This is a genomic window from Cupriavidus sp. UYPR2.512 (assembly GCF_000379565.1).
Classification (GTDB): Bacteria; Pseudomonadota; Gammaproteobacteria; order Burkholderiales; family Burkholderiaceae; genus Cupriavidus.
In genome coordinates, this window is the sequence record NZ_KB903173.1 from 109813 (window position 1) to 166157 (window position 56345).

Here is a 56345-nt window from a genome sequence, read left to right on the forward strand (position 1 = left end):
AATTGGTAAATCGATTTCGCTATAGTAAATTTACCTACGAATTTCCCCCGCCCCCGGGTATAGCCAACCATCCGCCGCATGTCAGAGATCGAAGAAGAAGACGCCAAACTGCGTTCCGGCATCCAGTCCATCGAGGTGGGCTTCAGGCTGCTGCAGGCGCTGGCGGCATCGCCGCGCGCGATGATGCTGCGCGACCTGGCCGCCGCCGCTGACATGAACCCGGCCAAGGCCCATCGCTACCTGGTCAGCTTCATGCGGCTGGGCGCGGTGGCGCAGGATCCCGTCAGCGGGCGCTATGACCTGGGCCCGTTCACGCTGCAGCTGGGCCTGGCCGGGCTGAACCGCCTCGATCCGGTCAAGAAGGCGCGCCCGATCCTGTCGCGGCTGCGTGATGAACTGGACCTGACCGCCGGCATTGCCGTGTGGGGCAATCACGGTCCCACCGTGGTGCACTGGGAGGAATCCAGCCATCCCGTCACCGTCAGCCTGCGCCTGGGCGATGTGATGCCGATGCTGAACTCCGCCACCGGCCGGCTCTACGGCGCCTATCTGCCGCGCAAGCAGACCCTGCCGCTGATCGAGCGCGAGCTGGGCGCCCGCGGCCATGACGGCGTGCCCGACATGCCGCGCTCGCTGGCCGAATACGACGCGATCTGCGCCGAGGTGCGCGCGCATGGCGCGGCGCGCACGCTCGGCGGCGTGCTGCCGGGCATCAATGCATTCTCGATGCCGGTGTTCAACGCCAACGGCCACCTGGCCATGGGGCTGATCGTACTGGGCGCGCAAAGCATATTCGATGCAGAATGGGGCGGTACGATGGATCGTCGCATCCGCGACATCGCCCAACAGCTCTCATCGGAACTTGGCTACCTTGGTGCAGCCACCGCGGCCGGAGAAACCGGCCAATCCTAGTCTCCACGCCCGGCCCGGCGCGGATCCCCGCGTCTGGCGCCGGCGGCGCTGGATCATCGTGATCGCCCTAGTGCTGCTGGTCCACGTGCTGGCTGTGGTGGGCTTTGTGCGCATGCCGGGGCCGCTGATCCCGGTGGATGTCAGCAGCACGCCCACGCTCGAAGCGGTGCTGCTGCCGCCGCCCAGGCCGCCAGCCCCGCCCACGTCGCGGCCAGTGCCGCGCCCGCGCCCGCAGCCCCGGCCGGCCGCGCCGGCCCCGGAACCCGCGCCGCAGGAAGCACCCGCTCCTCCGCTCGCCACCAGCCCGCAGGGCGCGACCGAGATGGCTTCGGGCACCGGCGGCGAAGGCAGCGCGGCCAAGCCTGCAGCCCCAGCCGCCGCGCCATCCGGCGGTCCGCAGGGCGGCGTCGATGGCGTGCGCTACGACCCACCGCCGTCGGCGACGATGCACTACGCCAGCTTCGTCAACGGCGTGCAGAACCCCGACGGCCTGATCCGCTGGGAGCAGGACGGCAGCCGCTACCGGCTGGCGGTCGAAACCCGCGTGTTGTGGTTCCGCTTTGCCTTCCAGAGCGGCGGCGCGATGGCCGCGCAGGGACTGTCGCCGGAACGCTACGAAGAACGCCGCCGCAACAAGACCGAGACCTCGCGTTTCGATGCCGCGGCCGGCACCGCGTTGCTTGCCTCGGGCACGCAGGCGCCGTTCCCGCCCGGCGCGCAGGACCGCTTCAGCGTATTCCTGCAGCTGGTGGGGCTGTTGCGCGGCAATCCCCAGCGATATGCCACCCCGGGAGTGACGGAAGCGTTCCTTGTGGCCGACACGCGGGATGTGGAACCCATGCAAGTGCAGTATGTTGGAGAGGACGAGATCGACACCGGCCGCGGCGTGATACGCGCAAAGCACTTTGTGCGGCTGCAGCGCCGTGCCAATGACCGGCGCCGCGTCGAGCTGTGGCTGGCGCAGTCGCTGGGCTGGATGCCGGTGCGCCTGCGCCAGACCGAGCCCGACGGCACCCAGATCGACCTGGTGTACCGCGGCAAGGAAGGGCAGTAGGACCGCGGCGCGCGCCTCCCGACGCATTGCCTGACCAAAAGGAGCCCAGCCATGACCGTTGCCACGCCATCCGCCGAAACCCACCGCATCCACGCCGAAGGCGCAGACCTGCACGTGCGCGTGGATGGGGCGGACGGGCCTTGGGTGATCCTGGCCCACGCCCTGGCTGCCGACCACACGCTGTGGGACGCCACCGCGCAGCACCTGGCGGGGCGCTATCGCGTGGTGCGCCCTGACCTGCGCGGCCACGGCGCCAGCGACGCCCCGCTCGGCCCCTACACCATGACGCGGCTGGCCGATGACGTGGTCGCGGTGATGGACGCGCTGCAGATCCCCCAGGCGCATTTCTGCGGGATTTCCGTGGGCGGCATGGTCGGGCAGACCATGGGGCTGCGCCATCCCGAGCGGCTGTTGTCGCTGGCGCTGGTGGCCACCAACAGCCAGACCCCGATGGAGGCGCACCCGATGTGGCACAACCGCATCGGCCAGGCCGAGGCCCATGGCATGGCCGGCATGGCCGATGCCACCCTCGGGCGCTGGCTGATGCCGGCCTTCCATGAGGCGCATCGCGACCAGGTGTCGCGCATTCGCGACAGGCTGGTGGCCACGCCGGTACGTGGATACGTGGGTGTGGCCGAGGCGATCATGGCTTTTGACCTTGCCGGCGCGCTTTCCCGCATTCATTGTCCTACGCTGGTAGTAGCGGGCGAGCAGGACCAGGGCGCAACCGTGGCGATGGCACAGAGCATTGCTGCGGCCATCCCCGGTGCCAGGCTCGAGGTAGTGCCGCAAGCGGCGCACCTGGTGCACGTGGAGCAGCCCGAGCGCTTCCACGCCGCGCTGGACGCCTTTCTTGGGAATGCCGCATGCGGGGGGCAGTGCGACGTTCCGTGACAAGCAACACACTGATGTGGAAGGCTCAAGAAACTTGTTGCATTGGCCGATGCCCAATCCATGTAAGGCAGAAAATCGTGGCAACGAGGTGACCCGCACCAATAACTTGATTTCCCACCGGTCACCCCAAGTTTGGAGGTAAAGCCGCGGCGCCCCCCTCAAGGCATCAACTGAGGCAAGAACCACAAGGGCATGCCGCCCATCCATGACGCCCAGGAGGTGTGCCATGCAAATGATCTACAACAGCGACAACTACTGCATCGTGGAATTTGGTGCGGATGTCGATCAGGCGCCGCTTGAGTTCGGTGGCTATGAAATCGTCGACAAGAACCTGAAGCGTGAAATCTTCCTCGGCGGCCACCTGGCCGAGAGCTTCCGCGCCGACGTCAAACGCCTGATTGAAAGCGAGCCATCCGTGGAGGAAGTCGACGATTTTCTCGGCAAGTTCGACAATGTGATGACGCACCCGCTGGTGATGCACTGAGCGGCTTTGCCTGAAACGATCACGCCCGCTTCGGCGGGCGTTTTTGTTGATGGCGGGCGCTGCGCGCCGCGCTCAGTACTGTTCCCACGGCAGCCCGTCATGGCGCCAGCCGTTGACCGTGTTGCGGTGGCGCTGCGCATCGAGGTCGCCCTCGAAGCCATGCAGCACGAACTGGACGTTGGAGAAGCCCGCGCCCTCCAGTGCCCGCGCCGCCGCCGCCGAGCGGTTGCCGCTGCGGCAGATCAGCAGCACCGGGCGCGCCGACGCCTGGCCCGCCAGTTTCTTCACCATCTGCACGAAATGCGGATTGACCTCCCAGTCCGGGCCATCGTTCCAGGGTACGTTGTGCGCGCCCTTGGGATGGCCGACGAACAGGTATTCCATCTCGCTGCGGCAGTCGATAAAGAGCGTCTCGGGCGATTGTGCCAGCAGGTCCTGGGCGTCGGCGGGGGAGAGATGTTGCATGTCGGCAAGGAAGGGGGCAGCGCGAGGCGCCCCTGGGCGGTGACGGTTACGTCTCTCAGTGTAGGCGCCACCGGGCCGCACAGGCAACCGCGGGCCACCGCGGGCAGCCGCAAGGCCTTGATACACCTGATAAAATCGTCTCCCTTTGGCCAGCATCGGCCACAGCAGCGGCCCGGCGTCGATCCAGTCATGGATTCGCCACAGGCCCGCCTTTCCAGAGTCCCCGCCATGAGTGCCCCTGAATCCCCCGCGGCCGCGCCGCGCCCCTACACCCGGGCAGCCGTCCTGCCCCGGCTGCTGCAAGAACGCATCCTGATCCTGGATGGCGCCATGGGCACCATGATCCAGCGCTACAAGCTGACCGAGGCGGACTACCGCGGCGCGCGCTTCGCGGAACACAAGGTAGACGTCAAGGGCAACAATGAGCTGCTGCTGCTGACGCGCCCGCAGGTCATCAGCGAGATCCATGAGCAGTACCTGGCCGCCGGCGCCGACCTGATCGAGACCAATACCTTCGGCGCCACGGGCGTGGCGCAGGAAGACTACAAGATGGCGGACCTGGCGTACGAGATGAACGTCGAGGCCGCGCGCCTGGCCCGTGCCGCCTGCGACAAGTACAGCACGCCGGAGAAGCCGCGCTTTGTCGCCGGCGCCTTCGGCCCGACGCCCAAGACCGCCAGCATCTCGCCCGATGTGAACGACCCGGGCGCGCGCAACGTGACCTTCGAAGAGCTGCGCGATTCCTACTACGAACAGGGCAAGGGCCTGCTGGAAGGCGGCGCCGACGTGTTCCTGGTCGAGACCATCTTCGACACGCTCAATGCCAAGGCGGCGCTGTTCGCCATCGACCAGCTGTTCGAGGACACCGGCGAACGCCTGCCGGTGATGATCTCCGGCACGGTGACCGATGCCTCGGGCCGGATCTTGTCGGGCCAGACCGTGGAGGCGTTCTGGAACAGCCTGCGCCACGCCCGGCCGATCACCTTCGGGCTGAACTGCGCGCTGGGCGCAACCCTGATGCGCCCCTATATCGCCGAGCTGGCCAAGGTCTGCGATGCCGCGGTGTCGTGCTACCCCAACGCGGGTTTGCCGAACCCGATGAGCGACACGGGCTTCGACGAAACGCCCGAGGTCACGTCGTCGCTGGTGGAAGAGTTCGCCGCCTCCGGGCTGGTGAACCTGGTGGGCGGCTGCTGCGGCACCACCCCCGAGCATATCGCCGCCATCGCCGAGCGCGTGGCCGACAATAAACCCCGCACCTGGCCCGGCCAGTACCGCGACGCCGCCTGAGCCGGAGCCTGACAACATGAGCGACAACCAACTGCCCCCGCGCCCGATGCGCCTGTCCGGCCTCGAGCCCTTCACCATCGACGACGACACGCTGTTCGTCAACGTCGGCGAGCGCACCAACGTGACCGGCTCCAAGGCCTTCGCGCGCATGATCCTGAACGGCCAGTTCGACGAGGCGCTGGTGGTGGCCCGCCAGCAGGTCGAGAACGGCGCGCAGATCATCGATATCAACATGGACGAGGCCATGCTGGACTCGAAGGCCGCCATGGTTCGCTTCCTGAACCTGATCGCCTCCGAGCCGGACATTGCGCGCGTGCCGATCATGATCGACTCGTCCAAGTGGGAAGTGATCGAGGCCGGCCTGCAGTGCGTGCAGGGCAAGCCAGTGGTCAACTCGATCTCGCTCAAGGAGGGCGAGGATCAGTTCCGCCACCACGCCGCGCTGATCCGCCGCTATGGCGCCGCCTCGGTGGTGATGGCCTTCGATGAGAAGGGCCAGGCCGACACCTTCCAGCGCAAGACCGAGATCTGCAAGCGCAGCTACGACATCCTCGTCAATGAAGTCGGCTTCCCGCCGGAAGACATCATCTTCGACCCGAATATCTTCGCGGTCGCGACCGGCATTGAAGAGCACAACAACTACGCGGTGGACTTCATCGAGGCCACGCGCTGGATCAAGCAGAACCTGCCGTACGCCAAGGTCAGCGGCGGCGTGTCCAACGTCTCGTTCTCGTTCCGCGGCAACGACTCGGTGCGCGAGGCGATCCATACCGTGTTCCTGTACCACGCCATCGGCGCGGGCATGGACATGGGCATCGTCAATGCCGGCCAGCTCGGCGTGTATGACCAGCTTGACCCCGAGCTGCGCGAGCGCGTGGAAGACGTGGTCCTGAACCGCCGCGAAGATTCCACCGACCGCCTGCTGGAGATTGCGGACCGCTTCAAGGGCGGCGGCGCGAAGAAGGAAGAAAACCTGGCCTGGCGCGGCACGCCCGAGCAGCCGGTGCCGGTGGGCGAACGCCTGGCGCACGCGCTGGTGCATGGCATCACCACCTTCATCGTTGAAGACACCGAAGAGGTCCGCCAGCAGGTCGAGGCGCGCGGCGGCCGTCCGATCGAGGTGATCGAAGGCCCGCTGATGGATGGCATGAACATCGTCGGCGACCTGTTCGGCGCGGGCAAGATGTTCCTGCCGCAGGTGGTCAAGAGCGCGCGCGTGATGAAGCAGGCGGTGGCACACCTGCTGCCCTACATCGAGGAAGAGAAGCGCCTGCTGGCCGAGGCCGGCGGCGACGTCAAGGCACGCGGCAAGATCGTGATCGCGACCGTGAAGGGCGATGTGCACGACATCGGCAAGAACATCGTGTCGGTGGTGCTCCAGTGCAATAACTTCGAGGTGGTCAACATGGGCGTGATGGTCCCGTGCAACGAGATCCTGGCCAAGGCCAAGGTCGAGGGCGCGGACATCGTCGGGCTGTCGGGCCTGATCACGCCGTCGCTCGAAGAGATGGCCTACGTCGCCTCGGAAATGCAGCGCGACGACTACTTCCGCGTGAAGAAGATCCCGCTGCTGATCGGCGGCGCCACCACCTCGCGCGTGCATACCGCGGTCAAGATCGCGCCCAACTACGAAGGCCCGGTGGTGTACGTGCCGGATGCCTCGCGCTCGGTCAGCGTGGCGTCGAGCCTGCTGTCGGATGAAGGCGCGGCCAAGTACCTGGACGATCTGAAGACCGACTACGACCGCATCCGCACCCAGCACGCCAACAAGAAGGCCACGCCAATGGTGACGCTGGCGCAGGCGCGCGCCAACAAGACCCCGATCGACTGGAGCAGCTACGTGCCGCCCAAGCCCAAGTTCATCGGCCGGCGCGTGTTCCGCAACTACGACCTGGCGGAACTGGCCAACTACATCGACTGGGGCCCGTTCTTCCAGACCTGGGACCTGGCCGGCAAATTCCCCGACATCCTCAACGACGAGATCGTCGGCGAGTCGGCGCGCAAGGTGTTCTCGGACGGCAAGGCGATGCTGTCGCGCCTGATCCAGGGCCGCTGGCTGACCGCCAACGGCGTGATCGCGCTGCTGCCGGCCAATACCGTCAACGATGACGATATCGAGATCTACACCGACGAGACCCGCAGCAAGGTCGCGCTGACCTGGCACAACCTGCGCCAGCAGAGCGAGCGTCCGGTGGTCGATGGCGTGCGCCGCCCCAACCGTTGCCTGGCGGACTTCGTGGCACCGAAGGACAGCGGCATCGCCGATTACGTCGGCCTGTTCGCCGTGACCGCGGGCCTGGGCGTGGAGAAGAAGGAAGCGCAGTTCGAAGCCGACCATGACGACTACAGCGCGATCATGCTCAAGGCGCTGGCCGACCGCTTCGCCGAAGGCTTCGCCGAGTGCCTGCACGAACGCGTGCGCAAGGACCTGTGGGGCTACGATGCCGCCGAGCAGCTCAGCAATGAGCAGCTGATCGCCGAGTCGTACCGCGGCATCCGCCCGGCGCCTGGCTATCCGGCGTGCCCGGAGCACACCGTCAAGGGCCCGATGTTTGAGTTCCTGGATGCGCCCGAGATCGGCATGGGCATTACCGAGTCCCTGGCGATGACGCCGGCCGCATCGGTGAGCGGCTTCTACCTGGCGCATCCGCAGTCGACCTATTTCACCATCGGCAAGATCGGCCAGGACCAGCTCGACGACATGGCGGCGCGCCGCCACGAGGATCGCGCCACGCTGGAGCGCGCGCTGGCGCCCAACCTGTAACCGGGTGCGACGGCAGGGCGGCAGGGGCGGCGGCATCGCCCCGCCGCCAGCCCATTGATGCAACAGGGAAAACCGCTGCAGGCGGCCTGCAAGGCCGTGCCGGGGCGACGTGCCAGACGCCTCACATCTCCTTACAGAGCCTTTCAACTCCTCACAGACCGGGGCAGTCCGGCTCCCTAGACTGAGGGCTCGATACACGCAATCACCAGCGTGATCACCGCGGCGAATGTTTCGCCGCGGGGCATCCTGAAAGGAGTCTGTCCATGAAGAAACTGCTGCTCTCCCTGTCCGCTCTGTCGATCGCCGCCGCTTCCTCGCTGGCCATGGCCCAAGGCACCGGCGCATCCGTTGGCACGAAGGCCGATGTCGGCGCATCGGTGACCACACCCTCTCCCGCCGCTGCAGCGCAGGGCGGCCTGAACACTGCCGGCAGCGCCGCCACGGGTGCCGCAGGCGCGGCCGAAAAGGGTCTGTCGACCGCGGGCGCGGCGACCAGCAAGGGCCTGTCGGCTGCAGGCTCGGCGGCTGACAAGGGCCTGTCGACCGCCGGCGCGGCGGTCGACAAGAGTGCCGGCGCCGCTGCCGACGCCACCGGCGGCGCCGCGGCAGACGCCGGCAGCAAGGCCAAGCATGGCAAGCACGCTGCCAAGTCGACCAAGAAGGCCAAGACCGACGCGAGCGTTGGCGTCAGCGCCGACGCTGACGCGGGTGCCAAGGTGCAGTAACGTGCTGCGCTAGTCCACAGTCACTGGCCATTAGCGACTAGCCTCGTGCCGGTGCCGGCGGCGCCAAGGCCCTCCAGGAAGTTTCAGTACTGACGCGCCGCAGCAAAGCGGGACGGATCACATCCGTCCCGCTTTGCGTTTGTGCGCGGTGATCCGGCGCGCCGTGTGCTGCGCACGCGTTCTGGCCGCGCCTCATGTCAGCCTGACACCGACATCCCGCGCCCGCGCCCGGCACTACAATGACAATCAACGCAAGCGGTTCCGCCTGCACCCGACTGCACCGGGCAATGTGCCGGTCTGTTCAACCCAGTGGAGCCCACATGATCCGCGTCCTGATCGCTGACGATCACGAGATTGTGCGTGCCGGGCTGCGCCAGTTCCTTTCCGAAGAACCCGACATCCAGGTGACAGGCGAGGCCGGAAGCGGCGACCAGGTCATGGCGCAGTTGCGCGATGCCGAGTTCGATGTCCTGGTCCTGGACATCTCGATGCCCGACCGCAACGGCATCGACGTGCTCAAACTGATCCGTCAGCGCAAGCCCGAATTACCGGTCCTGATCCTGTCTACGTACCCGGAAGACCAGTACGCGATCAACCTGATCCGTGCCGGCGCTTCTGGCTACCTGACCAAGGAAAGCGCCCCGGACGACCTGGTCAAGGCCATCCGCACCGTGGCCCAGGGCCGCCGCTATGTGAGCGCCACCGTGGCCGACCTGCTGATCGGCGGGCTCGACAAGCCGACCGAGCAGCCGGTGCACCAGATGCTGTCAGAGCGCGAGTTCCAGATCTTCTGCAAGCTGTCGCGGGGGCAGTCGGTGTCGGTGATTGCCGACGAACTGTTTCTCAGCGTCAAGACCGTCAGTACCTATCGTTCCCGCATTCTCGAGAAAATGGGCATGAAGACCAACGCTGACCTGACCTATTACGCCATCAAGAACGGTCTGGTCGAATAACAGCCCGCAATGGGCAGCACCGGACGAGGACCAGCAATACAGAACATGTCGGAGCAGGCTTCGAACACTTCCTACCGGGCGCTGAGCATACTGCTGATTGAAGACTCGGCGGTCCTGCGAGGCATGCTGCTCGAATACCTGAAGGACTTCCCGTTCATCGAGAACGTGGACTGGGCCGACACCGAAGCCATGGCCCTGCGGCTGCTTGCCGCCGGCAGGTACGATGTCGTCATCGTCGACCTGCAACTGCGCCAGGGCAACGGCATCAATGTGCTGCGCGCGATGCAGCGCAACGGCACCGGCACGGTGCGCATCGTCTACACCAACCACGCCCAGGTCAGCATGTACCGCAGCCAATGCGCCGAAGCCGGCGCGGACTACTTTTTCGACAAGTCGCTCGAGCTCGAACAGGTGTTCCGCGTGATTGAGGAGCACGCGGCGCCGGAGCCCTGAGCCGCGCCAGCACACCATGCCCGCCTTGCCGGCCGCGCTAGGCGCGTGCCGGCTCCTGGTCTTCCGGCTTTTCCGGCTCTTCGGCCGGCGCCAGCACCGAGTCCGTCAGCGGCACCTCGATGCGGATGCGCACGCCCGCCTGCGCCGAGGAATCGATCTGCATGCTGCCGCCCAGCGCGGTGACACGCTGCTCCATGCCCAGCAGCCCGTGGTGGCCGGCGGTGCTGCCTGCGTCGAAGTCGGGCGGCAGGCCCTTGCCGTCGTCACGCACGGTCAGCGTCAGCAACTGGTCCCGGCAGGCCAGTAAGACCTGGACATGCCTGGCTTCAGAGTACTTGCTGGCATTGGTCAGCGATTCCTGCACGATCCGGTACAGCGCGATGGCGGCCTCGTCGCGCAGCGGCGGCAGGTCCTCGGGCACGCTGACCTCGGTCTGCCAGTCGTTGCGCGCGCCCACTTCCTCGACCAGCTGGCACAGCGCCGCGCGCAGGCCCAGGTTCAGCAGCACGGTAGGGCGCAGGTCTTCGATCAGGCGGCGCTTGATCTGGATGCCCTGGTCCACGTGCAGCATCACGCGCGTCAGGCGCTCGGCCGCCATCGGATGATCCTCCTGCACCTTGCGGCGCACCCAGTGCAGGTCCAGCTTGATCGCGGTCAGGATGGCGCCCAGCTCGTCGTGCAGCTCGCGCGCCAGCCGTGTCTTCTCGTCTTCAGTCACGCGCTGCAGGTGGGCGGCCAGCGCCGACAACTGGCGCGTGCGCGCGCGCACCTTGCGGTCCAGCCGCACGCCTTCTTCTTCCAGCTCGGTGCGCACCGCCTCGGCCATCGACAGCCGCTTGGCGTGGCCGACGCCTACTGCCATCAGCAGGATGATGTTGATGGCGGTGAGCAGGCCGATGCCGTAGCGCGACAACTGCACATCGCTCTCGGCGCCCTCGAGCCGGTGCGAGACCGCGCCGGCCTCGCGCGCCTGCAGCTGGTCCAGCCCGCGGCGCGCGTTGTCCATGGTCTGCTTGCCGTAGTCGGTGCGGATCAGGTCCAGCGCCACTTCCAGGTCGCGCTTGCCGTACACCAGCGTCAGCGCCATCTCGTTGAGCTTGCTGTTGATCAGCTTGGAGGTGTCGCCGAACTGCTTCAGGCCTTCGGGATCGTTGGCATAGCCGGCGCGGATCTGCGCCATCAGTTCGGCGATGCGCGGCAGTGCCTTGTAGTACGGCTCCAGGTAGCTTTCCTTGCCGGTCAGCAGGAAGCCGCGCTGGCCGGCCTCGGCATTGACCAGCTCGCCGTTGAGCGCGGCCAGCTCGGTCTGCACGCGCTGTGAGCGGATCACGTCGGTATAGCTTTCGCGCAGGCGGATATTGCCGGTTTCCGACGCCACCAGCACTGCCAGCGTCAGCAGGATGCCGCCCGCGAGCAGCAGCGTGTGGGGAAGAAAGGATTGCTTGAACATGGGGCAATTCCTGTGAGGAACCGGCTTCATGATGAAACCGGTTCTGAGTCGGCGCGCTGCTCGCCCGTGCAGCGCCAGGGAGCGCACATGGAATCACATCGACCGCTACGGGTCAACCCGATGCTGCGCCGCAGCCTGGTCGTTGTAGGACTCGGCTGACAGCGGAATCGGCTCGCTGTCAGTATTGGTGCGCGGGCTGGCTTTCTACGATGAGGCTATGAGCTTGCACCCGTTGGCGCAAGCCCTCACATGGGCCCAGCCAGTGCACCTGGCGTGGTCCGATTGCTTCGGGAGCCTAGCCATGCTGCAATATGCACTCGTATTTTTCGTCATCGCCCTGATCGCCGCGATCTTCGGCTTCGGCGGAATTGCCGCCGGCGCCGTGGAAATCGCCAAGATCCTGTTCTTCATCTTCCTGGTCGTGGCGCTGGTTGCCGCGGTGATGGGCCTGGTCCGCAGGGGGCGATGACACCGGCCGCGAGCCGTTTTTCCCCACCGCCGACCGAACCTGAGGAGACCGTATGCTGACGCAGAACCCGAAAGTCAGGAAGGAACTGAACCACCTGTCCGACAGTGCCGACAGTGCCATCCGCCATATCAGGCATGCCGCGCGCGACACGCGCGATGCGGCAGCGCCGGTATCCGCAGAAGTCAAGGCGCTGATCGCCCAGCTGGAGCACACCATCGAAGTGCTGGCGCGCGAGGGCTCAGCCGAGAGTGTGCGCGCCGGGCAGCGCCTGCGCGAGCGGGCCACCGACATGGCGCATCGGCTGCGCGCCCAGACCACCGACGGCATGATGCGCGCCCGCGAGCGCATGGATGGTGCGGTGGAACACGCCCAGCACCGCGTGGCCGAGTCGCCGCTGAAGGCGGTGGCGATCGCTGCGGCCGTGGGGGCGCTGATCGGGCTGCTGCTGGCCAATGGCCGGCGCCATTCAGAGGAGGATTAGGCCCGCCCCCCAGCCACGAGACTTACCGGGATCCGCCTGGCACGCCGGGCGGGTCCTGCAAGGGATTCCCCCTTTCCGGAATTCTCGTCCGGAAGCCCGGCAGCCCACTGCGGTGCCGGGCTTTTTTTTGGGCGCGCGGCGATCCGTGGCGCACGCAACCGGGTGCCTGTTCCCGTCACACACCCCACATCACGTTGGCCCCCTCACGCTGGGAGGCGCGCAGCATGTCCAGGAACGGGTAGGCGCGCTGGCCCAGGTGCAGCGGTTCTTCCTCGTCTTCGTCCTTGCCGGTGTCCGCCTCGACGGCCGAGCTGGCGGGATGGGTCTTGGCATCCGCGACCGCGGCTTCCAGCTTGTGGATCGCGGTTGGAAGCTCTTCAACGGTGATCACCCCTCGTTCCCCGAGGCGCTTGCCGATGATGCCCAGCAGCGTCATCGCCAGATCCTTCATCATGATCAGGTCCTGCGCGGCGTGGGATTTGAAGGTGATCAGCATGATGTGTTTTCCTTTCACGGAGAGACGGGGGGCGTTCCCGGGGGCGGGAAGTCTCGCTGATTTTGGCCCAGGATTGTGGCCCGGGGCCATCCTCGCGCATGATGTCAGCATAGCACCTGATAAAATTCGGCGTTCCCGATTCCAATGCCTGTCACGCGGCGCTGCGCGGCGTTCACTGTTCCTTTGCCGTCACTTGCCGCCTTCCGGGCGACGGCGCCGCCCAAGGCGGTGCCTGAATACCTTGCCCACAGGGCTTCCGACATCCATGCTGCCTGTTCAGACCTCCAATCTTGCCGCCGCGTTCACTGAAGCGGTGCGCGCGCTCGCCCCGGCCGATGCCACCCTGCCCGCCGTCACCTTCGAGCGGCCCAAGGTGGCCGCCCACGGCGACCTTGCCTGCAACGTCGCCATGCAGGTCGCGCGCGCGCTCAAGAGCAATCCGCGCGAGCTGGCCCAGCGCATCGTCGATGCCGTGCAGGCCGACGCGCGCGCGCAGGGCCTGGTCCAGGCCATGGAGATTGCCGGCCCCGGCTTCATCAACCTGCGCCTGACCCCGGCCGCCAAGGCCGACGTGCTGCGCGCGGTGCTGGCCGAGGGCGACCACTACGGCGCGCGCGAGCGCGGCGTGCACGGCCAGGTGCTGGTGGAGTTCGTCTCGGCCAACCCGACCGGCCCGCTGCACGTCGGCCACGGCCGCCAGGCGGCGCTGGGCGATGCGCTGGCCAACTTGCTGTCGTGGCAGGGCTTCCACGTGCACCGCGAGTTCTACTACAACGACGCCGGCGTGCAGATCCAGACCCTGGCGCTGTCGGTGCAGGCGCGCGCACGCGGCCTCAGGCCGGGCGATGCCAGCTGGCCCGAGGCCGCCTACAACGGCGACTACATCGCCGACATCGCCACCGACTTCCTGGCCGGCAAGACCGTCAGCGCCTCGGACGGCGAGCCCGTGACCGCGTCGGGCAACGTCGAGGACATCGACTCGATCCGCAAGTTCGCCGTCACCTACCTGCGCAACGAGCAGGACATCGACCTGCAGGCCTTCGGCGTCAAGTTCGACCGCTATTACCTGGAGTCGTCGCTGTACAGCGACGGCCGCGTCGAAGCCGCGGTGCAGTCGCTTACGGCCAAGGGCAAGACCTACGAGAGCGAGGGCGCGCTGTGGCTGCGCACCACCGACGACGGCGACGACAAGGACCGCGTGATGAAGAAGAGCGACGGCACCTATACGTACTTCGTGCCGGATGTGGCCTACCACACCACCAAGTGGGAGCGCGGCTTCACCAAGGTCATCAACGTGCAGGGCAGCGACCACCACGGCACCATCGCGCGCGTGCGCGCCGGCCTGCAGGGCCTGGACATGGGCATCCCGCAGGGCTACCCCGACTACGTGCTGCACAAGATGGTCACCGTGATGAAGAACGGCGAGGAGGTCAAGATCTCCAAGCGCGCCGGCTCCTATGTCACCGTGCGCGACCTGATCGAATGGTCCAACGGCCAGGATGACACCTGCGAGACCATCCGCGGCTGCCTGGAAGCCGGCGTGGCCGACTGGCCCGCGCACTTCACCCGCGGCCGCGACGCGGTGCGCTTCTTCCTGCTGTCGCGCAAGGCCGATACCGAGTTCGTGTTCGACGTCGACCTGGCGCTCAAGCAGAGTGACGAGAATCCGGTGTATTACGTGCAGTACGCGCATGCCCGCATCTGCTCGATCTTCGAGTCGTGGGGCGGCGCGGACTGGGATGCCCGCCTGGCCGAACTGGCCGGTGCCGACCTGTCCGCCGTGACCGGCCCCGAAGCCAGCGCCCAGGCGCAGGCGCTGGGACAGCGCCTGGCCGAGTTCCCGGACATGCTGTCGGCCGCCGCCGCCGAGCTGGCGCCGCATGCCGTAGCCTTCTACCTGCGCGACCTGGCGGGCGACTTCCACGCCTTCTACAACGCCGACCGCGTGCTGGTGGACGACGACGCCGTCAAGCGCGCCCGGCTGGCGCTGCTGGCCGCCACGCGCCAGGTGCTGTGCAACGGCCTGGCGGTGATCGGCGTGTCCGCGCCGCGCCGCATGTAAGCAGACGTCCGGCGTCCCCCGCGCGGGACGCCCGGGGCCGTCCGGCCCCAGCGACGATGCCAGTGCGGCCGTTGGCGGCGCTGGCCCTATAATCCCGGCATCACCGAAGAGGACTTCATGCAACAGCAACGCAAGCGCGAGTCGCGCCATGCCCGCCGCAACCAGCAACGCGGCGGTACGTTCCTGGGCCTGGTGCTCGGGCTGATCGTCGGGCTGGCCATCGCCGTGGTGGTCGCCCTGTACATCACCAAGTCGCCGACCCCGTTCCAGCAGAAGAGTGCCCCGCGCCCGAGCGAGCCGGGCAATGTCACCAGCCAGCTGCCGCCGCCGGCCCAGCGCGCCGACGAGGGCCCGAGCGACCCCAACAAGCCGCTGTGGAGCAAGACCCCGGCCAAGCCGGTCGGCCAGGCGCCCGAGCCGGAACCGAAACAGAATGGCCAGCCCCCGGTGGCGGCGGCCCGCCCGGCCGAGAAGCCGGTGGAAAAGCCCGCGGAGAAGCCCGCGGAGAAGCCGGCTGACAAGCCTGTCGCCACCAAGCCCGCGGAGAAGCCGGTGGCCGACCCGATCGCCGAGATTGCCCGGGCCGACGCCAACAAGGTGGGCTACCTGCTGCAGGTGGGCGCGTTCCGCTCGTCGGACGACGCCGACCGCCAGAAGGCCAACCTGGCGATGCAGGGCTTCGAGGCCAGGATCACCGAGCGTGACGTGAACGGCGTCAAGATGTACCGGGTGCGCCTGGGGCCGTACAACCGCATCGAAGACATGAGCAAGGCGCGCGACCGGCTGCAGTCGTCGGGCTTCGAGTCCTCGGTGATCCGTTTTACCAAGCAGTAAGCCGGACCGCAGGGTCGGGCGTTATCGCTGGGGGGCGCTGCGATTGCCGCACCGCTGAATACCCGGTAACCGTCACAACACGTTGTCACCAGACGCGGCCGGCGCCCCGCTGAACCGGAAGCCGCCGCCGCTGTCATACGCTCATCGTCCAACCGCAAGGCCGCACCAAGATGAAAAAACTCGCCGCACTGTTCGCCATGTTCGCCGCCGTGGGCGGCCTGCTGATGTCCGCCCCGTCCCAGGCGGCGCCCGCCGAGGGCAAGGAATACCAGGTCCTGAAGGCGGCCCAGCCGGTCGGCGCGGGCAAGATCGAGGTAACCGAGTTCTTCTGGTACGGCTGCCCGCACTGCTACGATTTTGAGCCGGATCTGGAAGCCTGGGTCAAGAAGCAGGGCAACAACGTGGTCTTCAAGCGCGTGCCGGTCGCGTTCCGTGACGACCTGCTGCCGCACACCAAGATCTTCTATGCGCTGGAAGCCATCGGCAAGCTCGACGCCATGCACACCAAGGTCTTCAACGCCATCCACGTGGACCGCAAGCGCATGACGGACCCCAACGAGATCGCCGACTTCATGGCCAAGAACGGCGTGGACCGCAAGGCCTTCCTGGATGCCTACAACTCGTTCACGGTGACCACCAACTCGCAGCGCGCCAACAAGATCGCCGACGCCTACAAGATCGACGGCGTGCCGACCGTGGTAGTGCAGGGCAAGTACGTGACCTCGCCGTCGATTGCCGGCAACAAGCAGGGCGCGATCCAGACCATGGATTACCTGGTGGAGCAGGTGAAGGCGAAGAAGATGTAAGTTGCTGCTGGCGGCCTTGCAGGGGCCGCTGGTTTTCTCCCCTCTCCCGCTTGCGGGAGAGGGGCAGGGGAGAGGGCAGGCACCGGCATACCGGCACGTCTTACTTCGTCGAGACTCCCGCCCTCTCCCCAACCCTCTCCCGCAAGCGGGAGAGGGAGCCTTCCAGTGGTATTGTCAGGGTATCCGAATACTCTCCCCACACCCCGACGATGCGTCCCCTCAAAGTCTTCCTAACCGGCGCCTCCAGCGGCCTGGGCCAGGCTCTCGCGCGCGAATACGCGTCGCAGGGCGCGATCCTCGGGCTGGTGGCGCGCCGCGAGGACGCGCTGCGCGAGTTTGTCGCCACGCTGCCCAACCCGGGCGCGGTGCGCGTCTACGGCGCCGATGTGCGCGATGCCGACGCCATGGCGCGCGCCGCGGAGGACTTCCTCGGCCATTTCGGTTGTCCGGACGTGGTGATCGCCAATGCCGGGGTCTCGGTCGGCACCGTCGCCAGCGAGCGCGAGGACCTCGACGCCTTCCGCCAGGTGATGGATACCAACTGGTTCGGCGTGCTGACCACCTTCCAGCCCTTCCTGCACGCGATGCAGGCACGCGAGCCCGGCCACTTCGGGCGCCGCGGCACGCTGGTGGGCATTGCCAGCGTCGCCGGCGTGCGCGGCCTGCCGGGCGCGGGCGCCTACAGCGCGTCCAAGTCGGCGGTGATCAAGCTGCTGGAAAGCCTGCGGCTGGAGCAGCGCGCGCACGGCATCCGCGTGGTCACGATCGCGCCCGGCTATATCCGCACGCCGATGACCGCGCACAACCCGTACCGCATGCCGTTCCTGACCGATGCCGATGTGTTCGCGCGCAAGGCCGTGCGGGTAATCGCGGCAGGCCGGCGGTTCCGCGTCATCCCGTGGCCGATGGGCGTGGTGGCGGCGCTGCTGCACGTGATGCCGCGCTGGCTCTACGATGCGCTGGCCGCGGGCGCGCCGCGCAAGCCGCGGCGTGCCGACCCGCCGCAGGAGCCCTGACCATGTGGCGCGACGCCATCGGCCAGCAGCATGCCGCCGCCAGCGGGGTGGTGCGGATCGCGTCGCTGGTGCCGTCGGTGACGGAGTTGCTGTTCGCGCTCGGGATGGCCCGGCAAATGGTGGCGCGCACCGGCTTCTGCATCCACCCGGAACCGGCCGTGCGCGCGCTGCCCAAGGTGGGAGGCACCAAGGACGTCAACGTGGCGCGGCTGCGCGAGCTGGCGCCCACGCACGTGGTGGTCAATATCGATGAGAACCGGCGCGAGACCGTGGACGAGATCCGCAGCTTCGTGCCGAATGTGATCGTCACCCATCCGTGCGCGCCGGAAGACAACCTCGGGCTGTACCAGCTGCTGGGCGGCATCTTCGGCTGCCATGCCGAGGCCGAGGCGCTGTGCACGGCGCTGCAGGTGCAGCTCGATGCCATGCGCGTGCGCCCGTGGCCGGCACGGCGCGTGCTGTATGCGATCTGGCAGGACCCGTGGATGACGGTGTCGCGCGATACCTATATCAGCCGCATGCTGGCATTGGCCAACTGGCAGACCTGGCCGGATGGCGGGACGGCGTTGCAGGCCTGTGTCGACGGCGATTGCAGCCGCCCCAACGCGCCCGGCGCGCGCTATCCCACCTTCCGCTGGAGCGATGCGCTGGTGCGTGAGCTCGACATGGTGCTGCTGTCGACCGAGCCCTACCGCTTCACCGAAGACCACGCCGACGCGCTCGAGCGCCAGCTTGGCAAGCCGGTGCTGCTGGTCGACGGCGAAATGCTGTCCTGGTACGGCAGCCGCGCCATCGACGGGGTGCGCTACCTGGCGGCCCTGGCGGCCGCCAGCTAAGCCAGTCAGGCCGCGCGGAACCGGATCACGCCGTCGTCGCCGGTTTCGCGCACCAGTTCGCCGCGGTGCCACAGGCAGTGCAGGTGGGCCAGCGACTCGCCCATGGCGAAGGTCATCTGGTGGATGTCGAACTGGCGCTTGAAGATCACGCTGACGATGTCGTGCGCGCTGCAGGCCTTCTCGCCGCAGGCTTCAAGCGTTTCGGCGAGGCGGTCGGCATGGTGCTCGCGCAACTGCATGATGCGGGTATGCAGGTTGCGGAAGGGGCGGCCATGCGAGGGCAGGATCAGCACGTCCTGCGGCAGCGGTTCGTACTTGCCGAGCGAATCCAGGTAGAGCTGCAGCGAATTGCCTTCAGGCTCCATGTCGAACACGCTGACATTGGTCGAGATGCGCGGCAGCACCATGTCGCCGGAGATCAGCACATTGGTGGCTGCGTTGTACAGCGCCACGTGCTCGGGCGAGTGGCCGAAGCCGGTGATCACGCGCCAGGCAGAGGTCGCCGCATCGGTGCCGATCCGCACCGTGTCGCCCTCCATCATGCGGCGGTATTGCGCCGGCAGGTCCGGCACCAGCGACGGGTAGTAGGTCTTGCGCGCGCGCAGCTTTTCCTGGCTGTCGGCATCGGTCAGGCCGTGCAGCGCGAAGTGCGCGGCGGCGGCGTCGCCACCCGCGCTGGAGCCGGCACCGGTGCCGCTGCCCATCACGCGCGCGCTCATGTAGTCGCCCAGGCTCATCCACAGCCGCACGCCGAAGCGCTTGCACAGCCAGTGCGCCAGGCCGACATGGTCGGGATGGCTGTGCGTGACCAGCACGCGCACCACCGGCAAGCCTTCCAGCTCATTGGCGAAGATGGTCTCCCAGTGGCCCTTGATGACATCGTTGGTGATGCCGCAGTCAATGATGGTCCAGCCGTCGCGGCCGTCCAGGCGGTCGCGCAGCAGCCATAGGTTGATATGGTCGAGCGCGAACGGCAGCGGCATGCGCAGCCAGTAGACGCCGGGGGCGACTTCCTGCTTGGAGCCGGGCTCGGGCATGGTGTCGCCGAACGGGTATTGGAGCTGGTGTTCGAGTGCGTTCATGAGGAGTCTCGTGGTCGAAGCCTGGCGCCGGGGCGCGGGCCTTCTCGTTCTGCCGCCACGCCCGGGCTGAAAGACCTGGGGCGTGAAAGCACCGGTTGCCAGCCGTCCTGGTTGACGCTAACGTAAACGTCAATCATACGGCTCGTTTCCATCTTAAGCGAAAACTTGACTTCACAACGAACGACCGTTCACTTTCTTTGGGCAGGCTATGTCAGCGACGCCAGCGGCGGCTTCCGCCACTTACACCATCACCGACCTTGCGCGTGAATTCGACATCACGCCCCGGGCCATCCGTTTCTACGAGGACCAGGGCCTGCTGTCGCCGGAGCGCGAAGGGCCGGGCGGGCGCAAGCGTGTCTACAACGGTCGTGAACGGACCCGGCTGAAGCTGACGCTGCGCGGCAAGAGGTTGGGGCTTACTCTCAATGAGATCCGCGAGATCCTTGACCTCTATGAGTCGCCGCGCGACACCGCCCCGCAACTGGAGCGCTTCCTTCACTCCCTGGCGGCGCACCGGCGCACGCTGGAGCGGCAGATGGAAGACCTGCACGCACAACTGGCCGAGATCGACCAGCATGAGCGGCACTGCCAGGCCTTGCTGGCTGCGCAGACCGGCAAGCAGCCGCCGGCCACGGAAGGCGGCGATGCGCCGGCCCGGACCACCGCCGCGTGAAGCGCCACTTCCACCGGCATCGGTGCCGGATGGGATTGACGTTTACGTAAACGTCAATAGAATACCGGACAGCGCACGCAGCTTGTGGCTGCCCGGCGACCCAACGTCTTCCCACCAGAATTCCGCCATGACGTCATCCAACGCCAGTGTCGTACCCGCTGAACCAGGATTGCTGTCCGCCGCGCGCGCCGACGCCATCGGCACCAGCTTTTCCCGCCAGGGGCTGATGACCACCTTTGGCGCGACCCTGCGGCGGGTGGACCGCGGCGAGGTCGAGCTGGCGATGCCGTGGTCCGAGGGCGTGACCCAGCAGCACGGCTTCTTCCACGGCGGCGCGGTGGGTGCGCTGGCAGACAGCGCCTGCGGCTATGCCGCGCTGACGCTGGTGGGCGAGGATGAGGCGGGCCTGACCGCCGAATACAAGATCAACCTGCTGTCCCCCGCCCAGGGCGAACGCCTGGTGGCGGTGGGGCGGGTCCTCAAGCCCGGGCGCACGCTGATCGTGGCGCAGGGCGATGTCTATGTCGAGCAGGACGGCCGCCGCAAGCAGGTGGCCACCATGCTGATGACGCTGTGCGTGGTCAAGACACTGGGCCACGTCTGAACCGACGGATCCGGCCATCCATCCGGAACCCGACACACATACCGATTCCAACAGGAGACCATCATGACCGAACTGCCAGGCCTGAAATTCGATCTGGGCGAAGACATCGAGATGCTGCGCGATTCCGTGCGCGACTGGGCCCAGGCCGAACTGGCCCCGCGCGCCGCCGAGATCGACCGCACCGACCAGTTCCCGATGGACGCCTGGAAGAAGATGGGCGACCTGGGCGTGCTGGGCATCACCGTGGCCGAGGAATACGGCGGCGCCAACATGGGCTACCTGGCGCACATGATCGCGATGGAGGAAATCAGCCGCGCCTCGGCGTCGGTGGGCCTGTCCTACGGCGCGCACTCCAACCTGTGCGTGAACCAGATCCACCGCAACGGCACCGCCGCGCAGAAGGCCAGGTACTTGCCCAAGCTGGTCTCGGGCGAGTGGATCGGCGCGCTGGCGATGAGCGAACCCAATGCCGGCTCCGACGTGGTCAGCATGAAGCTGCGCGCCGAACTGAAGGGCGACCGCTACGTGCTCAACGGCACCAAGATGTGGATCACCAACGGCCCGGACTGCGACGTGCTGGTGGTCTACGCCAAGACCGAGCCCGAACTGGGCGCGCGCGGCATGACCGCCTTTATCGTCGAAAAGGGCATGAAGGGCTTCTCGGTGGCGCAGAAGCTGGACAAGTTGGGCATGCGCGGCTCGCACACCGGCGAACTGGTGTTCCAGGACGTGGAAGTGCCGGTCGAGAACATCCTGGGGGCCGAGAACGGCGGCGCCAAGGTGCTGATGAGCGGGCTGGATTATGAGCGCGCGGTGCTGTCCGGCGGCCCGGTCGGCATCATGCAGGCGTGCATGGACGTGGTCACCCCGTATATCCACGACCGCAAGCAGTTCGGCCAGAGCATTGGCGAATTCCAGCTGATCCAGGGCAAGGTGGCCGATATGTACACCACGCTGCAAGCCGCGCGCAGCTATCTGTACACGGTTGGCAAGAACCTGGACGCGCTGGGCAGCGACCACGTGCGCCAGGTGCGCAAGGACTGCGCCGCGGTGATCCTGTACACCGCCGAGAAGGCCACCTGGATGGCGGGCGAGACCGTGCAGATCCTGGGCGGCAATGGCTATATCAATGAATACCCGGCCGGCCGCCTGTGGCGCGACGCCAAGCTGTACGAGATCGGCGCCGGCACTTCGGAAATCCGCCGCATGCTGATCGGCCGCGAGCTGTTCGCGCAAAGCATGTAAAGCGCAAGGGGGCGCCGAAATCACCCGGAGCCCCCGCCCGAACCCCATTACAATCTCAGTACCCGTCGCAAGACCACTCGCTGCACTGCCCCCGGCCCCTGTCGACCCATGTCCCACTTCCCCAAACTGCTCTCCTCGCAGATTGCCTTCGATGTGGCGAGAACGATGCTCGACGGGTTCGACAAGCATTACCGCCTGTTCCGCGAGGTCAGCCACCAGGCCAAGCTCAAGTTCGAGGCCGGCGACTGGCACGGGCTGCAGCAGATCCAGCGCGACCGCATTGCGTTCTACAACGAGCGCGTGCGCGAATCGAGCGTGATCCTGGAAGACGAGTACGACGCTGAGAATATCGAGGACGAGATCTGGCAGCAGATCAAGCTGCACTACATCGGCCTCTTGACCAACCACCACCAGCCCGAGCTGGCCGAGACCTTCTTCAACTCGGTCTGCACGCGCATCCTGCACCGCTCGTACTTCAACAACGATTTCATCTTCGTGCGCCCGGCGATCTCGACCGAGTACATCGAGAACGAGGAATCGCCCACGCGCCCGACTTTCCGCGCCTACTACCCGGGCAGCCGCGAGGGCATGGCCGCGTGCTTTGAGCGCATCGTGCACAACTTCCAGCTGGAGTGCCCGTTCGAGGACCTGCAGCGCGACATCGGCTACGTGGTGCGCGCGGTCAGCGAGCACTTCGGCGACCTGCGCATCGCGCCGAATTTCCAGATCCACACGCTCTCTTCGCTGTTCTTCCGCAACAAGGCGGCCTTCATCATCGGCCGCATCCTGAACGGCGACCGCACCTTCCCGCTGGCGATCCCGATCCTGCACGGCGCCGGCGGCAAGCTGACGCTGGACACGGTGCTGCTGAAGAAGGAACAGCTGCTGATCCTGTTCTCGTTCACGCACTCTTACTTCATGGTCGACATGGAGATCCCGTCGGCCTACGTGACCTTCCTGCGCGACATCATGCCGCGCAAGCCGCGCGCCGAGATCTATACCTCGCTGGGCTTGCAGAAGCAGGGCAAGAACCTGTTCTACCGCGATTTCCTGCACCACCTGCAGCATTCGTCGGACAAGTTCATCGTCGCGCCCGGCATCCGCGGGCTGGTGATGCTGGTGTTCACGCTGCCGTCGTACCCGTATGTGTTCAAGGTCATCCGCGACTTTTTCCCGGCGCCCAAGGAAACCACGCGCGAGCTGGTCAAGTCCAAGTACCAGCTGGTCAAGCAGCATGACCGCGTGGGCCGCATGGCCGATACGCTGGAATATTCCGACGTGGCCTTCCCGCTGTCGCGTTTCGACGATGCGCTGGTGCGCGAGTTCGAGCAGCACGCCCCGTCGATGATCGAATACCAGCGCGGCAAGCACGGCGGCGAAGAGATCGTGGTACGCCATGTCTATATCGAGCGCCGCATGACGCCGCTGAACATCTACCTGACGGAGGGCTCCGACGCGCAGGTCGAGCATGGCGTGCTCGAATACGGCAACGCGATCAAGGAACTGATCGCGGCAAACATCTTCCCGGGCGACATGCTGTACAAGAACTTCGGCGTCACGCGCCACGGGCGCGTGGTGTTCTACGACTACGACGAGATCGAGTACCTGACCGACTGCAACATCCGCCACGTGCCGCAGCCGCGCAACGAGGAAGAGGAAATGTCGGGCGAGGTCTGGTACACGGTGCGTCCGCACGACTTCTTCCCCGAGACCTTCCGCACGTTCCTGCTGGGCGATCCGCGCGTGCGCGCGGCGTTCCTGCGCCACCATGCGGACTTTTTCGACCCTGCCATGTGGCAGAGCCACAAGGACCGGCTGCTTGCCGGACATGTTCATGACTTCTTCGCCTATCACGCTTCAGAGCGATTCATCCACCGCTACGGCGCTGTCTCCGAGCTGCCCGACGCAAGCCCCGCAAGGAGAGTCGCATGACTGAGGCCATCGCCCAGCTGTTCCGCAACAACCGCGAGTGGGTCGACCGCGTCAATGCCGAAGACCCGACCTTCTTCACGCGCCTGGCCAACCAGCAGGCGCCCGAGTACCTGTGGATCGGCTGCTCCGATTCGCGCGTGCCGGCCAACCAGATCCTGGGCCTGGCCCCGGGCGAGGTGTTCGTCCACCGCAATATCGCCAACGTGATCGCGCACAGCGACCTGAACGCGCTGTCGGTGGTCCAGTTCGCGGTAGAGGTGCTCAAGGTGCGCCATATCACCGTGGTGGGCCACTACGGCTGCGGCGGTGTCAAGGTTGCGCTCAAGCGCGAGCGTATCGGCCTGGCCGACAACTGGCTGCGCCATGTGCGCGACGTGGCCGACAAGCACGAGGCCTATCTCGGCACGCTGCTGCGCGAAGACGACGCCCATACCCGGCTGTGCGAGCTCAATGTGATCGAGCAGGTCAACAACGTCTGCCAGACCACCGTGATCCAGGACGCCTGGACCCGCGGCCAGGCCGTGACCGTGCATGGCTGGGTCTACGGCGTGTCCGACGGCCTGCTGCGCGACCTGGGCATGGCCGCCAGCAGCAACGACGAACTGCATGAGCAACTGGCCGCGGCCTACCGCCAGTACGGCGATCCGCCGCAGGCCTCGATCCGCTGACCGGACGCACCCGACACCGCTTCTTCATACACTGATCCAGGAGACCCGACATGGAAGAGATCGTCATCGTTTCAGCCGCCCGCACGCCGATGGCTGCGTTCCAGGGCGAATTCGCCAGCGTCACCGCGCCGCAACTGGGCGCCGTGGCCATCCGCGCCGCCGTCGAGCGCGCCGGCCTGAAGCCCGGGCAGGTGGAAGAAGTGGTGTTCGGCTGCGTGCTGCCGGCCGGCCAGGGCCAGGCCCCGGCGCGCCAGGCCGCACTGGGCGCGGGCCTGCCGCTGGGCGTGGGCTGCACCACCGTCAACAAGATGTGCGGCTCGGGCATGCGCGCGGCCATGACCGTCTACGACGGGCTGATCGCGGGCTCGTTCGATATCGCCATTGCCGGCGGCATGGAGAGCATGACCAACGCACCGTACCTGGTGCCGAAGGGCCGCGGCGGCTACCGCATCGGCCACGGCATGATCTACGACCACATGATGCTGGACGGCCTGGAAGATGCCTATGACAAAGGCCGCGCCATGGGCACCTTTGGCGAGGACTGCGCCGCCAAGTACGGCTTTACGCGCGAGCAGCAGGACGAATTCGCGATGGAAAGCGTGCGCCGCGCCCAGCAGGCCACCGAGAACGGCGACTTCCGCTGGGAGATCGCGCCGGTGACGGTGTCGGGCAAGGGCGGCGACACCGTGATCGACACGGACGAAGGCCCGCGCCGCATCAAGCTCGACAAGATTCCCTCGCTCAAGCCCGCCTTTGCCAAGGACGGCACCATCACCGCCGCATCGTCGTCGTCGATCAACGACGGTGCCTCGGCGCTGGTGATGATGCGCGCCTCCACCGCGAAGCAGCTGGGCCTGCAGCCGATTGCGCGCATGCTGGGCCATACCACCCACGCGCAGGCGCCGGGCTGGTTCACCACCGCGCCGGTCGAGGCCATCGCCAAGCTGTACCGCAAGCTGGACTGGACCACCGACAGCGTCGACCTGTTCGAGATCAATGAGGCCTTCGCCGTGGTGCCGATGGCGGCCATGCACGACCACAAGATCCCGCGCGACAAGGTCAACATCCACGGCGGCGCCTGCGCGCTGGGCCACCCGATCGGCGCCTCGGGCGCACGCATCATGACCACGCTGATCGGCGCGCTGCGCAAGACCGGCGGCAAGCGTGGCGTGGCGAGCCTGTGCATTGGGGGTGGCGAGGCCACCGCGGTGGGAATCGAGATTCTCTGACGTAGTTCTGCGCCCCTCTCTCTCATAAAAGGGGAGGGGAGCAGACCCAGGCAGTTCGCTGAACCCAAGTAGCCAGTCAAAGGAGCACAGCCTTGCCAACCGTCCTGATCCTCGGTGCCTCGCGCGGCATCGGCCTTGAATTCGTGCGCCAGTACCGTGCCGACGGCTGGCGCGTCATCGCGGCGGCGCGCACGCCCGAAGGCGTCGGTGCGCTGCAGGCGCTGGGGGCCGAAGCCCACCAGGTCGATCTTTCCGATGCCGGCGCGGTCGCGGGCCTGGGCTGGAAGCTCGATGGCGAAGCCCTCGACGTGGCGATCTACAACGCCGGCGTGCTGGGACCCCGCACCGAAGGCGCGCAGCCGGTCACGCCGCAGGAATTCGACCAGGTGATGCATGTCAACGTGCTGGGTCCGATGATGGCGCTGCCGCTGCTGCTGCCCTACGTCGAAGCGGGCCAGTCCGGCCACGGCGGGGTGCTGGCGGTGCTGTCTTCGCGCATGGGCAGCATCACTGCGATGGAGCACAGCACCAGCTGGCTGTACCGCGTCAGCAAGGCCGGCGCCAATGCGGCGCTGCGCGCGGTCTCGCTCGATGCGCGCCACGCCACCTGCGTCGCGCTGCACCCGGGCTGGGTCAAGACCGACATGGGCGGCCAGGAAGCCGACCTGACCGTGCAGCAGAGCGTCAAGGGCATGCGCCAGGTGCTGGCCGGCGTCAAGCGGCGCGACAACGGCACCTTCCACAACTACGACGGCACGCCCATCCCCTGGTAAGCGCGCCCGCACACCTCATCACCGAACTGACATGCTGCTGACTCCCGAACAGGAAATGATCCGCGACGCCGTGCGCCAGTTCGCGCAGGAAGTGATCGCGCCGCAGGCCGCGCAGTGGGACCGCGACAAGACCTTCCCCAAGGACGTGCACCGCGAACTGGCGGCACTGGGCGCCTACGGCGTGGCGGTGCCGGAGGAATACGGCGGCGCCGGCCTGGACTACCTGTCGCTGGCGCTGATCCTGGAAGAGATCGCGGCCGGCGATGGCGGCACCTCTACCGTCATCAGCGTCAACAACTGCCCGGTGTGCAGCATGCTGATGTCGTTCGCCAGCGAGGCGCAGAAGCAGCAGTGGCTGGTGCCGCTGGCGCGCGGCGAGATGCTGGGCGCGTTCTGCCTGACCGAGCCGCACGTGGGCTCGGATGCGTCGGCACTGCGCACCACCGCGGTACGCGACGGCGACCACTACGTGCTCAACGGCGTCAAGCAGTTCATCACCAGCGGCCAGAACGCCGATGTGGTGATCGTGCTGGCGGTGACCGACAAGGCTGCCGGCAAGCGCGGCATCAGCGCTTTTATCGTGCCGACTTCGACCCCGGGTTACGTGGTGGCGCGGCTGGAGGACAAGCTCGGCCAGCACTCGTCGGACACCGCGCAGATCCTGTTCGAGGACTGCCGCGTGCCGGCGGCCAACCTGCTGGGCGACGAGGGCGGCGGCTACAAGATGGCGCTGTCGGGGCTGGAAGGCGGGCGCATCGGCATCGCTTCGCAGAGCATCGGCATGGCGCGCGCCGCGTTCGAGGCCGCGCTGGCCTATGCCAGGGAGCGCGAGAGTTTCGGCCAGCCGCTGTTCCAGCACCAGGCGGTGCAGTTCCGCCTGGCCGAGATGGCCACCCGCATCGAGGTGGCGCGCCAGATGGTGTGGCACGCCGCCGTGCTGCGCGACGCCGGCCGCCCGTGCCTGAAGGAAGCCGCCATGGCCAAGCTCTTTGCCAGCGAGATGGCCGAGCGGGTGTGCTCGGATGCGATCCAGGTGTTCGGCGGCTACGGCTACGTCAGCGACTTCCCGGTGGAGCGCATCTACCGCGACGTGCGCGTGTGCCAGATCTACGAGGGCACCAGCGATATCCAGAAGATCCTGATCGCGCGCGCGCTGGCCTAGGGCACAGCGATGCGCGTACGATGGGGTGCGTGCCGCGAAGGCGGCGCTTCCCTGATTCCAGTACCGGCAACCACAGCAAGAAGGGCCCCGACATGACCGCAGCGATCGACTTCTACTTTGATTTCTCTTCGCCTTACGGCTACTTTGCCAGCACCCGCATCGACGACCTGGCGCAGAAGTACGGGCGCATTGTCGCCTGGCATCCGATCCTGCTAGGCGTGGTGTTCAAGACCACGGGCGCCTCGCCGCTGCCGCAGTTGCCGCTCAAGGGCGATTATTCGTGGCGCGACTTCGAGCGCACCGCGCGCTTCCACGGCATCGAATACAAGCGCCCCACGCATTTCCCGCTGCCCACCACGCACGCCGCGCGCGCCATGCTGTGGCTGCAGAACCATCACGGCGACGACATCGCCACGGCCTTTGCCAAGTCCGTGTACCGCGCGCTGTTCGTCGACGACATCAATATCGCCGAGCCGGCCGAGATCATGAAGCTGGCCGAGCCGCTGGGCGTGGACGTGCAGGCGCTGGACGCCGGCGCCACCAGCTACCAGATCAAGGACCAGCTCAAGGCGGAGATCGACGTGGCGATGGCCAAGGGCGTGTTCGGCTCGCCCTTTGTCATCATCGACGGCGAGCCGTTCTGGGGCTTCGACCGCTTCGACCAGGTCGAGGCCCACCTGAAGAGCCGCCGCCAGACTGAACTCAGGGCCGTGCCGAGCCTGGACACCAAGGAAAAGAAACCCGCATGACTGCAGCAACCCGTGGCCATTCCGGCCGATTCGATTGCGTGATCTTCGACTGCGACGGCGTGCTCGTCGACAGCGAGCCCGTCGTCAACCGCGTGCTCAACCAGATGCTCAACGAGCTTGGCATCGAGATCTCGCTGGAAGACTCCACGCGCCTGTTCCTGGGGCGCGCGGTGCGCGAGGAGCTGGACATGATCGCGCGCATGCGCGGCGCGCCGCTGCCCGAGAACTGGCTGTCGACCTGGCTGGCCCGCCGCAACGCGGTGCTGGAAGCCGAAGTCGTCGCGGTGGCGCATGTGCGCGAGGCCATTGGCAAGATCGCCGCCACCGGCATGCCGGTGTGCGTGGCCTCGGGTGCGGACCGCGTCAAGGTCAAGCTGCAACTGACCAGGACCGGCCTGGTTGAGCTGTTCCGGCAGGATGCGCGCGAGCACATCTTCTCCGCCACCGAGGTGGCGCGCAGCAAGCCCGCGCCCGATGTGTACCTGCTGGCCGCGCGCACCATGGGCGTGGAGCCGGCGCGCTGCGCCGTGGTGGAAGACAGCCCGACCGGCGTGACCGCGGGCGTGGCCGCCGGCATGACAGTGTTCGGCTATGCCGAGCGCAACGATGCCGCGCTGCTGCGCGAGGCCGGCGCGGGTACCATCTTCACCGATATGCGCGACCTGCCGGAGCTGGTGGGATGACAGGGCGGACCACGGCAGGCCGCCTGCCCAAGGCCGGACCGGTGCCGTGCCCGTGCGGCGGCGCGGACTATGCCGCCTGCTGCGGCCGCTTCCATCGTGGCGAGGCACTGCCGCCCAATGCCGAGGCGCTGATGCGCTCGCGCTACAGCGCCTATGTGCTGAACGACATGGAATGGCTGCGGCAGACCTGGCATCCATCGACCTGCCCGGCCGACCTGTTGCCGGATACCGCCACACGCTGGCTGGGGCTTACGGTGAAGGCGCATGCGCAGCAGGACGACACCCATGCCGAAGTGGAATTCGTGGCGCGCTACAAGGTAGGCGGGCGCGCCTGGCGGCTGCATGAGCGCAGCCGCTTTGTCCGCGAAGCGCGCGCGCCCGGCGAAGCGCCGCGCTGGCTTTATGTGGATGGGGACATCATCGGGGAGGCACCATGAGCATCGACAAGCGGAACGAGCCTGAGTACCTGCTGTATTGCTTTGCCCAGTCCGGCAATGCCTACAAGGTGGCGCTGCTGCTGGAAACCGTCGGCGTGCAGCGCGGCCAGCAGCTGTGGCAGCCGCGCTTCGTCGACTTCTTCAATGGCGAGACCCGCACGCCGGAATACCGCGCCATCAACGTGATGGGCGAGGTGCCGGTGCTGGAGTTCGGCGGCCAGCGCCTGTCGCAGTCCGGTGCCATCCTGGAAACGCTGGCCACGCGCCTCGATGCCTACGGCCCGCGCGATGAGGCCGAGCGTGCCGAGGTGCTGCGCTGGCTGCTGTTCGACAACCACAAGTTCACCTCCTACACCGCCACCTACCGCTTCATGCGCAACTTTGCCAGGTCGCCGGATCCGGCCGTGCTGGAGTTCTTCCGTGCGCGCTGCGAAGGCGCGTGGAACGTGCTCAACGCGCACCTGGCCGGGCAAGCGTTCCTGCTGGGCGAGCGCGCCACCATCGCGGACTTCTCGCTGGCGGGCTACGTCTTCTTCGACGACGAGATCGGCGTGCACTGGCGCAAGGAGTATCCGCATATCCACGCGTGGGCCGAGCGCATCCGTGCGCTGCCGGGCTGGAAGCATCCCTACGACCTGATGCCAGGGCACCCGCTGCCTGGGCACGCAGGCTGAGCCCGGCCGCTGGCAGGACGGCAAAGACCAACATCAAGCAGGAAGAGACACAGATGCCCACCCTGGAAACCAAACTCAACGCCCGCTCTGAATCCTTCAAGGCCAACGCCGAGTCGATGCAGGCCCTGGTGGCCGATCTCAAGGCCAGGATCGCGAAGCTGGCCGAAGGCGGCGGCGAAGACGCGCGCAACAAGCACCTGTCGCGCGGCAAGCTGCTGCCGCGCGAGCGCGTGCAGCAGCTGCTGGATCCGGGCACGCCGTTCCTGGAGCTGTCGCAGCTGGCCGCGTACGACATGTACGACCATGCCGCGCCGGGCGCGGGCATCATCACCGGCATCGGCCGCGTGGCCGGGCAGGAATGCGTGATTGTCTGCAATGACGCCACCGTCAAGGGCGGCACGTACTACCCGATGACGGTCAAGAAGCATGTGCGCGCGCAGGAGATTGCCGAGGAGAACAACCTGCCTTGCATCTACCTGGTGGATTCCGGCGGCGCCAACCTGCCCAACCAGGACGACGTGTTTCCCGACCGCGACCACTTCGGCCGCATCTTCTACAACCAGGCCAATCTGTCCAAGCGCGGCATCCCGCAGATCGCGGTGGTGATGGGCTCGTGCACCGCCGGCGGCGCCTACGTGCCGGCGATGAGCGATGAATCCATCATCGTCAAGAACCAGGGCACCATCTTCCTGGGCGGCCCGCCGCTGGTGAAGGCGGCCACCGGCGAGGAAGTCAGCGCCGAAGACCTGGGCGGCGCCGACGTGCATACGCGCCTGTCGGGCGTGGCAGACTACTTTGCGCAGAATGACCACCACGCGCTGAGCCTGGCGCGCAATATCGTGCAGCACCTGAACCGCCGCAAGCCGGACCAGATCCGCCTGCATGAGCCGGTCGAGCCGCTATACCCGGTGGAAGAACTGTACGGCGTGATCCCCACCGACACGCGCAAGCCCTACGACGTGCGCGAGGTGATCGCGCGCCTGGTCGACGGGTCCGAGTTCGACGAGTTCAAGGCGNTAGCACCTCAGGGTGATGCGCCGCCATGCCGCGACCCGCGTACGCCCCGCTCAGCTCCGACAGGTCCATCTGCTCGATGACTTCCACCACGAACCGCGCCAGATGACCTTCGGGCAACCAGTCCTCCACTGACGGCGGCAACAGATAGTCGGTCTGACGATCAACGGGCACGAAGCGACTCACCTATGGACTCTCTCAGAAACTTGTTAATTTATTAACGCCCAACCCGTCCCGCCGGACGACCGGGGATCCCGAAAATCCGACAGTCTCCTAGAAGCTGGCATTGCTGTTGTGAGCAGTGTGCTGGCGATTAATTGCATATTTGGCGATGCCGAAGGCGACTGAGCACGTGTTGTTGGCGAAGTGCTCTGATCTTCAAGGAAGTGTTCGGCATGGCAGCCGGGCGCCTGCGGGCGCGCGTGCCCGAGTGGGAAGCGCAGGTCCGCGGTGCTGGCCAGCGCCTTGACCCACGGGCTGCGGCATACTGCCGGCTCGCTTCTCCAAAAACTTCCCAAACTCAAGTCCGACAGCCTTCTGAATCGCATCTGACGCACCTACTGTGCTGCACTGCAGGGTGAGTGCCGGTTCGGAATATGCTAAAAAGGCGTGCCGCGCGGCGAGCACAAAGGAGCTCTCGTGCTTGGCACGGCCGGTTTGGACTGGCGGAAGCGGGCGCCGATGCCCCGGGCAACAGGAATTACCCATGTCGAGGAAGCGGAAATGACCCAGTCCTATGCGCTGCGACACGCACGACGCGTCTCATCCGTGGTCGGCAGGGCGTCATTCCATGAGGCTGCCGCGGAGGCTCGCCTGTTCCGCTCTTGGACGCGATCGCTCAATACCTTCCAACTGGACCCGGGAAATATGTCTGGCCCGCGCGTAATCAGCGCCGCGGAGCTGAAAGACAGGCGCAACAGCGCCGAGGCCCTGTTGCGCTTCTCGAACCCGGTGGTGGAGCGGTTGCACGGCGTCGTCGGCAAAGCGGGCTATTGCGTCTTGGTAGCCGACGCCGATGGCGCGCTGATCGATTTCCGCGGCCAGGAAGACCGCCGCAAGGAGTACCGGCAGCACGGGCTGTATCACGGCCGCTATTTCACGGAGGACTCAGAGGGAACCAGCGCGGTGGCCTGCGTCCTGGCCGACAAGGAACCCATTACCGTCCACACCGAGGATCACTTCAGGGCCGCGTTCACATGCCTCACCTGTACCGCCGCCCCCATTATTTCGCCTTCCGGCGAATTGACCGGCGTACTGGACGTATCGGCCGTGCGGAACAGCGAAAATCGCGACTCTCAGGAATTGATCTATGCCTGGGTATGCCAGGCGGCGGAAATGATCGAGAACGCCTGTCTGCTACACGATACCAGCCACCTGTGGACGCTGTACCTGCACCGCAGCCAGGACTACCTGAGCCTGCATCCCGAATTGCTGATCGCGTTCGACGATGCCGGCAACATCGTGTCTATGAACCGGCAAGCAAAAAGCACATTGAGCGCGCTATACGCCGCGATTCCGGCGAACGTTCAGCATCTGTTCGACCTGAAGGCCGAACAGGTTATCGACCTGAACAGCGGCCCGGATATGTTCCCGTTGCGTCTGTCCCCCGGCGGAGACAGCTTCTTTGCAAGACTGCGCCCGCCGCGCAACGCCGTGCGCGCAATGGCCGTGACACCGGAACAGCCAGCCGCCGCCCACGCCGCGCACGCCTCCCGTGCCATCGCCAGCGCACAACTGGTCGCCGGAGATGCGCAAGTCTCGTCGCATCTCGCCCGTGCGCTCCAGATCGTCGACCGGCGCATTCCCATGCTGCTCCAAGGCGAGACCGGAACAGGCAAGGAGGCGTTCGCGCTCGCCGTTCATCGCAGGTCGCTGCGTGCATCGCAGCCATTTGTCGCCGTGAACTGCGCGGCGATCCCCGATACGCTGATCGAAAGCGAACTGTTCGGTTACGCCGAAGGCGCATTCACCGGCGCGAAGCGCAAGGGGCTCAAGGGGAAGATACTCCAGGCGCATGGAAGCACCTTATTCCTCGACGAGATCGGCGACATGGCTTTGCCGCTGCAGACGCGGCTGCTTCGCGTTCTGGCGGAGAACGAGCTGGTACCGCTGGGTTCCGAGCAATCGGTGCGGGTCGACATCAATCTGATCTGCGCGACCCACAGGGATCTTGCACGCATGGTCTCCGACGGTATATTCCGCGAAGATCTCTACTATCGCCTGACTGGCGCCGTGATCCGGCTGCCTCCCCTACGCGATCGCTCCGACCTCGGCGAGCTCATCGATTTCTTTCTGGCGGACGAAGCCGACGCGCACGGGAGCCACCCCGCGCTGTCCAGCGAGGCACTGGCATGCATCCGCCGCTATCGCTGGCCCGGCAATGTACGGCAGTTGCGCATGGCGTTGCGGTACGCATGCGCGCTGGCCGCCTCCTCCGGCGTCATTGCCGTCGAACATCTTCCCGACTATCTGCGCTGCGCCGCCGAAGACGTCATGGCAACGCCGGAAGCGGCAAGTTCGTCAATCGGGGCACATCCATTCGACAGTACAGGCCTGCGCCCCAGCGAGCATCTCGAACGGGAGCGCATCGTGCAAATGCTCGCCTGCCATCATTGGCGCGTCAAGGAGACCGCCAAAGCGCTGGGCATGAGCCGCGCGACCATCTACCGCAAGATGGCCAGATACAACATTGTCTATCCGGGTTCGGCATCCCTGCCGGGATCCATTCCCTTGTCTCAGAGGGACGAGGCGAACTGAGGCACAGTGTCTCACTGGATCGAGTCAGGCCGTCTCACTCCCGTGGCGCCGTAGTTTGCCTCGCCATGGGCAGAATCGTGCTGTAGCGCAGCAATAATCCCGCGTAGCCCACGGTTCACCGCGCCTGCGCCTGGCACGCGCCATGTTGCACTGCAGCGTACGCATTACTCTCGCCATCCTCCCGCTTCCACCGTACTGACTGGCATGGTTCATGCGGATTTCGTCCCGCACGAAGGCCATGCCAGGCACGAACCGGCCACACCCGCATGGCCTCCGTCGATCCCCCACAATTACGATGGAGACACAACCGTGAGCAACGAGAGTTCGGCACATCAGCCCAGCATGAAGGCCGCCGTATGGCGGGGTCGCCAGGATATCCGCGTCGAAGAGGTACGCGTCCCGGACAAGCCCGCCGATGGATGGGTAAAGATTCGCGTGCACTGGTGCGGCATCTGCGGGTCGGACTTGCATGAATATGTCGCGGGGCCGGTTTTTATCCCGGTCGACCATCCCCACCCGCTCACCGGACTGAAGGGTCAATGCATTCTCGGTCACGAGTTCAGCGGCGAAATTGCGGAACTGGGTGCAGGCATTACCGGTTTCAAGGTCGGCGAACGCGTCACCGCAGACGCCTGCCAGCATTGCGGGAAATGCTATTACTGCACTCATGGCCTGTACAACATCTGCGAGAACCTCGCATTCACCGGCCTGATGAACAACGGCGCATTCGCGGAATACGTCAACGTGCCGGCGGAACTGCTCTACAAGTTGCCGGAGAACTTTCCAGCCGAGGCAGGTGCGTTGATCGAACCGCTGGCGGTGGGGCTTCATGCCGTGAAGAAAGCCGGCAACATCGTCGGCCAGACGGTGGTGGTGGTGGGTGCCGGCACCATCGGCCTATGCACGATCATGTGCGCGAGGGCGGCCGGCGCAGGGCGCATCATCGCGCTCGAAATGTCGTCGGCGCGCAAGAAGAAGGCGATCGAGGTCGGTGCCAACGTAGTCATTGATCCCAAGGAGTGCGACGCGATCGCCGAGGTCAAGGCCTTGACTGGCGGCTATGGCGCAGATGTGTCCTTCGAGTGCATCGGCAACAAGGCCACGGCGAAGCTTGCCATCGACGTGATCCGCAAAGCCGGGAAATGCGTGATGGTGGGCATCTTCGAAGAACCCAGCTCGTTCAATTTCTTCGAGATCGTAGCGACCGAGAAGGAAATCATCGGATCGCTCGCCTATAACGGCGAATTCGCCGACGTAATCCGCTTCATCGCCGATGGCCGCATCGACGTGCAGCCGCTCATCACAGGGCGAATCTCCCTCGCCGACATTGTGTCGCACGGCTTCGAAGAGTTGGTCAACAACAAGGACGGCAACGTCAAGATCATCGTACAGCCGGTTGCCAGCGTGACGGCTTGACGCCCATTCACTCCCACGCGCCGCGTTGACCGACGCGGACGCCCCTCCTCTCCCACCGGTATGCGAGCCTGCGCGATGCATCATCGCGCATAGGACATCGCGCGCGCCTCGCGTGCCGGGCTTGCATCGTACTGGACATCCCGGTCATGGAACCCCTCAGCCCCAACATCGAAGCTCAAGCAACACCAGCGCTCGCGCCTGCCGGACTCGCGCTGCGGCCAATAGCATTCTCCGTGGCCGTATTTCTGATCGTGCACGGCATCAGCCTTGGCATATGGCGCCTGTTCGCGGACCCCAGGCAGGCCGTCTGGCAGTATGCCCCCCAACCGTTTGGCATGCACCTGTTCTGGGGCATCCTGGTGCTCGTCTTCATCGGCTTCAACTTCGGCATGGCCGGATTCTCGGCATTGAAGCAGCCCATACGGGGCTGCGCCGCCACCGTCGTAACGCTGGCGCTGTCCTTCGCTGTGCCCGCCGTCCTCGTCTACGGCTACGGCGAACTGGATCCGGCATTCGGCGCCATCGGCAGCGCCGGCTATGACGCAGCCGGCCTAATCGTGCTGATTGGCTTCTATGGCTTCGGCATATTGGCGACGGGTATGGCCGGATGGCCATGGTCCGCTAGCGGCCTGAGCCCCGCGGCCAGCGGCCTTGCGCAAATCGCCGCCGGCGTTTGCCTCACCGGTCTGGGCTATTTCCTGTTGATCTATCCCAGCGTATCGACCGCCACCGCGCCGCATGCGACCCTGCTGCCGCTGCCGGTGGCGATCGGCTGGTTCTATTCCGTCATTGTGGTGTGGTTGACGACGTTCCTGATCTTCGACAACTGGCCGTGGAACCGGCTGCGCCGGAAATGCCATACGGCGCTCGCCGCGCTGGGCGGCAATATCCTTCTGGGCACGGCGCTATACGCCGCGCATCTGGCCTTGCTCAGATGGGCTCTCATCCCGCCCGACGCCATCGAGAAAATCGGGGCGATGTTCCCAAGCTGGCCAGCGCAACTGGGCGTATGGATTGCCTTCTGGCTGATCTTCTGGGCCAACGTCGCCGGCAACTGGCCCAACCGGTTCAATGCCGGCACAAACCGGGCGATACGCGCCGCGTCGTGCTGGGGCCTTGGGCTGATCTCTTTCTTCGCATACACGCGATGGTTTGCCGGGGCGGTGCTCCATGAAGCGGAGATCGTCCCCGGCTTTGGCGGCGATCCGCTTACCTGGGTCGACCTACTCAACTACATCATGCTGATCTACGCCGTCTATTTCGAGTTCTACGGCCTCTCGAAAAAGACGGACTGAAGTTCTCAGCGCCGGGCCTCGCCTCCGCGCACCGTATGCGCGGCGCCCCGCGCACCTCGCCCTGCCCCGCTGCTGCAGCCACTTGCAGCGACAGATGTCCCGCCCGATGCGACATCTGTCTCGCCGCCAGGCGCGACAGATGTCTGCCGCGAGCCCGCCGTCGGGCCTGACTTCTCCACGCGCATCCCGCCTGCGGCAAGGGCTGGCGGGTTGCTCCGCGCCTCGCACGACGCGTCGCGATGAGGCCAAGACCCTGCGTAGTACCGACCCGATCCGAATCCTCGGCGACGCGCTGCGCGCCGGCGGCCTGCTCGACGAAGTGGCCGAGGCCGATTTGCGTGCGGCGGTTACCGCTCGCATCGATGCTGCCTATGACTTCGGCCGCAACAGCCCCTACCCGGCAGCCAGCGAAGCGCTGCAGCACGTCTTCGCGCAGTAAGTCCCGCACCCGACCAAACAGGAGACCACTATGCAAACGGCACAAGACGCGGCCCAAGGCACGCGCACCCTTACCATGGCCCAGGCCATCGCCGAGGCCATCGGCCAGGAGATGGAGCGGGACTCGCGCGTATTCGTGATGGGCGAAGACATCGGCAAGTACGGCGGCGTCTTCAGGACAAGGATCAGGAACTCAAGCTGTGGCTCGATGAGGCCTATGGCCCTTGCTCGACGGCCCTCCCAGGGAACCTCCCGAGGTTTTGACGCGGCGGCGTCGTGTTTCAGGGATTCACCGGCTCAGACTTGCCAGCCGGCGGCAGCCTTGTTTGGCGAGCCTGTGTAGCCTCCGAGGAGGCGCGCGGAGTTTGGGAGTAACTGAGTTAGGCGCACCCGCAACACGCAGGCGGCAGCCAGAGAATTGCTATTCCGCGCGAATCTTCGCCTCCGCCACAATCTTGGCGGAGCGAACCATGTCCTCCTTCTGAAATCGCGCGAAGTCTTCCGGCGTGCCTGGCGACAGTAAGTAGCCTTGCTCGGCGAGGCGCGTGCGGAGATCCGACGCTAGCGCTTTATTGACCGCAGCGTTAAGCCGCTTTGTCACGTCGGCTGGCAAATTCGACGGACCCCATAAGCCGTACCAGGAGTAGAACTCGTAGCCTGGCACGGTTTCAGCGACCGTGGGCACATCAGGCATCGAAGGCAGCCGATCCCTCGATGTCACGGCAACTACGCGGACCATGCCACTCTTGTGATACGACATGACACCTAGCACCGGATCAATGAAGCCATCGATCGCGCCACCGATGAGATCCTGATAGGCGGGTGAAGAACCTTTATAGGGAACGACCAGATAATCGATCTTGCCCGCGCGCTTAAGCAGTTCCGTGGACAAGTGTCCCGCCGAGGCTTGCGATCCGATCGCGAAGGACATCTTCCCCGGATGCGCCTGCGCGTAGGAAATCAGCTCCTTAATGTTCCGGATCGGCAGTTTCTTATTGACCGATACGGCTAGCGGGCCTTTACCCACTAGCGCAATGGGCGTGAAGTCTTTTACCACGTCGTAGGGCGACGACTTCAACGTCATTGGCGTGGTAGTGAAAGTGGATGCGCTGAACAACAGCGTGTATCCGTCCGCAGCACTTTTGGCTACGGCATCGCCACCGATCACGCCTTGCCCGCCAGGACGGTTTTCGACGATGAAGCTTTGTCCAGTTTCCTCCGACAGCTTCTGGGCGAGCATGCGGCCCACGGTATCGGTCGGCCCGCCCGGCGGAAATGGAATGATGACTTTTACTGCCTTGGACGGGTAGCCTTGGGCTGAGGCGAGCACGCTGGTGCCAAGAAGCAGTGCGCCCGCGACGGCGCAAAGATAGGATTGGTACAGCCTTTTGAACAGCATGGTGTGTCTCCTCTGTTTCGACTGCGAATGCGCTACCGTTGGCGGCAGGCACGCAGCCATGCCACCACGCGGTAACGCAACAGGCGATAGGATGGCTGGGAAATGCGCAGCCTGTTCCTCGCCGTTGCGATAGATTTCGCTTCTCTTTGTGGTATAGGGGATGCGGCGACCTCAGGGTTGTGCCAGCGCCGCCATCTCGGCGAAGAGATCCGCCTTGCCCTCGAAGCCAATGCCAGGCAGTTCCGGCATAGTGATGTGGCCGTCGATCACCTTCACCCCATCCGGGAAGCCCCCATAGGGTTGGAAAAGATCGGGATAGCTCTCATTGCCACCGAGGCCCAGCCCAGCGGCGATGTTGAGAGACATCTGGTGTCCACCATGCGGGATACAGCGGCTCGGCGACCAGCCATGGGTCTTCAGAACTTCCAGGGTTCGCTCGTACTCGACCAGTCCGTAGGACAACGCGCAATCGAACTGGAGGTAGTCGCGATCGGGACGCATGCCGCCATACCGAATCAGGTTGCGAGCATCCTGATGGCTGAACAGATTCTCACCGGTGGCCATTGCTCCCGGGTAGTACTCGGCCAACGTAGCCTGCAGGTGATAGTCGAGGGGATCGCCGGCTTCCTCGTACCAGAACAGCGGGAAGTCGCGCAGCATCTTGGCGTAGGCAATGGCAGTATCGAGATCGAATCGTCCGTTCGCATCGACAGCAAGTTTCGCGTCAGAGCCGATTTCCTGAAGTACCGCTTCGATGCGCAGTCGGTCCTCTTCGACGCTTGCACCGCCAATCTTCATCTTGACCACGTTGTAGCCGCGCTTGAGGTAAGAGCGCATTTCCGAGCGGAGCGCATCCAGACCTTTGCCGGGGTAATAGTAGCCGCCGGCCGCGTACACAAACACGCGCGGGTTAGCTTGGACACCATGCCGGTCGGCCAGGAACTGGAAGAGTGGCTTGCCAGCAATCTTAGCCACGGCGTCCCACACAGCCATGTCGATCGTACCCACCGCGACTGAGCGCTCGCCGTGGCCGCCGGGCTTCTCGTTAGACATCGCTGCCGCCCACACGCGCGTGGGGTCGAGATTGGTGCCGCTATCGTCAAGCAGCGAATCGGGATCGGCTTCCAGAATGCGTGAGGCAAATCGTTCGCGGATCAGGCCACCCTGACCGTAGCGGCCGTTCGAGTTGAAGCCATAGCCGATGACGCGCTTCCCGTCACGAACGGCGTCAGTCACCACCGCGACAAGGCTGGTCGTCATTTTCGAGAAATCGATGTAGGCGTTGCGAATCGGTGACGAAATCGGCTTCGTCACCTCAACGATGTCAGTAATGCGTACGGACATTGCTATCTCCGGTATCTGTGTTGTGTTGGGTGCCTGCCGGCGTAGTGGTGCGGTTCAGGTACGGCACTAGAGTGAGCCACCACCGCAGATCACGATCTGCTGGCCGGTAATGGCCCCCGCGTCTGGCCCGAGCAGGAAGCTCACCAGCCCAGCGACTTCTTCCGGACTGATAAAGCGGCCAATCGGGGGCACGCGTGGGGGTGTTCCCTGGCGCCCAGGGTCGTTAAGCATCGGGGTCTCCGTGGCACCCGGTGCTACGACATTGACGGTGATCCCGCGCGGGGCCAGTTCCGCTGCCCACGAGCGGGCCATGCCGACCAAGGCCGCCTTGGTCGCTGCGTACTGGCTGCGTCCAGGGGCCCCGGCGGCTGTACGGCTGCCGATCAGCACGATGCGTGCGCCGCGCGGCAGCTTCGGCATCAACGCGTTGGCGAGCACAGCAGCCGCATCGACGTGGATGCGCCACATGCCCTCCCCGTCTTCGGGCTTGAGGGCGCCAAGCACGGCGGTTCGCATGAAGCCTGCTGCGTGGACGATGGCATCAATCCGCGGCAGCGCCGCCACGGTTGCGGCGAGCTTAGAAGCATCAGTCAGGTCGACCTCGATTGCCCGAAAGCCTTTGGTGCTGGGAGCGGGCGTGCGGTCCAGCCCGATGACTTGCCATCCGGCGTCCAGCAAGCGACGCGTGATGGCAGCGCCTATGCCGGAGCTGGATCCGGTAACGAGCACCACACCCGTGCCGGTATTTCGAGTGGATTGATTCATGACTGCCCCTTTGGGAACGAATGGCCCCTCTCTTGGCGCGGCATGATTGCGGCGCCAAGAGGCCTTGCGCGTATCTGCTTCGGGATCAGGCGGCTGCTTGTTGCGTGATGCCGGCGTGTGCCAAGGCGGATTGGATTGCGGCCAACTCAGCAGCCGAAGGGGCGTGGGTCGGCGGACGCACCGTCCCATCGCGAAGGATGCCAGCCAACGCCATGGCCGCTTTCATGCGGCCGTGCGCCTCGCCAGTCGGCTCGCCGGCGCCATATACCGCGTCCTTAAGCGGGTTGATCAACGCTTGCACACGCATTGCCTCACGCAAGTCGCCGGCCTTGACGGCCTTGAGCAGGTCATTGATCAGACCGGGGATCAGCGATGCGAAGCCAACCAATGCACCGTCCAGGCCCTGCACCATCGACGCCAACAGGTATTCGTCGTGGCACGTCATGAGAACCTTGGTCGGATCGGCCTCGCGGATCGCCTTGATGTCACGGGCGTACTTGTTCATCTCACGCTCGCCCATCTTGAAGGCCTTGACGTAAGGCAGCTTGGCAAGTTCGGCAAGCAATTCGCTGGAGTAGGAGCCACGCGTCCAAGCCGGGTAAATATGCACCACCAACGGCAGGCCGCTGGCCCTGCCAATGGCTTCGAAGTAGTCGAGGCAGTGTTCCGGCTTGAAGCCGAAGCGCAGCCAATGGTGCGGCGGCATGATATCGAGTCCCGCGGCGCCCGCTTCCGTGGCCCAACCGGCCTGTTCCACGGCATCGTTGATGCCTTCACATACGATGGACGAAATGACCGGGCAGATTCCCTTGGTGGCGTCCGCGGTGATGCGCGTCACTTCGGCGCGCTCACGCGGTGTCAGTGAGAAAACCTCACCGGTGTGACCATTGGTCATCAATGCAGTCACGCCTTCCTGAGCACCGAGCCACTTGGCAAAGCGCCGCAATTCCGGTTCGTTGATGCTGTAGTCCGCGTTGAAGGGAACCGCGATGGCAGGAATGATGCCGTGGAAGTTGATATCGGACACGTTTGTCTCCAGGGAAAAAGCTAGCGCCTAAGGCGCAGACGAGGGGTTGGGGAAGCAGCGGGCGGCATATCGGGAGCGATAAAGCCACCAGAAGATTGCAGCGAGCGGGAGAGGCTGGCCGCGGCCTCGACGACTGCAGGCGCCGTGGCGGATTCGAATTCATCGAGAGAAGTGTTCAAGGCAGGCGCAGCGACGCTAAGTCCAGCGATGGGCACGCCGTCCACATCGAGCACCGGGGCGGCGACCACAAAAAGACCGGACACCGTTTCCTGGTTAGAGACTGCGTAGCCCTGGGCACGCACCGACTTCAGGCGTTCAAGAATGGTGTCGAGGTCCGTCTGCGTGGTCGGTGTCAGCTTTTGACGCGGCTGTGCCTCAAGCACGCGGATCTGCGTCTGCTCTGGCAGCCAGGCAAGGATTGCATAACCGACAGCCGTGGAATAAGCGGGTATCCTGCTGCCGATGCGGATATCCACCCCGAGGCGCGTCAGCCCCGCCAGGACACGCTCGGTGTATAAGACATCCGCGCCATCGAGAACTCCAACGGAAGCGGCTTCATTGACCTCTCCGACCAGCTCGCGGAGGATCGGCCGTGCACGCGTACGAAGATCCGCATGGGCAATGGCGTTGAAGCCAAGGTCTAATACTTTCAGGGAAAGCCTGAACAGGCGTGTGTCGGGCACGCGTTGTACGTATCCGATGTCAACCAGCGTGTTGAGAAACCGGAATGCCGTGGCGTTATCCAGTCCAGAGCGGCGTGCTACCTCGGCCATCGTCAGTTCGGGCTCCTGGGCCGAGAACGCTTCGAGGATGCGAAAGCCCTTCGCCAGCGACTGCACCGTGTTCTTGGATGCGTCGCCTGCGCTGGTCGTCTTCGAAGCGGATCGGAAGGATTTCTCGGTTGCCATGTCAATCTCCACTGTGAGTTCGGAATCCGAATTTTAATTCGGGAGCTTCACAGAGGAAAGCCCAGAAGGGTGTCGTCACGAGCCGTAGGCATTCTTCTATTCATCCGCTCCGGTACGAAATTCGGATTGCGAATTTAAGTTCGGAATACTGGCTTAAAAAATCGCCAGTTGCGCCTGGCTCACTTCTATCGCGAGTCAAATTCGGAATGCGAACTTTGATTCGCGATATATGAGACATTGTAGGCAGCGCTTCCCCACTTTCGCAAGGAGGAAGAAATCGGGATTTTTACTGAGTCGGGCCATGGATTCGCCGATTCGAGGCATACGTGCATTATTCGCCATTCCGCAGCACCAGTGGATCTACTCCTGCAGGCATCGCAATTGGTGCCTGTCTGCGGCACCACCCCTCGCGTGTGCGACGTGATGGTCATCGTCGACGCCTGCTGGTTTCGCCTGGTTGGCCAAAGCCAGGCCTCAGACACCCGCATAACAGCCAAAGTCAATAGCGGATCAGCAGCCGCCTCCCGCGAGATCCGCACGCTGGCGCATCCCTACTCCTCGACGCGGACTTGCCGCTCCTTGGCCGCATTCTTGTCCATTTTGGCCGCATGAGCCGCTGCCTGCCCGAGCAAGGCGCATGCGCCCTCGGCACGACGCTGGGGCGCCGGCATCCTCAGCGACCGCTACGGCCGCGCCCGCATCCTGGTGTTTGCCATCATCTGGTTCACGTTGTTCGGCGTGCTGGCGGGCTTTGCCCAGACGTATAACCAGTTGCTGATCGCCCGCACATTGCAGGGCCTCGGTTTTGGCGGCGAGTGGGCGGTGGGCGCGGCGCTGATGGCCGAAGTCATCGATGCCAGGCATCGCGGCAAGGCCATGGGCTACGTGCAGTCGGGCTTTGCCCTGGGCTGGGCGCTGTCGGTCGTCGTGGCCACCCTGCTGCTGGCGTGGCTGCCTCCGGAAACGGCGTGGCGCGTAGCGTTCTGGAGCGGCATCATTCCCGCGTTTATCGTCCTCTTCATCCGGCGCCATATCAAGGATGCGCCGATGTTCGAGCGCGCCCGGAAGAGTCATGCACCGCGCGCTTCGCTTGCCTCGGTATTTAACCGCAAGTACGCCCGCTCCCTGATCCTGTCGAGCGTGCTGGTGATCGGGCTGCAGGCCGGCTGCTACGCCATCCTGGTCTGGCTGCCCTCCTTGCTCAGCCAGCGGGAAGTCGCTGCTGCGTCGAAGATCGTCACGGTTTTCATCATGGCGTTTGGCTCATTTTGTGGCTTCGCGGTGGCCGCCGATCTTTGCGATCGCATCGGTCGGCGCCCCACGCTGATTCTGCTGTCGATCTGCGCATGGATCGTCACGGTCAGCTATATGCTGCTGCCGCTGAATGCCACTCTCACCGCTATCCTGGGTTTCCTGGTCGGCTTCTCTGCAATCGGCATGTTCGCCGCCCCGGGGCCCTTCCTCAGCGAACTGTTTCCCACCCATGTGCGCACCACTTGCATGGGCTTCGCCTACAACGTGGGCAAGTCGGTGGGCGCGGGTTCCATCGTCGGTGTCGGCGTGCTGTCCACCCACATCGGCCTGGCCAATGCCATGGGCGCATTCTGCCTGGTTGCCTATACCTTCGCGGTGTTCGGCATCCTGCTGCTACCCGAGACGCGCGGCATTGCCATCGAGAACATCGGCGGAGAGAACGATCACAATGAGGCCGCGCCGCTGGGCAGCCCGGCGCGGGCGCAGACCTGACATACGGCGCTGTCACAACCGCAAGCGCAGGACCAAGATACCAACCAAATTTGAGTCAAAAGGAGCCGACATGATTCGCCTGCTGTACCTGCTGGTCAGGCCTGAGGGCATGTCCGACGAAGCCTTCCGCGCGGAATGCCTGCGCCACGATGAGATGTCGCGCGATGTGCCGGGCCTGCACAAGTATGAGGTCCGCCTCCGCAAGGACTGGTTCGAGCATGGAAAGACCTTCATCGGCCAGCTCAAACCCTTCCGTACCACGCCGGTCTCTGGCGAAAAAACGGCCGGCATTTCTGCCGGCCAAACGTCCTTAACAGGGAAAGCTAAGGTCGATATGAAGTTGTCACGGGCACGCCAGGGAGCGCACCTCTTCCTGCGGGTAGAGAATCAGAAGCGATGGCGCATGCCAAGCATGGCGCCGGTCTGGTTTTGGCCTGGCACCGTATTGGGCGTACTGGTTACACCGAAGGTCGCATTGCCCTTGTTGTTCACGTAGCCGAGCAGCAGGTACGCGTCAGTGCGCTTGGACAACGCGTAGTCGGCGTTCAGCACGAACATCCACGAATCCTTGCTGTCGGTGCGGGCGTCGGTATAGTAAGCCGCACCGGTCAGGGTAAAGGCAGGAGTGAACTTGTAGTTCGCGCCAAGCCAGTACAGATTGTCGTGACGGGCCGTGCCGGTCGTAACTTCGTCACGCATCCAGCGGTAGCCGCCAAACACTTTGGCCGCACCAACGGCATACGACGTACCGATCGCGGCACGCTTCGCGGCGAGGTCCGCAGAAGCAAGGGTGCTGCCCTGGAATTGGTCGTACGCGACGCCCACCGAGAAAGGCCCGTTCGCATAGGCCAAACCACCGCCAAAGTTGGTGCCGACCTTGAAGTGGCCCGGCACTTCGCCACCAAGGCCCGCGTTGACGTCACGGCCGAAACTGTAGAAGCCCGTCGCCGTCAAGCCGCCAAACTTGCCGGTGTATTTGATGGCGTTGTCGGCACGGCCGTTGAACTGGTTGTCGACCGAATTTAGCGAGTACATCGGTCCCACCGCCATCGGATCATAGGCACCAAACAGGTCATACAGCGAGTTTTGCTGACGACCGAGTGTGACGGCACCGAATTTGCCCTGCAGGCCAACATAGGCCTGGCGACCGAACAGTCGGCCGCCCTGCGCGGATTTACCGCTATCGATATCGAAGCCGCTTTCCAGCACGAAGATGCCCTTCAGGTTGCTGCCGAGGTCCTCGACCCCGCGCAGCCCCCAGCGCGAACCTGAGAGGCCGCCGGAAGTCACACCAACGACCGAGCCGCTACCGTTAGCACCACCATTGACGTGGTTCTGGAAACTGATGCCGGCATCAGCGATGCCATAGAGCGTCACGTTGGACGACGATTGGGCCAAGGCAGAGCCGGACATGGCGCACGCTGCGGCTGCCACTGCGAAGAGAGCTTTTTTCACTGTCCATTCCAAATTTTTTTGAGCGAAGAGTCCTGGCGGTGGCGTCACGGCTTGCACGCGAGCCGAAACCACCCACCGACGCGGCCGCCAGATAGTGCGACAGGAATGTGACAGTAATGAGTAAACAATTATGCCGTGTCAGATACAATAATTTCACAATTACGAACAATGTACCCGGGGCTGCTGGCTGCTCGGCCGCAAGTCAAACCCAAGATGACCGATAGCAAGATTGAGTCGGCCAAAAGGCTCTTGGCCAGCGGCGTCCCACCCAAGGACGTGGCCAAGAATCTCGGCGTATCCGTTCCTACGCTGTACCGCTGGGTGCCAGCTTCAACGCACGCTTAACTCCGATTTTCCTGTTTCGTGGCCCGCACGCCGGTGCTGCGTGCAATTCGTTTCAGGGCGCGGCGGAGGTGAGTACTGCCCCACGCGGCAAACAACGAACATAGGGCCACATACACCCGCGGAGCCGGCGAACTGCAAGACGCCACTTCTCACCGCCGCCTACTGGGAAATCAGCAGCCGCATCGCGGAGCTGACGGGAAGACTCCGTGGCAGAGCCGCCGATCCAGCACTTGGCAGACTTCCAGAGCTCGGCGACGAGCTTCGCCGGGCGTAGACGAGAGCGTGCAAAAGATGGGGGCGGCGAACCGACAAGGCGAAACTCGCACCATCGATTTGAATCTACGTCGGTCTCCCATCAAGATATATCAGACCTTGAAGCGAGAGACGCCGCTGCGCAGGTCGTTGGACACCAGCGTCAGCTCGTCGATGGACTGGCTCGACTGGCGCAGCGATTCCACGGTCTGCTGCGCCGCCTCGGACAGCTGCACCAGCGCCTGGTTGATCTGCTCGGCGCCGCCGGCCTGGGCCTGCATGCCTTCGCTGACCATCTGCACGCGCGGCGCCAGCGACTGCACCTGCGCGATGATTTGCGAGAGCTGGTCGCCCACCTGCGTGACCTCCGACATGCCGCGGCGCACTTCCTCGGAGAACTTGTCCATGCCCATCACGCCGGCGGCCACGGCGGACTGGATCTCGCGCACCATCTGCTCGATATCGTAAGTGGCGACCGCGGTCTGGTCGGCCAGGCGGCGGATCTCGGTCGCCACCACGGCAAAGCCGCGGCCGTATTCGCCGGCCTTCTCGGCCTCGATCGCGGCGTTCAGCGACAGCAGGTTGGTCTGGTCGGCCACCTTGGCGATGGTGGTCACCACCTGGTTGATATTGCCGGCCTTTTCGTTGAGCGTGGCGAGCTTGGCATTGACCGAGCCGGCGGCGCCCATCACATGCTGCATGGTGCCTTCCATGCGCGACAGCCCCACCTGGCCGGTGCCGGCCAGCCCGGCCGCCTGCTCGGCTGCGCTCGAGACTTCATGGATGGTGCGAACCAGGTCGCGCGCGGTGGCCGAGATCTCGCGCGAGGTCGCGCCGATCTGCGTCGTGGTGGCGGCGGTCTCGGTGGCGGCGGCCTGCTGCTGGCGCGCGGTCGCGGCAATCTCGTTGACCGAGGTAGTGACCTGGATCGCGGTACGCTGTGCCTGGCCCACCAGCGAGGTGAGCTCGCCGGTCATCTGGTTGAAGCCTTCCTCCACCGCCAGGAACTCGTCCTTGCGGCGCAGCGCCATGCGCGGCCGCAGGTCGCCGCCGCGGATTTCGGACAGCAGCTTGACGATGGACTGCATCGGCACCGTGAGCGCGCGCAGAAGCAGATAACCGCAGACCATCGCTGCCAGCGCTGCCACGAGCAAGGATACTTCGATCGTGTGCCTGGCCAGGCCGACTGAGCCAACAATATTGGCCGCAGCGTTTTCGGCCGTGCTGTCATTATCGTGGACCACGGCCTGCAGCGCCTTGATGCCATCGTTCCAATGCGTGTGGAGAGGGCCGCGCATGATGGCATCGGCCGCCACAGTGCCCGCCCAGGCGGCGGGATTGCTGAAAATACCGGCAGCGCGGTCGTAATTGGCGCGGACCTCCTTGTAAGCGTCGAAGCGCTTACGGTCTTCATCGCGGAAAATGGTCGTCTCATAGTCACGCTCTTGCGCATCCAGGCGTTGCCTGGCTTCGTGGCGCTGTTCAAAGTAGCGGCGGCGCTCGCCCTCGCTATCCGCGGTCAGGGTGTGCCAGCTCAGTACATAGAGTTCATTCCATGTCGCAAGCAGCGCCGTGCTATAGCGAAGGCCAGGGAGGGCATCCGTTTTCATGACGCCGACATTGCGATCGATGGCTGATAGCCGGTTGTGTGCCACGCCCCCCATCAGCGCCATGACCAAGAGGATGAAGGCGAAGCTCGCCAGGATGCGGGTGCGGATAGTCAATTGGTTCACGGCCCAGACCTCCCTTCTGTTCTTGTTGGACGTTTGCGCAACAAATGCCTATCGCGCCACAATTTGAGTCGCCATGGCGGAAGACTGCGACGCGGCATCACCAAATAGCTATGTCGCCCAGAGTACTGTACCGATCACCTCATTTCAATGTGTCAGCGCCAGCCAGGCGCCTGCGAAGAACCAAGGCCAGAGAATAGCGTGCACACCGACTTGGGATCCTTGCAGCGCTGAAGCGACCGCCGTGCGGCAAGCGCACCGAGCGCCTGAAACAACCCCGACTGGTTGGGAACATCGAGTCCGAGCACGACGTTCGCCTCGCACAGGAGTTGTCCGATAGCCTGCGCCTGAGGCCGAGCCGGGTAGGCAAGCGCAGGGCCACGAATTGAGCCAGCGCGAATCACGTTGCGCCAGGCATCAGTCGGCTCAGGCGGAACTTCAACCAGTTCCCCCACTTCCGCCCCGGGGGCAAGGTCAGTAATGAGGCTCCATCGGACTGGCGCGGCGGCGCGCACCGGATGACAAGCCTGAATGGGATCCCACCGTGAGGTAGGCTTTGTATCGGCTAGACACGGCTACATATGGAATGCAGGTGGATAGACGACAAGCGTGGGGCGTGCATGACTGGTGCTTGGACGATGCACCGTAAACTCAGATGGGATTTGCGCGTGCGGGGCGTTGATCAGCGTGACGGGAACCGGGGATCGTCGCATGGTCTTCGCCGGCGTACCCGCGCCTATCAGGGCCAGGACCCGCGACCACGCTGACAGGCCTAGAACGATACCGTCGCATTGGCAGGCCTGCGCGGCGTTCAGTATCGTGTTCGCAGGTGAGCCGATCCCTATCTGCGCCACATACTTCACACCGGAATCTTCAAGGATCTCGGCTGCGGATGCCAGTGCAGCTTCGCCATCCTCGCGCTCCCGCTCACGCAGCTTGGCGAGGGAGTGATAGCCAGCGGCTCTTCCATTCTCAATCGGGGCTTGCACATTGAGCAGCACAATCTGAGAGACGCTGCGCTCTCTATAGAGGAATGCTGCATGCCGGACAGCCCATAGCGAACTGTCGGAGCCGTCAACAACGACGAGGAGCTTGATCATGGCGGTTCAACACTGGCATCGGGACCGCGTCGGCCAGAATTTGCCGACACAGCGAATCCCCATGCAACCAGCGTACGCGAGGGCGCGTTTAGGCCGCATCAATTTATCGCGCCATCGCATAAAAATTCGATAAAGAAAAGCCGGGCGACGGCCACTTTTCCCCATTTTGATGCCGGGCCCCGCCACGGGCATTGGTACGGCAATCCGGCCCTCTGTGCCGGCGGCGGTACTGCTGCCCATTCATTACACGATGGCTAAGACGCCGTAAAGTGCTGCCTGGCTTTCGGCCGGAGAAATTCTGATGTCCTCCCAATTCGTGGGCCTGGTGATTTCCTGCCGTGCCCTTTGCCACCATGTGGAACTTCGACTTGCCGCGCGGCATCGTTCCGCCAACGTCAGGCCGGCCGTCAGTTGTGCTCCAGCGACTCAGACGAACTGCGCTGGCCACAAGCTATCGCGCCTCTGGCATATGGGCGCCTTACGGCCGATGGGTTCTTAATGCTCCCAGCAGCGCAGTTGAGGTAGCAAACCAAATTAAGAAGATTGTCCCTGGCTTGTTCGGCTTCGCGGCTCGATTTCGGGTCAAGTTCCTCACGCAACTCAAGCAGACGGAACAGCGTTTCAGCGAGGTTCTGCCAACGCACCGCCTGACCAGTCCAAACGTCACTGCGGAAACGAACATAGGTATCCCAAAGCTCGAACGCCGATCCTTGGGGTCTCGAAGTTAGGTGCACGGGGCCATTGACCGACGGCGCATCGCCGTGACGCATTTGGCACGAAATGAGTGCGGCGGCCTCATCCCGCCCTGTCAGGACCCTGCTCCGTGGCTCGCCGCGACTCGCGTGAGGTATGGCACACATATTGCGAGAGGGAACACGGGCCAATGGCGGCCTTTAAACAAACAGGCAAGTCGCGATGACGCGCTCCGAAAGGGGCGGCTGGGCAAATGGCGCTCCGAAGCAAGGTGACAACGAACGGGAAACGCGGTTTGCGGGCACTGGCTTCGAGGCGCTTTTTTGATTGCCGGTCAACGCGGATGCGCATCTGTTTCGACACCACCTGCAAGGCAATGGATGAATATCTCCTCCACTCAGTCACCACAGGCCGAAGTGTCAGCTGAGACCATCGGTGCGTTGATCAACCTTTCCGGACGGCAGCGCATGTTGTCGCAACGGATCGTGCTCCAGATGCTGCTCGCCTCGCAAGGGGATCGAACTGCCCGCGAAAGCGCTCGCAAGTGCCTGTCGACGTTCGAATCCGCGCATTCGGATCTCGTGACTGGCAATGAGCGTTTGCCGGGCGCATTCTCAGTGGCGTTGCAACAACTGTACTTCGGCAATGCGCGTGCCGATGCACGGATCCGTGAATTCATCGCCCAGGCCCGGACCGCAATCGACGCGCCACCGGCTGACACCGCCGGGCGAACATCCTCCCTCAATGCGCTCGTGATGCAGGCCACGCCAATACTGGACCTGCTTCAGGTCGTCACGCAGGCCTACCAGGAGGAAATGCATGGTTGCGAGCTTGCCGTGCGCAAACGCCAGGCCGACCTCGTCGAGCGCCTCAGCAACATTTCGATGCAGGCAAACCTCGTCGCAATGAACGCACGCGTCTCTGCAGCACGGGCGGGAGAGTACGGCAGGGAGTTCTCCGTCATCACGCAGGTGCTGGCGGACATCGTTAAGGAAATGGATCAACTGGTGCGCCATCTCGTCAGCTCAAGCAACGCGTCCAAGGGCTCACCTCGACATTGATATGGAAAATGACCTTGAAACGTTACCTCTGTTCCTACTGCTTGATTCTCTGCAGCCTCGTGGGGCTTGCTTCAGCCGGGACCGCCTTCGCCGAAGCGCTGACCCTCCACTCGGCGATCAACAAGGCGGGCCGCCAGCGCATGCTTTCTCAGCGTATGGCCAAGGCATATTGCCAGGCGGGGCTTGGCGTCGAAGTGGAACGTTCGAGGAGGATCCTCGACGAGTCTGTGGCGCTCTTCGAGAGGCAACTCGCGGATCTGAAGGCGTTTGCGCCCACGCCTGAAATCAAGGACACCTATGACAGGCTCGGGCAGGCGTGGATCGTCTATAAGCAGTTGCTAACCGGCAGCGAGCCGAATCCCGAAAACGCGAAGAAAATTGCAATCTCCAGCGAGGACGTACTGAAGCTTGCGCAGCAAGGAACCGTACAATTCGAACGGCATTCCGGTACCGCAGCAGGCAAACTGATCAACGTTGCCGGCCGACAGCGCATGCTTTCGCAGAGAATCGCCAAGGCCAGCATGTTCCGCGCCTGGGGTATCACCTCCCCGCAGATGGCCCAGGAACTGGACAGTGCCGCCAGAGAGTTCGCGTCCGCGCAGGAACTTCTCACCGTAGCGCCGCAGAACACGCCGGCAATCCGTAGTGAACTGCAGCTTGCCGGTTCTCAGTGGCTCTTCTTTGACGAGGCACTCAAACAGACCGCAGGCAGTCGCGCGGAGCAGCTGAGAAACATCGCCACGACCAGCGAGCGGATTCTTCAGATAATGGATGGCGTCACGGGCATGTACGAGGGAATGGCCAGATAACGGAATCCGTCGGCCTCGCGGAACGCAGACGCGGCGCTTCCATCAGGTATGACCACATTTCATTGGCGCGATGCCCCTCTGTGCTGGCTCCATGGTTTGTGGGGTTTGATGCTTGGCGATTGGCGCTTCCTTGACGGCATCCCACAGCGCATGACTCAGGTAGCGCGTGATGCGTGCCTGGGTCGGGCCGCCGTAGAATGCACCCAAACCGGCAAGGTGACGCGCGATATCGGCACATCGGATCTGACGCAAGGACGAAATGCGATGAGAGATCTGTTCGACGTGTCGCGCAAGCCGTAGCGGGCGGAGCCTACTGGCCGCCCTGCGCAAACATCGGCATGTCCCGCAGGATATGTTCGAGCAGCTTGAGTGCCGCCGCCGGTAACGGCCGTCCGGCCTTGGCCAGCAAGCGCGCCTGGGTGCCCCTGAACAGCGGATGATCGATCGGCACCACCGTGAGCGTGCCGGCAGCGATTTCGCGATACGCGGCAAACTCGCCGCCGATCAGCGTCATGTAGTTTTCGTAGGCAACAAACTGCTTGAGCGCCGTCAGTGAATTGGTGACCAGCGTCGCCCGGATCCTGATGTTCTCCGCGAATTCGAGCATCTTGGCGGCGTGCCCGACGCCGAATGACGCCGGCATCATGGCCAGCGGCCACGACAAGATGTCTTTGACGCTGGCCGCGCCGCCACGCAATGCCAAGGGATGGTCGGGCCGCACCAGCAGCCCGACCGGCTGCGACGAGCTCGCCAGATACTCGATGCGCGGATGTGGCGGCGGATTGAAGGCAAGTCCGATGTGCGCGCGACTTTCGGCCACGGCGTCGAGCACCTGATCCACGCCGAGGATCTCCATGCCGATGTCGAGCTGCGGGTACTGCGCACAGAACGGCGCCAGCACTTCATTGACCAGCCCATCCACGTACCCCTCGCTCAGGACCAGCTGGACCTGCCCCTGCTGCAGGCCCTTGAGGGCATGGAGCTGGTCCTCGAGCTTCTCCTGATGTGATCGGTAGCCGCGCCAGAACTCAAGCAGATGCGCGGCGGCCTCGGTCGGCCTGACGCCACGCGCCTGTCGCTCGAACAGCGTCGTGCCAAGTTCGTCCTCGAGCAACCGGATCTGCCGGGTGATCACCGATGGCGATGTGTTGAGACTCTCCGCAGCCCCGCGAATGGTGCCTTGCTCAAGCACTTCGCGGAAGTAGCGCAGCCGCTGCTGATTGATTTCACGCATGTCGAATCATCCACTTGGCCGATGACAGACTCACACCATACCCGATGCGTTGCCCGGAAGACAACGAAGTGTGGACATGGTTGCTGTTGGTGATTGCCCTTGCCGCTGCCACTATCCGATTCATCAACACGGTACCCACATAAAAGACATTGGAGACAGGCATGCTGGTGATCCCGAGCGAAAGCGCAGTAGACGGCGCCTCAACCCTCTACAACAAGATCAACTGGCGACTTCTGCCGTTCCTGCTGATCTGCTACCTGTTCGCCTATCTCGATCGCGTCAATATCGGCTTTGCGAAGCTTCAGATGCAAGGCGACCTCGGCTTTTCCGATGCCGCATATGGCGTGGGCGCGGGGATCTTCTTTATCGGCTACGTGCTGTTCGAGATACCGAGCAACCTGATGCTCCCGCGCATCGGCGCACGCAAGACTTTCAGCCGCATCCTCATGCTCTGGGGCATCACCTCGGCTTGCATGCTGTTCGTGCGCAATGTGCCGATGTTCTACGCCATGCGTTTTCTGCTCGGCATCTTCGAAGCAGGCTTTGCCCCGGGCATGATCTACTACCTGTCCTGCTGGTACGGGCCGCAGCGCATGGCGCGCGCGATTGCGATCGTGTTCCTTGCCGGCCCGCTCGGCGGCATTGTCGGCGGCCCGGTCTCGGCATGGCTGATCACCGCGCTGTCAGGCACCGGTGGCCTGGCCGGCTGGCAATGGATGTTCCTGGTCGAAGGCCTGCCCTGCATCGTGCTCGGCGTGCTCGCCCTGTATTTCGTGCCGAACCGTCCCGCCGACGCCGCCTGGCTGACCGAGCAGGAAAAACGCCAGCTCGCCAACGAAATCGGATCCAGCGCGGCGCACAATCACTCCTTCCTGGCCGTGGCTCGCGATGTCCGGGTCTATGTGCTGGCCCTGGCGTACTTCTGCATCATCGCCGCGATCTATGCGATCAGCTTCTGGCTGCCGACCTTCATCAAGGCCCAGGGTGTGAACGACACCGTGCAACTCGGCTGGTACTCGGCCCTGCCCTATGTCGCCGCGGCCTTCGGCATGTACTACATGGGCCGCCGCTCGGACCGGGTCGGCGAGCGCCGTTTCCACAGTGCCGTGCCCGCAACCGTCGGCGGATTGCTGCTCGCCGCGTCCATCCTCGTCGACGGCAATCTTGCGGCATCGCTGGTGTTGCTCACGCTCGGTACCTGCGCGCTGTGGATGGCCTACACGGTGTTCTGGGCCATGCCTTCCGAATACATCAAGGGCCCGGCGGCCGCAGGCGGCATCGCACTGATCAACACGATCGGGCTGTCAGGCGGCTTCTGGGGCCCGGCCATCATCGGATGGGCCAAGACCGCCACCGGCAACCTTCACCTCGGTGTGCTGATCCTGGCCGCACTGCCAATCATCGCCGCACTGATCATCCTCGCCAACAAGCTGCCCGCAAAGCACTAACAAGGAGTCGCCATGCTTCTACATCTGTCCACCTGGTCCGAAATCGAGCAGTTCCTCAAGCGCAGCCGCACGATCGTCGTGCCGATCGGCTCCAACGAACAGCACGGCCCGACAGGGCTGCTGGGTACGGACTGGCTGTGTCCCGAAATCATCGCGCGTGAATCGGAAAAATTCGCCGATATCCTCGTGGCCCCCACATTCAATATCGGCATGGCCCAGCATCACCTCGGCTTTCCCGGCACCATCTCGCTGCGCCCGTCCACGTTCATCGCCGCGATCGGCGACTGGACCCGCTCGCTGGTGGTGCATGGTTTCGAAAAGATCCTGTTCCTGAACGGCCATGGCGGCAATGTCTCGTCGATTGATGCCGCGTTCTCCGAGTTGTACGCCGAAGCAAGTTTTGCGCGTCGCCGTGCCGGCTTCGCACTGAAGCTCTGCAACTGGTGGGATCTCGAAGGCGTCGGCGAACTGGCACGAGACCAGTTCCCGACCGGCCACGGCGCACATGCCACGCCTTCGGAAATTGCGATCACGCAGTACGCCTTCCCCGATTCGATCAAGTCGGCCGACTATGCGCCGCCGATTGCCCCGACCGGCCCGATCCGCGAAGCCCTCGACTTCCGCGCCCGCTTCCCGGACGGACGCATCGGTTCCGATCCCGGCCTGGCAACGCGCGAGAAAGGCCGCGCACTGGTCGAACTGGCCGCGCAGTCCCTGGCGCGCGAACTCGAAGCCTTCGGCCGCGAGCCGATGCCGGACTGAAAGCGGTGCGCCGGCGCCACATGGCTCGCGATAACGCGCCGTGGCGCCAGGCATCTCGCCCTCTATCGACAAACATCATGCAATCACACGATATCCACCAAAGACTGAAAGCACTCGACATCGGGCTGTCCCCCGCAGGCGCGCCGGCTGCCGCGTACGTAATGAGCGCGCAGAGCGGCAACCTTGTCTACCTCTCCGGCCACATTGCGAAGAAGAACGGCAACGTCTGGGTTGGCAAGCTCGGCGCCACGATGTCGACGGACGAGGGGGGCGCCGCGGCCCGCGCAGTCGCGATCGATCTGCTGTCGACACTACAGGCCCACACCGGCGACCTGAATCGCGTTAAACGCATCGTCAAGGTCATGTGCCTGGTCAATTCAACGCCCGACTTCACCGAGCAGCATCTGGTCACCAACGGCGCAACCAGATGAACGCCCCCACTCCTTCCTTCTGTCTTACCCTCGTCGGCCTGTACGCCCATGCGACCACAACATGCTTTGTCTTCGACGTACCGATGGCCTGAGAGCAAGTCGCGCTAGTGCAATGTTCCATTCCCCTTGGAACTTACTAATATTGTTCACCATCAAGCTTCATACGAAGCCGACATGCTGATCACCCTCTACGCCATCACAATCATCAACGTCCTCGTCGCAGCCGGCCGTCAGCCCTCAGGCATCGATGCCGGACTTTGCTGTCTCGGGTCGATGCCTCGTCCAAAAGCATGCAAGGCTGGGACATCCAGTACATGGATCGTGCCATATTGCATTCGAACCAGGCCGGCTGCCTCCAGTTCGTGCAGGGCGCGATTCACGACCTGGCGGGACAGACCGCACAGACGTGCGATTTCCTCCTGTGAAATCCGCAGGACGTCAGACGTAGCCGTACACAGTGCCGGGTTGAACAGTTCCGCGACGCAAATAGCTACCTGGGCCGTGGTTGTCTGCATGCGGTAACTCTCCACGACCGCAACAAACTGGCCGAGTCGCGCGTTC

Annotated in this window: 53 protein-coding genes and 4 pseudogenes (1 of these 57 running past the window's edge); 41 read left to right on the forward strand and 16 right to left on the reverse strand. The window is 64.7% G+C overall.

The window, feature by feature from the left end:
* Positions 1–78: 78 nt before the first annotated feature.
* The 4 genes from A3A5_RS0131255 to A3A5_RS0131270 all read left to right on the forward strand — a co-directional run bounded on the left by A3A5_RS0131255 (position 79) and on the right by A3A5_RS0131270 (position 3344).
* Entirely contained in the window at positions 79–912 is an 834-nt protein-coding gene (locus A3A5_RS0131255) for an IclR family transcriptional regulator (protein WP_018314383.1), read from the forward strand.
* 58 nt (positions 913–970) lie between these two features.
* Positions 971–1966 (forward strand): DUF3108 domain-containing protein, encoded by a 996-nt coding sequence (locus tag A3A5_RS0131260; protein ID WP_232431497.1) that lies wholly within the window; start codon positions 971–973, stop codon positions 1964–1966.
* 51 nt (positions 1967–2017) lie between these two features.
* Positions 2018–2860 (forward strand): alpha/beta fold hydrolase, encoded by an 843-nt coding sequence (locus A3A5_RS0131265; RefSeq protein WP_018314385.1) that lies wholly within the window; start codon positions 2018–2020, stop codon positions 2858–2860.
* A 226-nt stretch (positions 2861–3086) separates the two neighbouring features.
* Positions 3087–3344, forward strand: coding sequence for a DUF3567 domain-containing protein (locus A3A5_RS0131270; protein WP_018314386.1), 258 nt, complete (start codon positions 3087–3089; stop codon positions 3342–3344).
* 72 nt (positions 3345–3416) lie between these two features.
* Here the strand turns inward: A3A5_RS0131270 and A3A5_RS0131275 are convergent, their stop codons facing one another.
* Positions 3417–3809 carry a rhodanese-like domain-containing protein gene (locus A3A5_RS0131275; RefSeq protein ID WP_018314387.1) on the reverse strand — a complete coding sequence of 131 codons (393 nt, stop codon included), beginning with the start codon at positions 3807–3809 and terminating at the stop codon, positions 3417–3419.
* 228 nt (positions 3810–4037) lie between these two features.
* On the opposite strand from A3A5_RS0131275, the gene A3A5_RS0131280 reads away from it, so the two are divergent.
* The 5 genes from A3A5_RS0131280 (at position 4038) to A3A5_RS0131300 (ending at position 9994) form a co-directional block, all read left to right on the forward strand.
* On the forward strand, positions 4038–5099 hold the full coding sequence (locus A3A5_RS0131280; protein ID WP_018314388.1) for a homocysteine S-methyltransferase family protein: 1062 nt from the start codon (positions 4038–4040) through the stop codon (positions 5097–5099).
* A gap of 16 nt (positions 5100–5115) precedes the next feature.
* Entirely contained in the window at positions 5116–7863 is a 2748-nt protein-coding gene (metH, locus tag A3A5_RS0131285; protein ID WP_018314389.1) for a methionine synthase, read from the forward strand.
* A 263-nt stretch (positions 7864–8126) separates the two neighbouring features.
* Positions 8127–8588 (forward strand): hypothetical protein, encoded by a 462-nt coding sequence (locus A3A5_RS0131290; protein ID WP_018314390.1) that lies wholly within the window; start codon positions 8127–8129, stop codon positions 8586–8588.
* 320 nt (positions 8589–8908) lie between these two features.
* Positions 8909–9541, forward strand: coding sequence for a response regulator transcription factor (locus tag A3A5_RS0131295; RefSeq protein WP_013955238.1), 633 nt, complete (start codon positions 8909–8911; stop codon positions 9539–9541).
* 45 nt (positions 9542–9586) lie between these two features.
* Entirely contained in the window at positions 9587–9994 is a 408-nt protein-coding gene (locus A3A5_RS0131300) for a response regulator (RefSeq protein ID WP_018314391.1), read from the forward strand.
* 37 nt (positions 9995–10031) lie between these two features.
* On the opposite strand, the gene A3A5_RS0131305 is transcribed toward A3A5_RS0131300, so the two are convergent.
* Positions 10032–11444 (reverse strand): CHASE3 domain-containing protein, encoded by a 1413-nt coding sequence (locus tag A3A5_RS0131305; protein WP_018314392.1) that lies wholly within the window; start codon positions 11442–11444, stop codon positions 10032–10034.
* A 301-nt stretch (positions 11445–11745) separates the two neighbouring features.
* Here A3A5_RS0131305 and A3A5_RS42330 point away from each other — a divergent pair, with 301 nt between their 5' ends.
* Both A3A5_RS42330 and A3A5_RS0131315 read left to right on the forward strand, forming a co-directional pair.
* Positions 11746–11913, forward strand: coding sequence for a DUF1328 domain-containing protein (locus tag A3A5_RS42330; RefSeq protein ID WP_010812883.1), 168 nt, complete (start codon positions 11746–11748; stop codon positions 11911–11913).
* A gap of 52 nt (positions 11914–11965) precedes the next feature.
* On the forward strand, positions 11966–12394 hold the full coding sequence (locus A3A5_RS0131315) for a DUF883 family protein (RefSeq protein WP_018314393.1): 429 nt from the start codon (positions 11966–11968) through the stop codon (positions 12392–12394).
* A 175-nt stretch (positions 12395–12569) separates the two neighbouring features.
* On the opposite strand, the gene A3A5_RS0131320 is transcribed toward A3A5_RS0131315, so the two are convergent.
* Positions 12570–12890: a DUF1840 domain-containing protein gene (locus tag A3A5_RS0131320; RefSeq protein ID WP_013955243.1), complete on the reverse strand. Its 321-nt coding sequence runs from the start codon at positions 12888–12890 to the stop codon at positions 12570–12572.
* Positions 12891–13155: 265 nt separating this feature from the next.
* Between A3A5_RS0131320 and argS the strand changes: the two genes are divergently transcribed.
* The 5 genes from argS (at position 13156) to A3A5_RS0131345 (ending at position 18444) form a co-directional block, all read left to right on the forward strand.
* Positions 13156–14952 carry an arginine--tRNA ligase gene (gene argS / locus A3A5_RS0131325; protein WP_018314394.1) on the forward strand — a complete coding sequence of 599 codons (1797 nt, stop codon included), beginning with the start codon at positions 13156–13158 and terminating at the stop codon, positions 14950–14952.
* A gap of 117 nt (positions 14953–15069) precedes the next feature.
* Complete coding sequence (locus A3A5_RS0131330; protein ID WP_018314395.1) at positions 15070–15786, forward strand: SPOR domain-containing protein; 717 nt, start codon at positions 15070–15072, stop codon at positions 15784–15786.
* Between the two features lie 170 nt (positions 15787–15956).
* A complete protein-coding gene (locus A3A5_RS0131335) occupies positions 15957–16592 on the forward strand; it encodes a thiol:disulfide interchange protein DsbA/DsbL (protein ID WP_026201321.1) in 636 nt (211 codons plus the stop codon).
* A gap of 209 nt (positions 16593–16801) precedes the next feature.
* The gene (locus tag A3A5_RS0131340) at positions 16802–17608 is read left to right on the forward strand and encodes an SDR family oxidoreductase (protein ID WP_018314397.1); all 807 of its coding nucleotides are present in this window, start codon (positions 16802–16804) and stop codon (positions 17606–17608) included.
* 2 nt (positions 17609–17610) lie between these two features.
* Positions 17611–18444 carry a helical backbone metal receptor gene (locus A3A5_RS0131345; RefSeq protein WP_018314398.1) on the forward strand — a complete coding sequence of 278 codons (834 nt, stop codon included), beginning with the start codon at positions 17611–17613 and terminating at the stop codon, positions 18442–18444.
* A 5-nt stretch (positions 18445–18449) separates the two neighbouring features.
* Here the strand turns inward: A3A5_RS0131345 and A3A5_RS0131350 are convergent, their stop codons facing one another.
* Positions 18450–19526, reverse strand: coding sequence for an MBL fold metallo-hydrolase (locus A3A5_RS0131350; RefSeq protein ID WP_018314399.1), 1077 nt, complete (start codon positions 19524–19526; stop codon positions 18450–18452).
* Between the two features lie 208 nt (positions 19527–19734).
* Here A3A5_RS0131350 and A3A5_RS0131355 point away from each other — a divergent pair, with 208 nt between their 5' ends.
* The 13 genes and pseudogenes from A3A5_RS0131355 to A3A5_RS39605 form a co-directional block, all read left to right on the forward strand.
* Positions 19735–20199, forward strand: coding sequence for a MerR family DNA-binding transcriptional regulator (locus tag A3A5_RS0131355; protein ID WP_018314400.1), 465 nt, complete (start codon positions 19735–19737; stop codon positions 20197–20199).
* Between the two features lie 127 nt (positions 20200–20326).
* Positions 20327–20803: a PaaI family thioesterase gene (locus tag A3A5_RS0131360; RefSeq protein ID WP_026201322.1), complete on the forward strand. Its 477-nt coding sequence runs from the start codon at positions 20327–20329 to the stop codon at positions 20801–20803.
* A 63-nt stretch (positions 20804–20866) separates the two neighbouring features.
* On the forward strand, positions 20867–22048 hold the full coding sequence (locus A3A5_RS0131365) for an isovaleryl-CoA dehydrogenase (protein ID WP_018314402.1): 1182 nt from the start codon (positions 20867–20869) through the stop codon (positions 22046–22048).
* Between the two features lie 108 nt (positions 22049–22156).
* Positions 22157–23980, forward strand: a complete 1824-nt coding sequence (gene aceK / locus A3A5_RS0131370) for a bifunctional isocitrate dehydrogenase kinase/phosphatase (protein WP_026201323.1) — start codon at positions 22157–22159, stop codon at positions 23978–23980.
* Positions 23977–24648 (forward strand): carbonate dehydratase, encoded by a 672-nt coding sequence (gene can, locus A3A5_RS0131375; protein ID WP_018314404.1) that lies wholly within the window; start codon positions 23977–23979, stop codon positions 24646–24648. The genes aceK and can overlap by 4 nt, the downstream gene beginning before the upstream one ends.
* Positions 24649–24698: 50 nt before the next feature.
* Positions 24699–25877: an acetyl-CoA C-acetyltransferase gene (locus A3A5_RS0131380; protein ID WP_018314405.1), complete on the forward strand. Its 1179-nt coding sequence runs from the start codon at positions 24699–24701 to the stop codon at positions 25875–25877.
* A 92-nt stretch (positions 25878–25969) separates the two neighbouring features.
* The gene (locus A3A5_RS0131385) at positions 25970–26650 is read left to right on the forward strand and encodes an SDR family oxidoreductase (RefSeq protein WP_013955256.1); all 681 of its coding nucleotides are present in this window, start codon (positions 25970–25972) and stop codon (positions 26648–26650) included.
* A gap of 31 nt (positions 26651–26681) precedes the next feature.
* Complete coding sequence (locus A3A5_RS0131390; protein WP_018314406.1) at positions 26682–27812, forward strand: acyl-CoA dehydrogenase family protein; 1131 nt, start codon at positions 26682–26684, stop codon at positions 27810–27812.
* 92 nt (positions 27813–27904) lie between these two features.
* Positions 27905–28561: a 2-hydroxychromene-2-carboxylate isomerase gene (locus A3A5_RS0131395; protein WP_018314407.1), complete on the forward strand. Its 657-nt coding sequence runs from the start codon at positions 27905–27907 to the stop codon at positions 28559–28561.
* Positions 28558–29244, forward strand: coding sequence for an HAD family phosphatase (locus A3A5_RS0131400; RefSeq protein WP_018314408.1), 687 nt, complete (start codon positions 28558–28560; stop codon positions 29242–29244). The genes A3A5_RS0131395 and A3A5_RS0131400 overlap by 4 nt, the downstream gene beginning before the upstream one ends.
* The gene (locus A3A5_RS0131405) at positions 29241–29681 is read left to right on the forward strand and encodes a YchJ family protein (protein WP_018314409.1); all 441 of its coding nucleotides are present in this window, start codon (positions 29241–29243) and stop codon (positions 29679–29681) included. Before A3A5_RS0131400 ends, A3A5_RS0131405 begins: the two co-directional genes overlap by 4 nt.
* Positions 29678–30355, forward strand: a complete 678-nt coding sequence (locus tag A3A5_RS0131410) for a glutathione S-transferase family protein (RefSeq protein ID WP_018314410.1) — start codon at positions 29678–29680, stop codon at positions 30353–30355. The genes A3A5_RS0131405 and A3A5_RS0131410 overlap by 4 nt, the downstream gene beginning before the upstream one ends.
* 53 nt (positions 30356–30408) lie before the next feature.
* Positions 30409–31371, forward strand: a pseudogene (locus A3A5_RS39605) (carboxyl transferase domain-containing protein); the annotation flags it as partial.
* Between the two features lies 1 nt (position 31372).
* Here A3A5_RS39605 and A3A5_RS42335 read toward each other — a convergent pair.
* Positions 31373–31555 (reverse strand): annotated as a pseudogene (locus A3A5_RS42335) (IS5/IS1182 family transposase); the annotation flags it as partial.
* A gap of 537 nt (positions 31556–32092) precedes the next feature.
* Between A3A5_RS42335 and A3A5_RS39610 the strand changes: the two are divergent.
* From A3A5_RS39610 to A3A5_RS0131435, 4 genes are all read left to right on the forward strand, one after another.
* Positions 32093–34126, forward strand: coding sequence for a sigma-54-dependent Fis family transcriptional regulator (locus A3A5_RS39610; RefSeq protein ID WP_198293184.1), 2034 nt, complete (start codon positions 32093–32095; stop codon positions 34124–34126).
* 342 nt (positions 34127–34468) lie between these two features.
* On the forward strand, positions 34469–35542 hold the full coding sequence (locus tag A3A5_RS0131425; RefSeq protein WP_018314413.1) for a 2,3-butanediol dehydrogenase: 1074 nt from the start codon (positions 34469–34471) through the stop codon (positions 35540–35542).
* A 146-nt stretch (positions 35543–35688) separates the two neighbouring features.
* A complete protein-coding gene (locus A3A5_RS0131430; protein WP_026201324.1) occupies positions 35689–36837 on the forward strand; it encodes a hypothetical protein in 1149 nt (382 codons plus the stop codon).
* Between the two features lie 139 nt (positions 36838–36976).
* On the forward strand, positions 36977–37276 hold the full coding sequence (locus tag A3A5_RS0131435; protein ID WP_018314415.1) for a hypothetical protein: 300 nt from the start codon (positions 36977–36979) through the stop codon (positions 37274–37276).
* Positions 37277–37696: 420 nt separating this feature from the next.
* Here the strand turns inward: A3A5_RS0131435 and A3A5_RS0131445 are convergent, their stop codons facing one another.
* From A3A5_RS0131445 to A3A5_RS0131465, 5 genes are all read right to left on the reverse strand, one after another.
* On the reverse strand, positions 37697–38674 hold the full coding sequence (locus A3A5_RS0131445; protein WP_018314417.1) for a tripartite tricarboxylate transporter substrate binding protein: 978 nt from the start codon (positions 38672–38674) through the stop codon (positions 37697–37699).
* A gap of 171 nt (positions 38675–38845) precedes the next feature.
* The gene (locus A3A5_RS0131450) at positions 38846–40018 is read right to left on the reverse strand and encodes a mandelate racemase/muconate lactonizing enzyme family protein (RefSeq protein WP_018314418.1); all 1173 of its coding nucleotides are present in this window, start codon (positions 40016–40018) and stop codon (positions 38846–38848) included.
* 66 nt (positions 40019–40084) lie between these two features.
* Positions 40085–40783 (reverse strand): SDR family NAD(P)-dependent oxidoreductase, encoded by a 699-nt coding sequence (locus tag A3A5_RS0131455; protein WP_051108594.1) that lies wholly within the window; start codon positions 40781–40783, stop codon positions 40085–40087.
* 85 nt (positions 40784–40868) lie between these two features.
* Positions 40869–41810, reverse strand: a complete 942-nt coding sequence (locus A3A5_RS0131460) for a dihydrodipicolinate synthase family protein (RefSeq protein ID WP_018314420.1) — start codon at positions 41808–41810, stop codon at positions 40869–40871.
* Between the two features lie 20 nt (positions 41811–41830).
* The gene (locus A3A5_RS0131465) at positions 41831–42718 is read right to left on the reverse strand and encodes an IclR family transcriptional regulator (RefSeq protein ID WP_018314421.1); all 888 of its coding nucleotides are present in this window, start codon (positions 42716–42718) and stop codon (positions 41831–41833) included.
* A 669-nt stretch (positions 42719–43387) separates the two neighbouring features.
* On the opposite strand from A3A5_RS0131465, the gene A3A5_RS39615 reads away from it, so the two are divergent.
* Positions 43388–44464: an MFS transporter gene (locus tag A3A5_RS39615; protein ID WP_081624029.1), complete on the forward strand. Its 1077-nt coding sequence runs from the start codon at positions 43388–43390 to the stop codon at positions 44462–44464.
* A gap of 70 nt (positions 44465–44534) precedes the next feature.
* Positions 44535–44960 (forward strand): hypothetical protein, encoded by a 426-nt coding sequence (locus A3A5_RS45170; protein ID WP_232431498.1) that lies wholly within the window; start codon positions 44535–44537, stop codon positions 44958–44960.
* Here A3A5_RS45170 and A3A5_RS0131480 read toward each other — a convergent pair.
* Positions 44852–45919 carry a porin gene (locus A3A5_RS0131480; RefSeq protein ID WP_026201325.1) on the reverse strand — a complete coding sequence of 356 codons (1068 nt, stop codon included), beginning with the start codon at positions 45917–45919 and terminating at the stop codon, positions 44852–44854. The two genes, A3A5_RS45170 and A3A5_RS0131480, sit on opposite strands and share 109 nt — an antisense overlap.
* Before the next feature lie 204 nt (positions 45920–46123).
* On the opposite strand from A3A5_RS0131480, the pseudogene A3A5_RS42350 reads away from it, so the two are divergent.
* Positions 46124–46264, forward strand: a pseudogene (locus A3A5_RS42350) (helix-turn-helix domain-containing protein); the annotation flags it as partial.
* Between the two features lie 365 nt (positions 46265–46629).
* Here the strand turns inward: A3A5_RS42350 and A3A5_RS0131485 are convergent.
* Positions 46630–48249, reverse strand: coding sequence for a methyl-accepting chemotaxis protein (locus tag A3A5_RS0131485; RefSeq protein ID WP_018314425.1), 1620 nt, complete (start codon positions 48247–48249; stop codon positions 46630–46632).
* Between the two features lie 572 nt (positions 48250–48821).
* Entirely contained in the window at positions 48822–49346 is a 525-nt protein-coding gene (locus A3A5_RS0131490) for a universal stress protein (protein WP_018314426.1), read from the reverse strand.
* A gap of 1073 nt (positions 49347–50419) precedes the next feature.
* On the opposite strand from A3A5_RS0131490, the gene A3A5_RS0131495 reads away from it, so the two are divergent.
* Both A3A5_RS0131495 and A3A5_RS0131500 read left to right on the forward strand, forming a co-directional pair.
* Positions 50420–51100 carry a type IV pili methyl-accepting chemotaxis transducer N-terminal domain-containing protein gene (locus tag A3A5_RS0131495; protein WP_018314427.1) on the forward strand — a complete coding sequence of 227 codons (681 nt, stop codon included), beginning with the start codon at positions 50420–50422 and terminating at the stop codon, positions 51098–51100.
* A gap of 8 nt (positions 51101–51108) precedes the next feature.
* The gene (locus tag A3A5_RS0131500) at positions 51109–51909 is read left to right on the forward strand and encodes a type IV pili methyl-accepting chemotaxis transducer N-terminal domain-containing protein (protein WP_018314428.1); all 801 of its coding nucleotides are present in this window, start codon (positions 51109–51111) and stop codon (positions 51907–51909) included.
* Positions 51910–51951: 42 nt separating this feature from the next.
* Here A3A5_RS0131500 and A3A5_RS43735 read toward each other — a convergent pair whose 3' ends face one another.
* Together A3A5_RS43735 and A3A5_RS0131505 are read right to left on the reverse strand one after the other, a co-directional pair.
* Positions 51952–52161, reverse strand: coding sequence for a hypothetical protein (locus A3A5_RS43735; protein ID WP_157637344.1), 210 nt, complete (start codon positions 52159–52161; stop codon positions 51952–51954).
* 58 nt (positions 52162–52219) lie between these two features.
* Positions 52220–53143: a LysR family transcriptional regulator gene (locus A3A5_RS0131505; RefSeq protein ID WP_018314429.1), complete on the reverse strand. Its 924-nt coding sequence runs from the start codon at positions 53141–53143 to the stop codon at positions 52220–52222.
* A gap of 161 nt (positions 53144–53304) precedes the next feature.
* Here A3A5_RS0131505 and A3A5_RS0131510 point away from each other — a divergent pair, with 161 nt between their 5' ends.
* The 3 genes and pseudogenes from A3A5_RS0131510 to A3A5_RS39620 all read left to right on the forward strand — a co-directional run.
* Positions 53305–54591 (forward strand): MFS transporter, encoded by a 1287-nt coding sequence (locus A3A5_RS0131510; protein ID WP_018314430.1) that lies wholly within the window; start codon positions 53305–53307, stop codon positions 54589–54591.
* A gap of 12 nt (positions 54592–54603) precedes the next feature.
* Positions 54604–55353, forward strand: a complete 750-nt coding sequence (locus A3A5_RS0131515) for a creatininase family protein (RefSeq protein ID WP_018314431.1) — start codon at positions 54604–54606, stop codon at positions 55351–55353.
* 77 nt (positions 55354–55430) lie between these two features.
* Positions 55431–55778 (forward strand): annotated as a pseudogene (locus A3A5_RS39620) (RidA family protein); the annotation flags it as partial.
* Positions 55779–56014: 236 nt separating this feature from the next.
* On the opposite strand, the gene A3A5_RS39625 reads toward A3A5_RS39620, so the two are convergent.
* On the reverse strand, positions 56015–56345 hold the 3' portion of the coding sequence (locus tag A3A5_RS39625) for a Crp/Fnr family transcriptional regulator (RefSeq protein ID WP_051108595.1). It continues 380 nt past the right edge of the window; the window shows 331 of its 711 coding nt (coding positions 381–711); the start codon falls outside the window, past its right edge; it ends in the stop codon at positions 56015–56017.

Excerpts from the sequence above, each read along its gene's own strand:
- A3A5_RS0131320 (WP_013955243.1), bottom strand. The coding sequence starts at position 12,890 with ATGCTGATCACCTTCAAATCCCACGCCGCGCAGGACCTGATCATGATG.
- A3A5_RS0131315 (WP_018314393.1), top strand. The coding sequence starts at position 11,966 with ATGCTGACGCAGAACCCGAAAGTCAGGAAGGAACTGAACCACCTGTCC.
- A3A5_RS0131365 (WP_018314402.1), top strand. The coding sequence starts at position 20,867 with ATGACCGAACTGCCAGGCCTGAAATTCGATCTGGGCGAAGACATCGAG.
- metH (WP_018314389.1), top strand. The coding sequence starts at position 5,116 with ATGAGCGACAACCAACTGCCCCCGCGCCCGATGCGCCTGTCCGGCCTC.
- argS (WP_018314394.1), top strand. The coding sequence starts at position 13,156 with ATGCTGCCTGTTCAGACCTCCAATCTTGCCGCCGCGTTCACTGAAGCG.
- A3A5_RS0131330 (WP_018314395.1), top strand. The coding sequence starts at position 15,070 with ATGCAACAGCAACGCAAGCGCGAGTCGCGCCATGCCCGCCGCAACCAG.
- A3A5_RS0131405 (WP_018314409.1), top strand. The coding sequence starts at position 29,241 with ATGACAGGGCGGACCACGGCAGGCCGCCTGCCCAAGGCCGGACCGGTG.
- A3A5_RS0131270 (WP_018314386.1), top strand. The coding sequence starts at position 3,087 with ATGCAAATGATCTACAACAGCGACAACTACTGCATCGTGGAATTTGGT.
- A3A5_RS39610 (WP_198293184.1), top strand. The coding sequence starts at position 32,093 with ATGACCCAGTCCTATGCGCTGCGACACGCACGACGCGTCTCATCCGTG.
- A3A5_RS0131295 (WP_013955238.1), top strand. The coding sequence starts at position 8,909 with ATGATCCGCGTCCTGATCGCTGACGATCACGAGATTGTGCGTGCCGGG.
- A3A5_RS0131290 (WP_018314390.1), top strand. The coding sequence starts at position 8,127 with ATGAAGAAACTGCTGCTCTCCCTGTCCGCTCTGTCGATCGCCGCCGCT.
- A3A5_RS0131505 (WP_018314429.1), bottom strand. The coding sequence starts at position 53,143 with ATGCGTGAAATCAATCAGCAGCGGCTGCGCTACTTCCGCGAAGTGCTT.
- A3A5_RS0131410 (WP_018314410.1), top strand. The coding sequence starts at position 29,678 with ATGAGCATCGACAAGCGGAACGAGCCTGAGTACCTGCTGTATTGCTTT.
- A3A5_RS0131280 (WP_018314388.1), top strand. The coding sequence starts at position 4,038 with ATGAGTGCCCCTGAATCCCCCGCGGCCGCGCCGCGCCCCTACACCCGG.
- A3A5_RS0131450 (WP_018314418.1), bottom strand. The coding sequence starts at position 40,018 with ATGTCCGTACGCATTACTGACATCGTTGAGGTGACGAAGCCGATTTCG.
- A3A5_RS0131350 (WP_018314399.1), bottom strand. The coding sequence starts at position 19,526 with ATGAACGCACTCGAACACCAGCTCCAATACCCGTTCGGCGACACCATG.
- A3A5_RS0131495 (WP_018314427.1), top strand. The coding sequence starts at position 50,420 with ATGAATATCTCCTCCACTCAGTCACCACAGGCCGAAGTGTCAGCTGAG.
- A3A5_RS0131445 (WP_018314417.1), bottom strand. The coding sequence starts at position 38,674 with ATGCTGTTCAAAAGGCTGTACCAATCCTATCTTTGCGCCGTCGCGGGC.
- A3A5_RS0131425 (WP_018314413.1), top strand. The coding sequence starts at position 34,469 with ATGAAGGCCGCCGTATGGCGGGGTCGCCAGGATATCCGCGTCGAAGAG.
- aceK (WP_026201323.1), top strand. The coding sequence starts at position 22,157 with ATGTCCCACTTCCCCAAACTGCTCTCCTCGCAGATTGCCTTCGATGTG.
- A3A5_RS0131305 (WP_018314392.1), bottom strand. The coding sequence starts at position 11,444 with ATGTTCAAGCAATCCTTTCTTCCCCACACGCTGCTGCTCGCGGGCGGC.
- A3A5_RS0131465 (WP_018314421.1), bottom strand. The coding sequence starts at position 42,718 with ATGGCAACCGAGAAATCCTTCCGATCCGCTTCGAAGACGACCAGCGCA.
- A3A5_RS0131455 (WP_051108594.1), bottom strand. The coding sequence starts at position 40,783 with ATGAATCAATCCACTCGAAATACCGGCACGGGTGTGGTGCTCGTTACC.
- A3A5_RS0131340 (WP_018314397.1), top strand. The coding sequence starts at position 16,802 with ATGCGTCCCCTCAAAGTCTTCCTAACCGGCGCCTCCAGCGGCCTGGGC.
- A3A5_RS0131275 (WP_018314387.1), bottom strand. The coding sequence starts at position 3,809 with ATGCAACATCTCTCCCCCGCCGACGCCCAGGACCTGCTGGCACAATCG.
- A3A5_RS0131500 (WP_018314428.1), top strand. The coding sequence starts at position 51,109 with ATGACCTTGAAACGTTACCTCTGTTCCTACTGCTTGATTCTCTGCAGC.
- A3A5_RS0131255 (WP_018314383.1), top strand. The coding sequence starts at position 79 with ATGTCAGAGATCGAAGAAGAAGACGCCAAACTGCGTTCCGGCATCCAG.
- A3A5_RS42330 (WP_010812883.1), top strand. The coding sequence starts at position 11,746 with ATGCTGCAATATGCACTCGTATTTTTCGTCATCGCCCTGATCGCCGCG.
- A3A5_RS0131360 (WP_026201322.1), top strand. The coding sequence starts at position 20,327 with ATGACGTCATCCAACGCCAGTGTCGTACCCGCTGAACCAGGATTGCTG.
- A3A5_RS0131335 (WP_026201321.1), top strand. The coding sequence starts at position 15,957 with ATGAAAAAACTCGCCGCACTGTTCGCCATGTTCGCCGCCGTGGGCGGC.
- A3A5_RS45170 (WP_232431498.1), top strand. The coding sequence starts at position 44,535 with ATGATTCGCCTGCTGTACCTGCTGGTCAGGCCTGAGGGCATGTCCGAC.
- A3A5_RS0131265 (WP_018314385.1), top strand. The coding sequence starts at position 2,018 with ATGACCGTTGCCACGCCATCCGCCGAAACCCACCGCATCCACGCCGAA.
- A3A5_RS0131355 (WP_018314400.1), top strand. The coding sequence starts at position 19,735 with ATGTCAGCGACGCCAGCGGCGGCTTCCGCCACTTACACCATCACCGAC.
- A3A5_RS0131430 (WP_026201324.1), top strand. The coding sequence starts at position 35,689 with ATGGAACCCCTCAGCCCCAACATCGAAGCTCAAGCAACACCAGCGCTC.
- A3A5_RS0131395 (WP_018314407.1), top strand. The coding sequence starts at position 27,905 with ATGACCGCAGCGATCGACTTCTACTTTGATTTCTCTTCGCCTTACGGC.
- A3A5_RS0131345 (WP_018314398.1), top strand. The coding sequence starts at position 17,611 with ATGTGGCGCGACGCCATCGGCCAGCAGCATGCCGCCGCCAGCGGGGTG.
- A3A5_RS0131390 (WP_018314406.1), top strand. The coding sequence starts at position 26,682 with ATGCTGCTGACTCCCGAACAGGAAATGATCCGCGACGCCGTGCGCCAG.
- A3A5_RS0131400 (WP_018314408.1), top strand. The coding sequence starts at position 28,558 with ATGACTGCAGCAACCCGTGGCCATTCCGGCCGATTCGATTGCGTGATC.
- A3A5_RS0131510 (WP_018314430.1), top strand. The coding sequence starts at position 53,305 with ATGCTGGTGATCCCGAGCGAAAGCGCAGTAGACGGCGCCTCAACCCTC.
- can (WP_018314404.1), top strand. The coding sequence starts at position 23,977 with ATGACTGAGGCCATCGCCCAGCTGTTCCGCAACAACCGCGAGTGGGTC.
- A3A5_RS0131435 (WP_018314415.1), top strand. The coding sequence starts at position 36,977 with ATGTCTGCCGCGAGCCCGCCGTCGGGCCTGACTTCTCCACGCGCATCC.
- A3A5_RS0131490 (WP_018314426.1), bottom strand. The coding sequence starts at position 49,346 with ATGATCAAGCTCCTCGTCGTTGTTGACGGCTCCGACAGTTCGCTATGG.
- A3A5_RS0131515 (WP_018314431.1), top strand. The coding sequence starts at position 54,604 with ATGCTTCTACATCTGTCCACCTGGTCCGAAATCGAGCAGTTCCTCAAG.
- A3A5_RS0131380 (WP_018314405.1), top strand. The coding sequence starts at position 24,699 with ATGGAAGAGATCGTCATCGTTTCAGCCGCCCGCACGCCGATGGCTGCG.
- A3A5_RS0131300 (WP_018314391.1), top strand. The coding sequence starts at position 9,587 with ATGTCGGAGCAGGCTTCGAACACTTCCTACCGGGCGCTGAGCATACTG.